Origin of the sequence: Mariniflexile ostreae, from assembly GCF_042427585.1 — a bacterium.
Lineage (GTDB): Bacteria > Bacteroidota > Bacteroidia > Flavobacteriales > Flavobacteriaceae > Pseudalgibacter > Pseudalgibacter ostreae.
Window position 1 is genome coordinate 57,672 of sequence record NZ_JBHMFC010000021.1, and the last position, 57,671, is coordinate 115,342.

Sequence of the window (57,671 nt, forward strand, 5' to 3'; positions counted from 1 at the left end):
TATAGGACGTATTACTTTAGTCCCAATTTAATATCTTTTTGAAATCATATGCTTCTGGATTGGAAACATATTGTTTTGCGTTTTCATAATCCTTTTCTTGAATGTAGAAAAGGTTCTTAATAAACAGTTGTGCCATATCGGAGTCGATATCCACCAATCTTGGGGGAATCTTGCCATTTTCATCCTCAAAATCCTTTAAATATAATGGCGAAATATCTCCTCTGGAATTGGCGCTCACGATACAGCCTGAAATCCCTTGGTCGTATAGCTTTTTAACACCAATACCTAACAATGTACATAGTGTTAAATCGAATGCAATGGGGTTACAGCATCTTAATTCGTAGCCAAGCTCTACGGGTCTAGATTTTATTTGTAGCCCAATTTCTTTCAACCTAACCTGTAACAGATAATTGAATATATGCGATTTACTAACGTTGCCTAGTTCTGGATGCCCATGATCATCATAAGTAAAGTTAATGCCAGAATTTATGATTTCTTCTTCATCCATAAAATGAAAAACACCCTCACTAACCAAAGCGACACCGTACTCAACACCTTTAATTTTACATTTAACGATAGAAGAGATGATCATATTGATAATCTTATCAAATGTAATATTAGTTTTGTTGAACATTTCTGGAATAATCATCATTTGGAAATGACAAGCAGATGCAATCCCAAAGGCTAGATGTCCTGCAGAGCGCCCCATGGCAGACATAACGAACCAGTTCTCGCTGGTTCGGGCATCTTCATAAACCGTATTGCCAATACGAACACCTTCATCTTTAGCAGTATGGAACCCAAAAGTAGGGTTTCTATCTGGTAAGGGTAAATCGTTATCGATGGTTTTAGGAACATGGATGTGGGAAATTGTTAGGTGTTGGTCCTGGAGGTATTTGGTTAACCTATTAGCGGTAGATGCGGTATCGTCTCCTCCAATGGTTACTAATAATTTTACATTATGTTTTTTGAAAAAATCGGGTTTAAAGTCACTGTCTTTAGGTTTAAATCTACTCATAATTAATGTAGATCCCCCTCGACTAAAAATACGGTCGGCATGGTGAAAATCGAAAATCTTTAGTTCGGGCTCATCAGAAAGTAAGCCCTGATAGCCATGGTGGACACCAATGACTTTATAACCGTCCTTTAAGAATGTTTTGGCCAATGTACTAATAACGGTATTAATGCCAGGAGCAGGGCCACCCCCACAAATAATTGCAATGGACTTTTCCATAAAGAGTTTTTGGAGAATTTAGATGTTCGGATAAAACGTTTATTTTAGAAAAACCTGCAAGGTAAATTACTGCGATACTTTTAAGGGGTATCGGGGCAGTAATGACCTTGCAGGCCTATAAATATAGTATTATCTTGCTACTCGACCAGAAGCGTCTCCGCCCATAAGTTTTTTAACCTCATCAACGGTTACCAAGTTGGCATCTCCTTTAATGGTGTGTTTTAAACAGGATGCAGCTACAGCAAAATCCAATGCGTTTTGATCGTTATCAGGGTAAGTTAACAAACCGTAGATCAATCCACCCATAAATGAATCTCCACCACCAACACGGTCTACAATATCCGTTATTTGGTACTGGCGGGTTTCGTACATTTTTTTACCATCGTAAAGAACACCTGCCCATGTGTTGTGAGATGCAGAGATAGAACCTCTCAAAGTGGTGATTACTTTTTTAGCTCTTGGGAATTTTTTCATCATTTGTTGACAAACAGATAAGAAGGCTTCAGCTTTAACATCATGTCCTTGTGTTTGTACGCTAATTCCTTCTGGTTTAATACCAAAATGCATTTCAGCATCTTCTTCATTTCCAAGAATAACATCACAATACGATGTTAGCTCAGTCATGATGGTTTCACGGTCGCCATCGTAGTTCCATAATTTTGCACGATAATTTAAGTCAGTAGAAATTGTAATTCCTAATTTGCTAGCAGCCTTAACAGCCTCTAAACAAACATCGGCAGAACTTTGAGAAATAGCTGGTGTAATACCAGTCCAATGGAACCATTCTACGCCTTTAAATACTTCTTCCCAGTTGATCATACCGGGTTGGATGCTCGCCATTGAAGAGTGAGCTCTGTCGTAAACCACTTTACTGCCTCTAGATACCGCTCCTGTTTCTAAGAAATAGATTCCTAAACGTTCGCCACCCCATACAATTTTATCTACGCCAACACCTCTTTTGCGCATTTCCATCATAGCACATTCACCAATGTCATTTTTTGGTAAACGGGTAACAAAATCGGTTGAAATACCGTAATTGGCCAAAGATACGGCCACGTTTGATTCCCCACCTCCGTAAACAACGTCAAAACTGTTTGCTTGTGAAAATCTTAAAAATCCTTCAGGAGCTAATCTTAACATGATTTCTCCAAATGTTACAACTCTACTCATTTTTGTTTTTTTTAATGTTTATGATTTCTGGTTTAATTTATATGCTTTCGTTCAATCGTTTGAACACTTTTTTTAAAAAGATGGTGCTATTCATTCTTTAAATCTACCACTCGTATGGCTTTTAAACAGCTTGTTAATGTTTGCGTTATATTTAAAATTTAAAATAATACCCTTTGTTTTTCAATTAAAAAGCTTAGTTTTGTTCAAACGTTTGAACAAATATATAAAATTTTTGATAACTAAAAAAAAAACAACCATAAAAGATATTGCTAATGTTTTGGGTATTACGCCATCTGCGGTATCCAAAGCTTTGAGCGACCATCCTAGAATTAGTGACAAGACTAAAGCTGATGTGATACAGGTGGCTAAAAATTTAAATTACCAACCCAATCATTTGGCAAGTGCTCTAAGAAAAGGAAAAAGCAATTTGGTAGGTCTTATTATCCCAAAAGCGAATAGTCATTTCTTTTCTTCAGTCTTACAAAGTATGGAAGAAATTTTAAATGAAAAAGGATATAGTGTTATAATTTCACAATCTAATGAATCTTACAGGCAGGAGTGTGAGAGTATCGATGCGCTTTTATTTACACAAGTGGATGGTATAATTGCTTCATTAGCGAATGAAACGTTAGATTTTTCGTATTATGAGAAAATTAAGGCTAAAGGCATTCCTTTGATTCTGTTTGATCGCGGTGAAAATGATTTGGAAGTGGATTATATTGGAATCGATGATTACCAAAGCAGTCATTTAATTGTAGATCATTTAGTAGCGCAAGGCTGTAAAAGGATTGCACATATTGCTGGCTATAACCATACCCGAATTTATAAAAACAGGATTAGAGGCTATAGGGATGCTTTAGATAAACATCAATTGCCTATAGAAGATGCTTTGATATTGGAAGGCAATTTAAGTTTGGAAGATGGTAGGGCAAAAATGGAAACTTTGCTAAAATTGCCACAACGACCGGATGCTGTTTATGCTGCGGGAGATTTTGCTGCTTTAGGAGCGTTACAGGTTTTAAAAGAACACGGTGTAAAAATGCCAGAAGATATTGCTCTTGTGGGCTTTGGGAACGAACCTTTTACATCGTATGTAAGTCCGTCTATCTCTACAGTAAACCAAAATAGTGAGGCTATTGGTAGGTTTGCGGCAGAGGCTTTTCTTTATCGTATTGAAAATCCAAAAGAGAAAGTATCCTTAAAGAAAAAGATTTTAAACGCCGAGTTGGTGGTAAGAGCGTCTTCCAAAAAGAGTTGATTTTTTCTCGTTATTTTTTTTGACTGGAACTTCTAATTATCAATTCAGAGTCCAATAAGGTCGACGATATCTGTTGTTCTTTTAAATTATCGGTCATTTGTTCTAACAAGGTGCGAGAAGCCATTTTTCCAATCTCAAAAGCGGGCTGGTGTATGGTTGTTAAAGAGGGTTCTATAATTGCCGAAATAGGATCGTTGTTAAAACCTACCACCGCAATGTCTTCCGGAACCTTAACGCCTTGTGTTTTAAAATATTTCATAGCACTTATGGCGGCAGTGTCGTTAGCAGATACAACACCGTCTATACCTTTTAATTCCAAGATTTTTTTAGCGGAGGCCATCCCATCTTCTTCAGACAGACCAGATTCAAAAATATGCTTTGCGTTAGCTTCTAAATTATGTTTTTTTAATGCAGCCATATAGCCTTTTTGGCGTTGTCTATACAGTTCAATTTTTTGTGATCCAGACAAGTGGGCTATACGGGTACATCCTTGAGAAATTAGATGTTCTGTAGCCATAAAGCTAGCATGAACATTATCAATAGTAATATTAGAGCAGTTTTTTAAAAAACAGGGTCTATCAAAAAATATAATAGGCTTTTCAAGACTTTGGTAAGCTTCAAGGTGTTTGTAGTCTGTGGTTTCCATAGAGATGGAGATGATAATGCCATCCACACGATTGGATATTAATGTAGACATTATTTTCTTTTCCCTATCGATGGAATCTAAGGATTGGCAAATAAGCACATTATATCCAGCTTCATGTGCCGTTTCTTCAATACCCGCAATAACCGTGGAAAAGAAGTATCTAGAAATTCTTGGTATTACTACAGCTATAGTGTGTGTTTTATTGGTGCGGAGATTGGATGCCAGGCTATTGCGTTGGTAACCCAGTTCTTTGGCTTTTTTAATAATAAGGCCTTTTGTTTTTTGAGAAACCCGTGGACTATCGTTTAAAGCCCGAGACACAGTAGAACTATCAATCCCTAGGGCTTTGGAAATATCATGAATGGTTGCTCTTTCTTTTTTCATCACTAGTTTTTGGACACGAAATCAAATTTACATATAAGTTTAGCAAATATAATTATAATCCAGAATACAATCGATTGTATTTTGATAAAAATTTATTACTTTTGCTTTAAATTTAAAACACTTTAATTATGAGTACTACCTACGAAGTAAGATACGCAGCTTCTCCTAGAGAAGTAAAAAGAATGGATACTACAGAGCTTAGGGATGAGTTTTTAGTAAAAGATTTAATGGTAAAAGACGGAATACACTGGGTGTATTCACATTATGATAGGTTTATGGTTGCTGGTATTGTTCCAACAAACAAAACGGTTGTTTTGGAAACCATCGATGCTTTAAAATCTGAATTTTTTCTTCAAAGAAGAGAATTAGGGATTATCAATATAGGTGATACAGGAACAATTTCTGTAGATGGTACAGATTATGTTTTGGAGCATAAAGAAGCATTATATCTAGGTCAAGGTAATAAAGAAGTTTCTTTTTCTAGTAAATCGTCCAGTAAACCTGCCAAATTTTATTTGAATTCAACACCGGCACACAAATCGTTCCCTAATAAAAAGATTGGAGCGGATGATGTTGAGGTTATAGAATTGGGGTCTGCAGAAACAGCCAATGCAAGAACATTGAGAAAATATATAGTAAATAGCGTTGTAGATGTTTGCCAATTGCAAATGGGAATGACGACTTTAAAGCCAGGAAGCTCATGGAATACCATGCCTGCACACGTTCATGATAGACGTATGGAAGTTTACTTTTACTTTGAAGTACAAGAAGATCAAGCCGTTTGTCATTTCATGGGAGAGCCTCAAGAAACCAGACATATTTGGATGGCCAATAACGAAGCTGTTATTTCGCCACCATGGTCTGTTCACTCTGGATCAGGAACAAGCAGTTATACTTTTATTTGGGGTATGGCAGGCGAGAACTTAGATTATGGCGATATGGATGTATGTAAAATAAACGAATTAAAATAAACACTTAAAATAAACAATTATATATGTCAATTAACTTATTTGATTTAACAGGAAAAATAGCTTTGGTTACTGGTGCCGTTCACGGTTTAGGTATGGCCATGGCGAAAGGATTAGGAAACGCGGGTGCAACTATTGTGGTAAACAATAACTCTAATGATGCTTTAGAAGAAGCTGTGGCCGAGTATAAAGCGGCAGGCTTAAAAGCATATGGTTATGTTTTTGATGTAACAGATGATAAAGCTGTTGAAGAAGCTATCGCAAAGATTGAAAAAGAAGTTGGTCCTATTGATATTTTGGTAAACAATGCGGGGATTATCAAAAGAACGCCTATTGTTGAAATGGAAACTAAAGACTTTGAACTTGTTATTAAAGTAGATTTAGTAGGGCCATTTATAGTATCTAAATATGTTGCAAAAGGCATGATAGCACGCGGTGGTGGTAAAATTATCAACATTTGCTCTATGATGAGTGAGCTGGGTAGAGATTCTGTAAGCGCATATGCTGCTGCAAAAGGTGGTTTGAAAATGTTAACTAGAAGTATGGCTACAGAATGGGCTAAATTCAATATTCAAACCAATGGTATTGGACCAGGATACTTCGCAACAAGCCAAACAGCGCCTATTCGTGTAGACGGACACCCTTTTAACGAGTTTATTATGGGAAGAACACCTGCTGGCCGTTGGGGAGATCCAGAAGATTTGCAAGGTGCAGCTATATTCCTATCGTCTAAAGCAAGTGATTTTGTAAACGGACACGTGGTGTATGTAGATGGAGGTATTCTTGCAACTATAGGAAAACCATCCAACGAAAGTTAATTGAAAAACAATATTAATTTTTATAATAATTCAAAATGAAAATAACAAAGTCGCTATTTTTTGTTTTAGTAACAGTGCTTTTGTCTTCTTGTTCACAAAAAAAGACGGATAAAATCATTGTTATAAAAAACACGCTCGATACAGAAAGAGCTTTTGAAACCGTAGAACTTACAAAAGATTTTCTAGGTATTGAAGATTTATCTACTGTTGGAATCCGGGATGTTGAAACCAATGCGTTGCAAATCACTCAAACTGTTGATAATGATGGTGACGGTGTTATGGATGAGTTATTGTTTCAACCTGAAATTTCAGCAAATTCCGAAAAAAGATATGCTGTTGTACAAGTTTCAGAAGCAGAACGTCCAGAAACGATAGAGTATTGCTATTCCCGTTTTGTTCCCGAACGTACAGACGATTATACCTGGGAAAACAACAGAGTGGCGTTTCGTGTGTATGGTCCTGATGCGCAGTATCGTGCCGAAAACAACCTTCCACAGCCAACCCTTTCTAGTGGAGTGGATGCTTGGTTAAAAAGGGTAGAATACCCTATAATCAATAAGTGGTATAAAGAAGATTTGGAAAAAATATCATCTTATCACGTAGATAGTGGAGAAGGACTAGACGATTTTCATGTCGGTATAAGTAGAGGTGTAGGGGGTATTGCCGTTAATAAAGATGGTAAATATTACTATTCTAAAAACTATACAAAATGGCGCACCATTACCACGGGCCCTCTTAGAACTAGTTTTTATTTGGAATATGCCAACTGGGATGCTGGTGGAAACGAGATAAAAGAAAGTAAAATCATTACATTAGATTATGGCAACAACCTCTCTAAATTTGATACTAAAATAGAAGGTTCGGCAACTATCTCGGCAGGGCTTACCTTGCATGAAAAAGATGGTGTTGTATCAGGTAGCGACGAGAACGGATGGGTGAATTATTGGCAACCACATGGCGATTCAGAAATTGGAACAGCTATTGTTGCACCTAAAAAGTACTTTTCTGCATTCGAAACTTATGATACAGAAGCTAAGGACGAAAGTAATGCTTATGCACACCTAAATGTTATCGATAATGCTGTAACGTATTATGCTGGTTTTGCTTGGAAAAAAAGTAAACAATTTAATACTAAAGAAGCCTGGGAAGCTTATTTAGATGCTTTTGCTAAAAAAATAGCAAGCCCTTTAGAGGTGACTATAGAATAAAACGCATTTCTTTAAACCTTTTTTAGCAATTTTTTTATTAAATCCATCTTGATTTTGCAGTGTTTAGCAAAAAAATCAAGATGGATTTTTTTTGTAAAGGGCTTTTATTGGCGCTTCAAACCCTTTTTTTTAAAATTAAATGGTATTCCATTTTCTTTAGTCTTATTTCTATTATCTTTTTTAGCAATATCATTATCTTTGCCGCATGATACATTTAGGTAAATTTAATACGCTGGAAATACTTCGAGAAGCCGAACAAGGTGTTTATCTAGTCGATACAGAAGGAAACGAAGTTTTATTGCCAAATCGATACGTTCCAGAAACTTTTAAAATCTATGATAAGGTTGAGGTTTTTGTGTATTTAGATAATGAGGAAAGACCTGTTGCCACAACAGATAGGCCATATATAACGTTAAATGATTTCGCGCTTTTGCGTTGCAATCAAGTCACGGACTATGGTGCGTTTTTAGATTGGGGCTTAGTGAAAGAGCTGTTCTGCCCGTTTAAGGAACAAGCTTTTCCTATGAAACCAGGAGGATGGTACTTTGTGTATTGCTATCTAGATGACAAAACAAATAGACTCGTGGCTTCTAGTAAGACCAATGGATTTTTAGATAATAAAGAACTAACGGTTAGCGAGTTTGATGAAGTGGATTTAATTGTGTCTCATCCTTCAGATATTGGCATGAATGTTATCGTAAATAAAACACACGCTGGATTAATCTATAAAGACAACATTTTTGGAGACCTTAGTGTAGGTGATCGTTTAAAGGGGGTGGTGAAGAAAATACGTCCCGGTAACAAGTTGGATATTGCGCTTGGCCAAATAGGATACCGTAATATCGAGCCTAATGCAGAGCGTATTATGCAGGAGTTGCAAGATCATGATGGTTATTTGAATCTTACGGACAAATCTGATCCCGAGGCGATTAAAAACGCACTTCAAATGAGTAAAAAAAACTTTAAAAAAGCCATTGGTACCCTGTACAAACAGCGTTTGATAGATATCAAGCCCGATGGTATTTACTTGGTTTAAACCTTGTTCTATAGCTTCTAATATTCTATGTTTTAGATAGTGCGATAATTTGTTTTTGTTTAAAATAAATGGCGTGCAAGTATTCTAAATTTTAGTGACTTTAGGCTAGCTAGGGTTTAGCGGTACGTGGATTTACTTATATACGCCATGGCTGTATGGCTATCGTGCTTTATTTGAAATAATCATGCTTTTTTAGTTTTTAGAGCGACATGTTTTTGAATGTTAGGCCATGTTAGATTTTATTTGTTTTGCATTTTTTTTTCTTGATGAAATTGTTTTTTTCTATAAGTATTTTTTAGAGTATGGCGCGCAGTTCTAATTTAGTATTTTTGTAGCATGACACACGACGATACAATTGTTGCATTGGCAACACCCTCTGGAGCAGGTGCCATAGCTGTAATACGGCTATCAGGTAGTGATTCTATAAGATTTGTAGAACGCCAATTCAGGTCTGTTTCTGGAAAAGAACTGAGTAAACAGGCTACACATACCATTCATTTAGGCCATATTGTTGACGAGAATAGAACCATTGATGAGGTTTTGGTTTCTGTTTTTAAAGATCCAAACTCCTATACTGGCGAGAATGTAGTGGAAGTGTCTTGCCATGGTTCTAATTACATTCAACAGGAAATCATCCAATTGTTTCTTAGAAAAGGATGTAGAATGGCAACAGCCGGAGAGTTTACATTACGTGCGTTTTTAAATGGCAAATTAGACCTGTCTCAAGCAGAAGCTGTAGCAGATTTAATTTCTAGTGATAACGAAGCCAGTCATCAAATAGCCATGCAGCAAATGCGTGGTGGGTTTTCTTCGGAAATCGCCAAACTCCGTGAAGAATTGCTGAATTTCGCTTCATTAATAGAGTTAGAACTCGATTTTGCAGAAGAAGATGTTGAATTTGCCGATAGAACCCAATTTAAAGCATTAACAGAGCGTATCACGTTTGTTTTAAAACGACTGATAGATTCTTTTGCCGTTGGGAATGTTATTAAAAACGGAATACCCGTAGCCATAGTAGGGGAGCCTAACGTAGGGAAATCTACGCTTTTAAATGCACTTTTAAATGAAGAGCGTGCAATCGTTTCCGAGATTGCAGGAACTACACGGGATACCATAGAAGACGAAATCTCCATTGGTGGCATAGGTTTTAGATTTATCGATACCGCTGGAATTCGTGAAACCCAAGATGTTATTGAGGGCTTGGGCATACAGAAAACCTTTGAAAAAATTGAACAAGCCCAAGTGGTCGTCTATCTTTTTGAGGCCGATGTTATGGCTCAGGATGCAGATAAATCCAGAAACGTACAAATAGAACTAGAAAAAATAAAGAATAAGTACCCCCTAAAACCCCTTTTAATTGTTGCTAATAAAATTGATAAACTTTCAGAAGATGCTAAATCTAAATTAAACCGTGTTTTAGAGGATATTGAGAATGCCCAATTTGTATTATTATCGGCAAAAGAAGGCATAGGCGTGGAGCTTTTAAAAGATACCTTATTGGGTTTTGTTAACACAGGCGCACTAAAAAATAACGACACCATTGTTACCAATTCCCGTCATTACGATTCACTTTTAAAAGCTTTTGAAGATATTGATAAAGTAAAACATGGCTTGGAATCTGGCTTATCTGGAGATTTATTGGCTATAGATATTCGTCAGGCTTTGTACCATTTTGGGGAAATTACAGGGCAAGTAACCAATGATGAATTGTTGGGGAATATATTCGCTAATTTTTGCATCGGAAAGTAATTGAGTTTCTTTTTATTGGTTTTTATCTGTTTTTCAAAGGTTTACATATTCTTTTTTGTTGCCTAACTGCTCTTTTTTAACTATATTTGTTTCATATATGTTGCCTGTTATGCAGATTTGTTGCCCGAATCTGTTGGCAAAAATAGTGGCGAAATGATGCACCATATTGCCCCACGTTGCACCATAACGCTACATAAAGCACCATTTATGAGCAGTAATTTATACATCCCAAAAACTTGTAAACATTGCGGTAATGCGTTTACAGCACGAACAACAGTAACTCAATATTGTGGTAACTCTTGCGCTAAAAAAGCCTATAAGGCCAGAAAGCGTAAAGAAAAAATCCAAGCAACTCTTAATGCTGATATGAAGCAAAAGAATGAAGTTGTTGAGGTTCAGAATCCTAATGCTGTAAACAATAAAGATTTTTTAAGTGTTACAGAAGCTTCTCAATTAATTGGTGTTAGTAGATGGACCATTCAAAGAATGATTCAACAAGGACGCTTAAAAGCTGTTCCTTTCGGAAGAAAACGTATTGTAGCCAGATGGCAAATAGAAAACCTTTTTAATTAGCATCCTATGAAAGTAACATTAAGACAACGCAAGAAGAATGACAAAATAAGTTTGTATTTAGATTACTATCATAAAGGCAAACGTAAAACCGAATATTTGCGTTTATACCTTACACCTAACCCTAAAACTAAAACCGAAAGAGAGGTTAACAAGAAAACCAAACAATTAGCGGAAACTATTTGTGCTCAACGACAAATTGAAATTCAAAACGGTATTTATGGGTTCCAAGATATTGAGAAATTAAAAGGGAGTTTTATTACTTATGTAACAGCATTAGCAGAGAAAAAGAATACAAGCTCTGGTAATTATGGTAATTGGAACAGTATGCTAAAACATCTAAAAACGTTTTGTCCAACAGACGTAAGTTTTCAAGATATTGATAAGGATTTCGTAGTACGCTTTAAAGAGTATTTAGATAAGGATGCAATGGCAAGAGCAGGTAAAAAATTATCTCAAAACTCTAAATATTCTTATTATGGAAAATTCAACGCTGCATTAAAACAAGCTGTTAAGGATGGTATTTTAAGAATAAACCCAGCAAATGGTGTTGAGTATTTTAAACAAGGTGAACCTCAACGAGAATTTTTAACTCTTGATGAATTACAAAAAGTAGTCAATACAGAATGCGAGTTACCACTTTTAAAAAGTGCTTTTATATTTTCTGCGCTTACTGGGTTACGTTGGTCAGATATTGAAAAACTGATTTGGTCAGAAATTCAACATTCTAAAGAAATGGGATATTATATTCGTTTCAGACAAAAGAAAACAAAAGGGGTTGAAACTTTACCTATTTCAGACCAAGCAGCAGAATTATTAGGAGATAAGGGTAAACCCGAAGAAAAAGTTTTTCAAGGTTTACATTATAGTGCTTGGTCAAATTTAAAGTTACAACAATGGATGCTTAATGCAGGAATAACAAAAAATATCACGTTCCATTGTGCTCGACATACCTATGCAACTTTACAATTAACTTTAGGAACAGATATTTATACTGTTTCCAAGTTATTAGGTCATAAGGAATTGAGAACTACGCAGATTTATGCAAAAGTTATTGATGATAAAAAGAAAGAAGCTGCTAATAAAATTAAATTGGATTTATAATGGCTAAAGACCTATTTATCGACTTACTGTATGTGGAAAAGGTTACTGATGATAAAAGAACCGAAAACCAATTTAAAGAGCTTTTAAAAGGCTTTAAAAAGCAATACCTCAATACAACGCCTAAATATGAAATTGACTTCAAAAAGGCGTATTCTAACAGGCGTAAATACTATTTAAAGTTAATTGAAACCGAGTACATCAAAAATTTTAATCAAATCAATGATGCACTTGAAATCAATACTACACCAGGTCATTTATCTTTCTTGTATGATAAAGAATATAACCGTATCAAAAATTACCTAAACCAAATTAGTAACTATGTTTCTGATAACGATCTTGACGAAACCTTATACTTAAAGCCAATTCAAAACGATAAATCAGATGAAGCTTATATTATTTCATTTTTAAAGGCTAATGCGATGATGCTTTTTATGGAACTTCAAGAACGATTTTCAGAATTAAGTGATACTGAAATTTATACTATCGAAGAATTACACGAAGTATTTTTTAATGAAGAACCACCTGAAGAGTTAATTGTAAAATCCTATTCCGGTGCAGAAATAAAAACTGTTAGAAAACAAGTAAAACAAAGTTCAATTTTCAACGCTATACAAGGTGATTTTAGAGAGGAAAACAATGATGTCTTATCCTATAACGAACTTATTAACAAGACTAAACAAAGGGAATTTGCAAAATTAGAGGAGTTGTTAAATGAAAAAGGTATCATTGATGATAAATATAATTATACTAAAAAAAGGGGCAAAAAAATATTACTTGCAGCTTTTATGGTAAAACTAACGGAAGCAAAATACTTTAATGAAAGGATATTTTTTGAAGATAAACCATCAAAAAAAATAGAGCGTAAACATATTCATAAATTTTTTGCTCATCGTTATGGACCAGGTAGTAATGCCGATAAAGAATATCGTAATTTTTTAGGTGCTAAAAAAAGAGCCTATCAAAAATTAGTTGATGCCAATTTTTGGCTTGACCAAATCAAATAAAACTTCACTTTTAAAAAGTGGTATTTTCTCTATTTAATACCAAATAGATAATACCAAAAATGGCATAAATCATTGTTTTACAATGATTTAATAATACCATTTTTTCTCTTTTCTATTATACCAAACACCTTTTTCCATATTTGCTATGTCCTTGACAATCAAGGATGACTTTTGCGCAGAAGTCCATTTTTAAATTAAAATTATAAAAAGATGGACGTTAAAATTATAGAACGTTTAGAAAGCATCGAAAAGTTGTTATTAGAACAACAAACGTTGCAAAAGCAAGTATTGAATTTCAATGAAACTTGCAAGTATTTAGAACTATCACAATCGCACTTGTATAAACTTACAAGTACGGGAGCCATTCCACACTATAAACCGAATGGCAAAAAAATCTATTTCCAACGTCAGGAGTTAGACCAATGGTTACTGCGTAACCGTATGGATTCCCGAGATGAAATCGAACAGCAAGCTGCCGATTACCTAATCAAAAAAGGAAAGGTAAAGTTATGACTGAAATAATCGATTTACTCTTGGCACTCTCACAAGAGATTAAGGATATAAAAGCACGTATCGAATTAATAAGAGCTACGAGAGCAGAACGCTTAAAAGATATGTGGATTGATAATCAGGACGTAATGCAAACGCTACATATTAGCCAACGCACATTGCAAACATTCCGTTCAAATGGCACGATTCCATATAGCAAGATACAAGGTAAATTTTATTACAAAGTATCTGATATAGAGGAACTATTACAAAGCAATTATTATAACCCAAATTTTAAATGCGATGGAAATAAGTAAAGAAAGCATTTTAAAGAAAACGCATTACGGGTTAAATATTTATGCTTATGTATTAAGGCAGTATTATCCTAAAACAACAGTCCTTTCCTTAAAAGGAAGGGACTGTGGGGTAACCCGCAATCCTTTTAACGGAGGTAAATCAACATTACAAATTAATGTTTTAGACAATAAAGCGGTGCATTACGATACAGAATTAACCGATTTTAAAGGTGATGTATTCGATTTTGCATCCTATCATTTTAAAATCATTAATGAAGAAGAATTGTTGCTAAAAATTAACAAAGAACTACATCTAAATCTTGAAGTAAAGCAAGAAGATGAATTATCCTGGTTAGATGAACCCGATGATACTTGGTATGCTTACAGCAGTTTTTACAAAGCACCAATTAGAAATGTGTTTCCAACTGAAAAAGTACGATTACATCAAATATTGGAGCGTATTACAAGCGATAAGTATAAAAGTATCACAGAGCAATTTAGAGCGATTAAAGACCCAAAAGAAGCACGAAAATTTAAAGCAAATCATTTTGATTATATAACATTTTCAGGTGTGTTTTCTAAACGAAATGATGATAGCTTAATTGAACACTCATCATTATTGACAATCGATTTTGACCATTTAGAAAATCTTGAAGAACTAAAACAACAATTATTAAACGATGAATATTTCGAAACCGAATTGTTGTTTACATCACCTTCAGGAGAAGGCTTAAAATGGATAATTAGAATCGATTTATCCCAAGTGTCACACAATGAATATTTTATTGCGGTGGCCAATTACATAAAGCAAACATATAACATTGAGGTAGACCAATCAGGTAAAGACATTTCCAGAGCGTGTTTTTTATCCCACGATCCATTGGCATACCTACATAAAAGACATCAGAAATTATGACAAAAATATTTAACCCAAAAGATTGGTTAGCTGTTCCAGAGCAAAAAGAAGTACCTAAAAAACCAATCAACAACAACCCAACAACAGTTGTTGCAAATGATATTGAATCATATGTCAGCGCATTAGAACAATCAGGTATAGACATTACAGATACGTATGAAAAATGGCGTGATATTGGATTTGCAGTTTCAGAAGAATACGGAGAAGCTGGACGTGATTACTACCATAGAATAAGTAGAAATTATTCAGGTTACGACCATAAAGAATGCGACGAACAGTATAATAAATGCTTACAAGCAAAAGGACACGGTATAAGCATTGGTACTTTATACCACCATTTACATCAAGTTGGTATTAAACCACAACAGCAACAACAAGTTGTTGAAGTGTTGCAACAGTCAGAAGAAGTAAAACAACCATTGCCAACAATACCAACAACAGTTTACAACAATATTCCAACATTTTTGCAACAAGTAATACAACCTTCAAGCAGTAATGAAGAACGTGATATTTTATTGTTGGGAGCATTAACAGCATTTAGTGCCTGTTTTCCAAAACTATTTGGTGTGTATGACCAAAGTAAAGTATTTAGCAATTTGTATTTATTTGTTACTGCACCAGCTTCAGCAGGAAAAGGAAGATTAAACCAAATTAAAAATTTGGTAAATCCTGTTCACAAACAACAACGTGAACAATCCAAAATCCTAAAACAACAACATCAAGTTGAAATGGCAACTTATAATATGAATAAGGGTAAAAGTGAAACAATGGAGAAACCAAATAAACCACCTGAAAGAATGTTGTTTATCCCTGCTAATAATAGTGTAACAGGTGTTTATCAATTAATATCGGATAATGAAGGTAGAGGGTTAATTTTTGAAACCGAAGGAGATACTTTAGCACAAGCCTTTAAAAGTGATTACGGTAATTATTCAGATGGTTTTCGTAAAGCATTCCACCACGAAACCATTAGTTATTATCGAAGAACAGATAGAGAATATGTTGATATTGAAAGACCTTGCTTATCAACAGTCCTATCAGGTACACCAAAGCAAATTCAAGCGTTGGTTCCAAGTGCTGAAAATGGGTTGTTTAGTCGTTTTATGTTTTATTATATGAATATCAAACCGACTTGGAAAAACGTTTTTCAAACAGGCATAGCAAATGGTTTAGATGAATACTACGACCAATTAGGAAAGGAATTTTTTGAGCTATATAAAACTTTAAAAAACAACCGACCTATTGAAGTAAGGCTAACAACAGAGCAACAACAAAAATTCAATGTATTTTTTGAAAAACTACAAACCAAATATCTAAATCTTCAACCCGATGACTATATAGCAACTGTTAGACGTTTGGGGTTAATAGCATTTAGAATTATAATGTTGTTTTCTGTATTTCGCATTATGGAAGATGGTGATGTAAACCAAGTAAGATATTGTGAGGATATAGATTTTGAAAATACATTGGAAATGATAAGCGTATTAGTAAAGCACAGTAGTAAGGTGTTTAACGATTTACCTATCGAACAAAAAGAAGTAAAAAGAGCCAATCGTAAAGAACGTTTTTTAGAAGCACTACCTTATCAATTTTCAAGACAAGATTACCTAAATATAGCCGACAAAAACAAGATTCCTCATAAAACAGCAGAAGGCTATATTACTAAATTTGTTGATGCTGGTCTAATACATAGGGAAGCACATAACAATTATACAAATCCCACAAAAGCACAATAAGGATTTTGAGGATTTTAAGGAAACGAGGATTTATAAAAATACTTTATATCCTCAAATCCTTAACTTCCTCATTTCCTGTTTATAATTGTTAATATCTTTTTGTTAGTTCTTATTTTCTTTTTCTTACATTAGACAAATATTGACAAGTCAAAATATCCCCAAAATGACGTTTGGAGAATACATCAGAGAAATACGAGAAGAAAAGCAATTATTATTAAGAGAAGTTGCTTCTCAAATGAATATTGATACGGCACTTTTAAGTAAAATTGAACGTGGTACTCGTATGGCTCGTAAAGAACAAGCTGAAGCATTAGCCAAAGTATTAAAACAAAATAAAAATGAATTGCTTCAATTCTGGATGGCAGATAAAATTGTCTTTATGTTAAAAGATGAAAAGAACAGTACGGAAATCCTCAAAATTGTAGAACAAAAAATTAATAGATTGAGCAAGAAGTAGAATTAATAAACCCAAGTATTATGAGTCAGGAACTTTATTTCAATATCATAACGTTTGATTTACCAGACAAACCAATAACTTTTTATTTAAGTAAAGAGAAAATTGGTAATGCTCAAAAGCTCTATAAAACAAAGTTTCCAACCAATATTGAAGAATTGTTTCCTGGTATAAAAGAAGAAAACCCTGATTTCATATACACATCGTTTATTTACGAAAAAGAAGGCTATCATCCCTTATCACTCAATCTAAAGGAACAACCAACCGACTTAATTAAACACTATTATAATTGGCGTATCAAAAAATTCTTTAATAGCATTAAAAAACTTGTTGGTCAAAACTTTGTGAATGATAATCAAATTTGGATTGGTAATAGATCATATCAAAATAAAAGTTTCGCGCAGTATTATAAGTTTACGGTCAAAGTACAAATTAAAGAAGTTAGTGAATATGGTGAGTTAGTTATTTCTTATGATGGTATGGCTAAAGTGTTTAAAAAACCTATTTCTGAAATTATAAAACATACCTCAACAACAAATCTTAATAAAGTTGTATATAAAATGAGGTTATTAAAATATCATAAGGAAAAGGAATTTATTGATGATAACACAAAGGCTTTTGCCATTTTGAATAACGATTTACGTAATGCGTTTAAAATTAAACCAGAACCCAAAGATGATTCCAATAAATATATTGGGTACAAAAACAAAATTGATAAGTTTATTCAACATTTCATTTTAAGTGATGAATTTAAGAAAGTTATCCCTGTAAATAATGATGATTACCTGCCAGTAGAAATAAATCGCATTGGTGAAGTAACTGATGAAAGTAATGATTTATTGTTCCAAAATGGTGTTGGTAGAAATCCCAAAATAGATTTTAAGAACTTAAAACCTTTAAATCCTTGTCAGTTAGATAATGTGCATTTCTTCTTTATACATCATACAAGTTATGCTAAAGAAGTAGAAGCATTGCAAAAATTATTGGAAGATGGTACAAGTTGGTATAAAGGTTTAAACATTTATGCAGGTGTTTTAGCACATTTCGATAATGATGTCAATATAGTATTTGATGATTTAGAAAATCCATTACCTCAAATTTCACAAGGTATAAAAGACTTTAAATCAGACCCTAACATTAATTACGTTGCTATTTATTTAAGCCCTTTTAACAAGCACGAACCTAATCTTGAAAAAAAGTTAGTGTATTACAAGGTTAAAGAACAGCTATTATATAAAAGAATAATATCTCAAGTAATAGAGTTTGATAGATTTAGAAGAAACCAACATAAATTTATTTACGATTTAACCAATATATCATTAGCCTTATTAGCAAAATTAGATGGTACACCTTGGCAACTTAATGTAAAACCAAAAAATGAATTGGTAATTGGTGTTGGTGCTTTTAAAAATACCGAAGAAAACATTCGTTATGTAGCAAGTGCATTCAGTTTTAAAAACAATGGAAGGTTCAATGAATTTCATTATTTCAGTAAATCAGATGTTAAACAATTAGGCAATGCTTTAAGTGATGCTATTTGGCAATATGTTCCAACGAATAAGTCACCCGAAAAAATAGTGATTCACTTTTATAAGGATATGAAGGATGAAGAAATACAACCTGTTTTAGAAATGATGGATAAACTTCAATTGCCTTGTCCTCTTTTTGTTCTTAATATTAATAAAACTAAATCACAAGATATTATTGCTTTTGACCAAAATTGGAATGGTGAGTTAATTCCAATGAGTGGCACATATATAAATATTGGCCCTAAAGGAGAATATAAATATTTACTCTTTAATAATTTGAGGTATAACAATACTGTAAAATACCCAAGTCATTCAAGTTATTCATTTCCAATAAAACTTAAAATATCAAGTCCTACACCAGAGGCTTTAAATGATAGTAAAATGATTAGAAAGCTAATAGAGCAAGTGTATCAATTTAGTAGGCTATATTGGAAATCCTTACGTCAACAAAACGTACCAATAACAATTAAATATCCTGAAATGGTTGCAGAAATAGCACCTCGTTTTGAAAGCAAGGAAATACCACCTTTTGGTCAAGAAACCTTATGGTTTTTATAATCCGAAGCCTTTTTTCTTTGCACAACCATTGCATTCAATAATTTGTATCTTTGTGAAACTTTATGAAAATATTCTTTTCCATATCAATGTCAATTTTATTCTTTTTTCAGGGAATTAGCCTTGATATGGATTTTTGTGGGCCAATAAAAGATATCTCAAATATCATTACCCATTATCAAAACCATAAAGTTTTTGGCGACTCTTTCCTTGATTATGTAGTTGAAGATTACATTGACAATGATGCAAAAAATGAAGGGCATCATAATAACCCAGATAAGGAAAATACACCAGTTCATTCTCATAATCAATGTTGTCATCCTTTAGTACTATTTATTGCGAACAACAATTCGGCCCTAATCAATCGACCAAAGTTTGAAGATAAAGAGCCGTTCAATTTATATACAGTTAACTTCTCTTCCAGGTATCTGGAATCCCTCTTCCAACCCCCTCAAGTATAATTCAGTTTTTTTTAAGGATAGCTATATCCTAACGTGATGCTTCTCAAAGTAAGCATTGCTTTATAAATGCGTTGCACCCATTCGCACCGTAAATTTTCAACTGAATTAATACATATTTATGATTAATAAAATCATTTCATTTTCCATTAATAATAAATTTATTATTGGGCTATTTATAGTGGTGCTTATTGGCACAGGCATATACTCAATGGCCACTATAAATTTGGGTTCCGTGCCTGATATTACCAACAATCAAGTTCAAGTTATAACAACTGCCCCTAATTTGGGAACGGAGGATATTGAGCAATTTGTAACCTTTCCCGTAGAATTGGCAATGGCAAATCTTCCAGACGTTATCGAACTGCGTTCGATCTCTCGTTTTGGACTGTCCGTGGTAACCATTGTTTTTAAAGACGAAGCAGGAACCTATCTGCCACGACAATTGGTCCAAGAAAAATTAACCGCAGTTGCGGAAGAAATCCCTGAAGGTTTTGGCACGCCTTTTATGGCGCCCATTACCACGGGCTTGGGCGAAATATTGCAATATACCTTAAAGGTTAAAGAAGGGTATGAAGAAAAATATGACGCAATGGAACTGCGCACCATTCAAGACTGGATCGTGAAACGCCAGATGGCGTTAGTCCCGGGAGTTGTTGAAGTAAATGCTTTTGGAGGCTATGTAAAACAATATGAAGTCGCTCTTAATCCTGCTAAACTAAAAAGTTTTGGCATCACAATGCACCAGGTCTTTGAAGCCCTTAAAGTGAACAATGCCAATACGGGTGGAGCTTATATTGAAAAAAACCACCAAGCCAATTTTATCCGTGGGGAAGGGCTGGCACGAAGTATCGCCGATTTGGAAAACACCGTTGTGACCACTCAAAATGGAAGCCCTGTTTTGGTAAGGGACGTTGCCGAAAAAGTGGGTTACGGTAACCAAGTGCGTTATGGTGCATTTACCCAGGATGGTCACGAATCTGTGGGTGGCCAAATATTAATGTTGAAAGGACAGAACCCAAGTAACGTTATAGAAAATGTTGAAAAGCGTATAGCCGAAATCCAAAAATCCTTGCCTGAAGGCGTGTATATCGATACATTTTTAAGCCAAAGCGAACTGATTGAGAGAACCACAAGTACCGTTAAAACAAATCTAATTGAAGGGGCACTCATCGTAATATTCGTTTTGGTACTCCTTTTAGGTAGCTTCCGTGGCGGTTTGATAGCAGCTTCGATAATCCCCTTGTGTTTATTGTTCGCATTTATTTTGATGAAGCAATTTGGTATTTGGGCAAATTTAATGTCCTTGGGTGCAATTGATTTTGGAATTATTGTTGACGGCGCGGTAATTATAGTGGAGGGAACGGTTTTTCACATTCATCAACGGATGAAGAAATCCAATGCAATTATGGGACAATCCGAGATGGATGAAATAGCCTATGATTCTTCTAGTAAAATGATGAATTCTGCCTTTTTCGGTCAGTTAATCGTTCTCATTGTTTTTACACCTATTTTGTTCTTGACAGGTGTGGAAGGAAAAATGTTCCGCCCAATGGCCTTTACCTTTGGATTTGCAGTTTTAGGCGCTATCATCCTTTGTCTTACCTATGTGCCAATGATGTCGTCATTATTTTTAAAACCTGCCAAAAACCAAAATAGTTGGTTTGCCAGATTTGAAAATCGGATGGATAGGATAAGCGATAAAATTATGGGCCTTTTGAATCGCGTGTATCTGCCCATACTGAATTTTTCACTTCGTTTTAAAGCAGGGGTCGTAATAGGTGCGGTTGCCTTGCTATTGATTGCAGGATTTGTATTCAAAAATATGGGAGCTGAATTTATCCCGAAATTTGATGAGGGCGATATTGCGTTTCAAGCATTAATAAAACCGGGGAGCAGTCTTACAGAGACCATCGAGGCTTCAAAGAAACTCGAAAATCTAATAAATGAATTTCCTGAAGTTAAAACTGTAGTTTCAAGAATCGGGGTAGCCGAAATCCCAACCGACCCGATGCCAATGGACATTGCGGATAGTTACATTATTCTTGAAAAAGATAAAAGCAAATGGACTTCCGCCGACAGCAAAGAAGAACTCATTGAAAAAATACAAGAAAAGATTTCGGTTGTTCCCGGTGTCAATTTTGTATTTACCCAGCCCGTGGAACTTCGTTTTAATGAGTTGCTAACTGGAGTTCGTGAGGACGTGGCAATCAAATTGTACGGAGAAGATTTGGATGTGTTGGCAGATAAGGTACAGGAAATCGCAGCGGTAATACGTGAAGTACCGGGTGCAGCAGACCTTAACGTAGAGGCTACAAGCGGTTTGCCACAAATGACAGTGGTGTATAACCGCGCAAAAATGGCACAATACGGTGTAACCGTGGATAAATTGAATGATTATGTAAGTGCCGCCTTTGCAGGCGAAAAGGCAGGTGTGATTTTTGAAGGCGAAAAGCGTTTTGATGTGGTTATCAGGTTGGCAGAGGACTTTAGGCAAGACATCAATAGCTTAAAAAACCTTTACATAGACCTGCCGAACGGTGCTCAAGTGCCTCTAAAGGAAGTTGCGGATATCAGTTATAAAGCTGGGCCAATGCAAATTTCAAGAGACAACACTATGCGTCGTATATCTGTGGGTGTAAATGTTCGTGGACGCGATGTAAAATCGATGGTCGAGGAAATTCAGCAAAAACTGGAAACGGAAGTGGAACTGCCACCAGGTTATTACGTCACTTATGGAGGATCATTTGAAAACCTGCAACGTGCATCAGACCGATTGATGATAGTAGTGCCCATCGTTCTACTAACAATATTTATCCTGCTTTATTTCGCTTTAAATTCATTTTCACAGGCTTTGATGATTTATATGGCAGTGCCTTTGGCGGCAATAGGCGGGGTTTTCATTTTGTTGATCCGTGGAATGCCTTTCAGTATTTCGGCAGGGGTCGGGTTTATCGTACTCTTTGGAGTAGCGGTTTTAAACGGTCTGATACTCATAAACAAATTCAATGAACTAAAAGAAAGTGGAATGACAGATTTAAAAAAACGTATATACGAAGCTACGCACGAACGTTTACGTCCCATTTTATTGACTGCCATTACCACAATTATGGGCTTTATCCCAATGGCGGTTTCCACCTCTGGTGGTGCAGAAGTACAGCGACCATTGGCAACAGTAGTCATTGGAGGAATGCTTACGGCAACATTTTTGACCTTGGTGGTTATTCCTATTCTTTACTATTGGCTGGAATCGAGAAAGGAACGAAACAATACAAAGGGGGATATAAGCTATGTCAACAGGTCAACAAACATTATAACGGTATTATTGATGGTTGGAGGTTTGATGGCTTCTGGAACTTCATTTGCCCAAGACAATAGTCAAGATGGTACAATTCCAAAGACCTTGACCATTGATGAGGCCATTGCTATGGCAAAACAGAATTATCCTACGCTCAAGGAAAGTCAGGCATTTATTGAACGGGAAAAGGCGATGAAAGGCACCAGTTTTGACCTTGGCAGCACCGAAGTTTTTACAGGCAAGGAAGAATATGGCAATAATCTTCCTGGAGTTCAAACAACCGTTGGTGTGCAACAGGGAAATATTGATTTGCTTTCCGGGTTTTCAAAATCGAAATTTTACAAAGAACGTATTGCCTTGGGAGAAAAGTTTTTTGTGGCAAGTGAACAACAGTTGGTGCGTAATGTGATGCAGGCGTATGACCAAATTAATTATTACAAGGCACAGTTGCGTTTTGCTGACCAATTGGACAGTACTTATGCCAATTTTAAGAACGCTGCCCAACTTAGGTATGACACAGGAGAAACAGGCAAGTTGGAGTTTATTGCAGCCTCTTCCGAATTTCAGCAGATACAAGTATTAAAACAACAAGCTTTCGATGATATTGAAATCGCCAAACGTGCCTTAAAGCAATATTTGGGAACCGATGAAAACATCGAGACGGTTGATGGCGTTTACGAGCCATTGGATTTTATGGCTACATTAGATTCAACTTCAGTGGCAAATAATCCAATGTTGCAATATGCCTTGCAAAATGCCGAAGTAAGCAAGGCAAACGTGGGTGTCGAAAAATCCCAATTTCTACCTAAATTTAGTTTATCGTATGGCAGACAAGTTGTAGATGAAGTGTCAGGCTTCAATACTTTTCAGGCAGGCATTAGCATTCCACTATGGTTTTTTCCGCAAAAGGCAAGAGTCAAGTCAGCTAAGGCAGACGCAATGATGGCAGAATATCAATATTTGGAACAAAAAGAAGTTACGGAAAGCCGTGTTTCGCAATTGCTCCAGTCCCTCGAAAAAACTAAGAAGACCTTGCAATATTATAAAGAAGGCGCACTGCTATTGGCAGAGGAACAGATAGCCACGGCACAGTTGGCATCCAAGGAAGGCGAAATTGATTACGTTAATTACATTACAATTCTAAACAGTGCCATCCGTATCAAACAAAACCATTTACAATACCTCAATCAGTATAACCAACAGTCTATTGAGGTACAATATCAATTGGGTAATCTATAATCATAAAAAGAGAAAAATGAAGAATATACTATTAGTAAGTACCGTATTATTTACACTTATGTTTATGAGTTGTAACGATGCCCCAAAATCTGAACTCGGGCATAACGAAGCGGAGGTTGGGGAAGATGCGCACGGCGAAGGCCACGACGAGGAAGAAGGAGTTGTGGAACTTACAAAGCAACAGGCCGAAAACATCGGTTTAAAAACGAAAACTCTGGAGGAACGAACTTTAGGAAACAACATTAAGGTAACAGGAACGCTGGAACTTTTTCCACAGGATAAGGCGAACATCAGTCCGTTTGTTGGTGGAAATGTGAGTTCCATTAAGGTAGTACCTGGAGATAATGTAAGTAAAGGACAGGTATTGGCATATATTGAGCATCCCGATATCATTGCAATGCAACAGGAATTTCAGGAAAAAAATGACGAACTGGTCTTTTTGAAACAGGATTTTGAACGCAAGCAGACCCTTTATGATAAAGGCGTTTCTTCTGGCAAGGAATTTCAGATGGCGCAGTCAAAATTTCGTTCCACCACATCCAGTGTCAATGGGTTGCGTTCCCAATTGAAACTGTTGGGCATTAATCCCGACAAAGTGGCGGAAGGTCAAATATATTCCGCTGTTCCCATTACCACGCCAATAAGTGGATACGTGGCAGAAGTAAATATAAGTTTGGGCGATTATGTGGGCGCACAATCCAAAATGTTCTCAATAAGCGATAACTCAAAAATTTACGTCAATTTTAAAGTATATGAAAAGGACATATACCAAATAGAGAAAGGGCAACAAATATATTTTTCCACGGCCTCCCACCCGGACAATTTGCTTAAAGCCACCGTTCGGTCTGTTGGTAAAACCTTTAACACCGACCCAAAGGCTTTGGAAGTCTTGGCGGATATTGAAAACAAGGATAAAAACCTATTGCCGGGAATGTATGTGGAAGGGCGCATAGTGCAGGGCGAGAAAAAAGGTTTCGCTATTCCTGAAGCTGCTATCATAAAAGAAGGCGAGCAATCCTTCATTTTCATTTTGGATGAAGACGAAGAAATGGAAGCGGGCAAAATGAAATTCAAAATGATACCCGTAACGGTTGGTATTACTGATTTAGGCTTTGTTGAAGTCAATCTTCCTGCCGAAGTTTCAAAGGATGCCAAAGTGGTCATAAACGGAGCTTATAACCTGTCTTCGGAAATGGTTAAAGGCGAACTGGAACACGCACATTAATTCAATCACCATCAAAGATTTTGATTCCGGGTTTGTTTATCGTCTTAATAAGTTAGTTAAAAATTAAAAAACAGGCTCGGTTCAAAATCGATTAAAAATTTAAAAAAATGAAGGAAATAAAAGCATTTATAAAACCGAACCGGATCCAAAGGGTAATTGAAGCTCTTGCTGATAGTGGTTTTAAAAGTATGACCCTGTCACAAGCAGAAGGCACGGGAGCGTTCAAGGCAAAAGGCGCAAGACCGTCGCTGGATTTTCACGTGACAGATAGTCCAGTGGTCAAGCTGGAACTGGTTTGTCAAAATGAGGAAGCCCAAGCCGCAATTGAAACAATTCTAAGAAATGGTAAAACGGAAGAACCAGGAGACGGGATTATTTATATCGCAAATATAGAAGATGCCTTTCACATTAAAACGGGAGAATCCATAGGGAAATAGATGGTTAAAATCACAAGTTAATGACTGAAATAGAAAAATTTTTAGAAGACAAAAGGGTTCGCCCTACGGCAATGCGTTTGCTTATATATAAGTTTCTTGCAGAAAAAGAAATAGCAGTAACATTAAGTGACATTGAAAATGCTTTTGAAAAAGCAGATAGAACTACCTTATACAGAACTATTAAAACATTTGAAGATAAAGGAATAGTCCATCAAATAGACGATGGCACAGGGATAACAAAATATGCGTTATGCGAAGAGGGATGTAATTGTGATATTAAAAACGATTTGCATTTACATTTTCATTGTAATAATTGCAATGAAACCATTTGCTTAACAGAACATAAAATACCTCAAATAAAAGTGCCAGATGGTTTTGTGTCAGAGAATGTAAATTTGGTGGTAAAAGGTATTTGCGATAAGTGTAGTGTCTAATTATTGCACTTCCATTGCACTTACTATTAAAGTACATTTATCCAAAATTAGAGGATATGAAGTTTAATACTAAAATACCTAAACATCTAAAACAGGCGTATAACCAAGAATTAAAACAATACAGTTTCTGTTTAGAAAATAAGCAGTTTGGTAATGCTTGGTATCATTTAGAACGTAATCATATAATAGGACAATCTTATCCTATAGAACATACCTATTCACATTGGCTTATGCTAAAGTTTGGATTTATACAAAAAGATACGAAAGAAGTAATAGGTCAAATAATTAGGTTGCTTGTGGGTGGCTGGAAATCATTTATAAATCACGTTCCACTTGGTAATACTGGTGGAGCAAACGTGCCACCATTAAAACGAATGCCTATTCCCAATGACATTGAAAAATTATTAGATATTAAATGAAAAAAAAGAAAGTCAATTTAAGAGATTTAAAACCAAATTCAGAAGTGCAACACACGCATAATGATGGTCATAATCACGGTAATGGAAGTGCATTCAAAACCTACGTGCCTGCAATAATAAGTTTTACAATGCTTATCATTGGTATAGGTTTAGATTATTTTGATGTTTCATTCTTTAAGGATTGGATTCGTATTGCTTGGTATGGTATTGCATATCTTCCTGTAGGGTTTCCTGTTGTAAAAGAGGGTTGGATTAGTATTAAAAAAGGTGATGTTTTTACAGAGTTCTTTTTAATGTCTATAGCAACCATTGGTGCATTTGTTATTGGTGAATATCCCGAAGGTGTTGCAGTAATGCTATTTTATGCAGTAGGCGAATTATTTCAAAGTGCTGCTGTAAATCGTGCAAAAGGAAATATAAAAGCATTATTAGATGTTAGACCTAAAGAAGCCAATGTATTTCGTGAGGGAGATTATAAAAGTGTTTCGCCTGAAGTTGTCAATATTGGAGAGAAAATTCAAATTCGTGTAGGTGAAAAAATTCCATTGGATGGCATTTTATTATCCGAAAAAGCATCTTTAAATACAGCTGCGTTAACAGGAGAAAGCAAACCAGATTCCATTCAAAAAGAAGCAAAGGTTTACGCGGGTAGTATTAATTTGGAAAGCGTTATTGAAGTTGAGGTAACCAATAAGTTTGAAGACAGTTCTATTGCGAGAATATTAGACTTGGTTCAAAATGCAACAGCACGTAAATCTAAAACAGAATTATTCATCAGACAGTTTGCTCGTATCTACACACCAATTGTAGTGTTTTTAGCTATTGGTGTTACTTTTATACCTTACTTTTTTGTAGATGATTATGTGTTTAGAGATTGGTTATACAGAGCATTAATTTTCTTGGTAATATCTTGTCCTTGTGCGTTAGTGATTTCAATTCCATTAGGATATTTCGGTGGATTGGGAGCAGCTTCAAAAAATGGAATCTTATTTAAAGGTGCTTCATTTTTAGATGCAATGACCAAGATAAATACTTTGGTAATGGACAAAACAGGAACCGTTACCAAAGGTGTTTTTAAAATCAAAGAAGTAAAAGCAATCGGTTGGAATGAAACCGAATTTATGCAATACTTAATGGCGATGGAAGAACAATCCACGCATCCAATTGCTAAAGCCATTTTAGAGTACAAAGCTGAAGGAGAAGATTTTAAAGCACAAGACGTTTCTGAAATTGCAGGTAAAGGTTTAAAAGGCGTTGTTAATGGTAAAACAGTTTTAGTAGGAAATAAAGCCTTAATGACTGCGAATAATATAAATGTTCCAACGGAAACGGAATCTATTGTAGAATCGATAGTATTAGTTGCAATCGATAATCAATTTGCAGGTTATGTAGTCATAGCAGATGAATTAAAGGAAGATGCAAAAGAAACTATTACAGCATTACACAAAGTAGGCATTAAAAATATTATGATGCTTTCCGGTGATAAAGATTCCATCACGCAACAAGTCGCTAAAGAGTTGAATATCGAAAATGCTAAAGGTGGTTTACTTCCAGAAGATAAATTAAACGAAGTTGAAATTTTAAAGAAAAATCCTGAAAACAAAATAGCCTTTATAGGTGATGGTATTAACGATGCACCTGTTTTAGCAGCAAGTAACGTTGGTATTGCAATGGGTGGTTTAGGTAGTGATGTAGCTATTGAAACAGCAGACGTTATCATTCAAACCGACCAGCCTTCAAAAGTAGTTAGAGCCATTAAAATAAGTCGTTCCACACGAAAAATTGTTTGGCAGAATATCATTTTAGCTTTTGGTGTTAAAGTCATTGTCTTAATTTTAGGAGCAGGTGGTTTAGCTACAATGTGGGAAGCAGTTTTTGCAGATGTAGGAGTAGCATTATTAGCAATTTTAAATGCAGTTAGATTACAACGAATGAGTTGGTAATTGTCCCCACAACCCAAAACCCAGTTTTTTCGTACCTCAAAATCCTCTGTCTTTTGTTTTGTTCCGCTATCCACCGCACTTGTAGTTTTTGGTTGCCAACCCTCACACAGCACATTGCTTATTTTATTTGCTATTATATTTTAAAAGTAGTACAATAAAAAAGCAAAGAGCTGTTGCCATCCCTCACACCAAAAACTACCCCAAGCTATGTTTACATAATACAAGTTATAGGAGCAAAAATCCTTTCAAAGGTAGCCTACGGCGTTTTATTATATTTTTGTCGCTATAACTGGTATTATGTAAAATATCCGCTATTCCAACGCTCACATCCGAACATATAACCATATTTTGAACAAGCATTAAACAATAGCAAATTTAAAAGATTGATTAAGTTTAGTATTATATTGGTTATCTCATTCAAACTGCACAAAACCATCGTTAAGTCCAAGTATTCCTTACCTCAAGTCTTTGTTTGTTTCATTTCGTTAACAAATATAAAAGTCCACTTTTCCCCACCACCCAAGTCAGCGGTTATAAAAAAATAGGTTAAGAAAATGCAGTAATACGACATAGCATATTGCTTTTTATCGTACCTCAAAAAAACAAAAAGCTATTGCCTAAAAGTCCTGTATAAGTAGCTTGTTTAAATGCTGTTTTATCAAACAACTATTTAAAACGCTACCCATACAAACGCTTCATCCCACGCTCAAATTGGAAATAACCTATTTTTTTAAGAGTTTATGCCCCAAAAAGTGTTGTTCAATTAATTAAATACATTTCAATATGATTACAAAAACAATCCAAATTACAGAAGTCACAGTTGATGAATTAGCGGATAAGGTAGCAGATAAATTATTGTTTAAAATTGAAGACTATCTTAAAGAACTATCAAAACCAAAAAATGATGAATTACTAACAAGACAAGAAGTCGCCGAATATTTAAGAATCAGTTTGGTAACAATACATTCTTGGAATAAACACGGTATTTTAAATCCAATTCGTATGGGAAACAGAATCCTATACAAAAAACAAGATATTTTAGATGTTTTAGAAGAACAGTCAATAAATAAAAAAAGGTAGCAAATATATGTGGCTACCACAGCCAACGCGCAAGTCTATAAAGGTCAAGCCCTACGGGTTTTGAATAAAACTTTTTTCAAAAGCATTTTTCACAATCATTAAACAATTAATCTCAAAAAACTTTTATCCAAAAACCTTGACAGTCTTATCCACGCCACAAGAGCATTAGGCTTTCTTTTTTTATTGTTTTTCTTTTAAAAAATTAATGGTGCGAAGCGTAGCGAAGCAATTTTAAATTGGATAGCTATGTCAACTTTTGAACTAAAAACACACCAAATCGGAAGAACTTACTCAAACCCTCATTTTTTTATCCTAAACAAAGGGCAAAACAGCGGAAAGCCTTTAATAAATCCTTGTCCTAATTGTTTTGTGGTATCTACATCAACCGAAGAAGAAAAACAAACCCTTTACCATTTATCAATGATGTTGCAAATAGGCGGTTTTTATGCTTATTATTTAAAAGGCAGTGTTATTCCGTTTATCTCAATAGATGATTGCAGAAACACCTTAAAAAATAGTTACACATCGTTGTTAAATGATGAATTTGAGTTACAAAAGCATATTAATATAGTGTCAGCAATTTGTAAAAAAGAAGCTGAACTTAAAAAAGTAATTTCAAAAATGGCAGATTTAAAGGTGTCATACATACAAAATCTATTTTCTAAAAAGCAAAATCGGGCAACAAAGGGCAACAAAAACCAAACCAATCTATTAGCATAGTATTTGCCATATATTACTTGTGTTGGTTAAAGACCGTACCAAGTCCGAACCAACTTCGAACAAGTATTAATTTTAAATTTTATATACAATGGGTGTTATTTCACAAGGAATCCTGGGCGGTGTATCGGGTAAAGTAGGAAACGTAGTTGGTGCTTCTTGGAAAGGTATTGACTATTTGAGAATTAAACCTTCAAGTGTGGCAAATCCACGAACAGAAGGGCAAGTTAATCAAAGAAACAAGTTTACAGTTACTTTGGAGTATCTTCAACCGAATTTAGGTTTTATCAAGAAAGGGTACAAATCTTATGCGGTGCAAAAACAGAGTTTAATGCAGCAATGTCTTATGTATTGAATAATGCGATTACAGGAGCTGCACCAAACTTTACTGTAGATTATTCTTTAGCTTTATTAAGTAGAGGTAATCTATCTGGAGCATTGAACCCTGCAACAGATTTAGCAACTGCGGGACAAGTAGAATTTACTTGGGATGATAACTCTGCTGAAGGTAATGCAAATGCAACTGATAAAGCAATGATTTTGGTTTACAATCCAAGTAAAAAGGAATCAATGTATATTCTTGATGGTGCTGATAGAACTGTAGGATCTCAAATCATTACAATTCCAAGTACCTATGCAGGTGATACAGTCGAGCTTTTTATGGCATTTATTACTGCTGAAGGTAATACAGTGTCAAACAGCGTTTATTTAGGCTCTGGAACAGCTAATTAACGGTTGATGTTTTTATGTATGAAACCACTCTTTATGAGTGGTTTTTTTATGCTATATTCGTAATTGAATTTATTAATAATTACCCTCAATTTACCCTTTTTAGGTGTTTTTTGTATCCTATTTGTTGCCCAAATGTTCTAACCCCAATAAATACAAGGAAAATTACATATTGCATCGGCAAATAAAACCTGTTTTCTTTCGTTTCGTTTGATGTTTTTTTATTGCCTAACAGTAAATTACAACTGTTGTTGCTTTCTTATTATATACTTTGTTAGTGTATTTGGTACCTCATATGTACCTCGCTTTTTTTAATGAGGTACAAACGCACCCATTATAAAAACAACCCTAAAAGAGCGCAAATTAAATAGCGGCAACATCAGTCTTTTCATAAAATACGATAAAGGTTCTGAAATTTGCAAGGATGGTAATCGGAGGTGTTTTAACCCCTATAATACAAAAGTATGCTTACAGTTTTATGCATTTGTATGTTATACACTTATCACTTTATATATAAAAAAGGCAAAGTTATATGTGGCGTCTGGAGTCTAGGTTTATTTTAAAAATTATACCTTTAAAGGTATAAAAATCACACAAGAATATAATATACACCCTTAAAGGTATAATGTAAATATGTTTTATTATATTGTACCCATAAAGGTATAGTATGAATAACTGGGATAGAACGAACAGTATCGCCCAATTTGTAAGGGATAGACGTAAAAAAGCAAAACTAACACAAGTAGAGTTATCTGATTTTACAGGTGTAGGGCTGCGATTTGTACGCGAACTTGAACAAGGAAAACCAAACTTAATGTCTGATAAAGTAAATCAAGTACTTTTATTTTTCGGACACACATTAACTCCAACACCTATAAGCGATGAGGCAAGGCGAAATATGGGTAAATAATACATTGGCAGGTATCCTAACTGAAGATGAGAATGCTTATAATTTTGAGTATGAAAAAACATACTTAGAAGACGAAAACGTTATACAAATTAGCGTAACACTACCATTACAAAAAGAAACTTTTAAATCTCTACATCTATTCCCTTTTTTTGATGGTTTAATCCCTGAAGGGTGGTTACTAGACATTGCACATAAAAATTGGAAACTAAATCCAAGAGATCGTATGGGATTATTATTAACAACATGCAGAGATTGTATTGGTAATATTAGCATTATAGAGAAAATATGACCTATTGCTTAGCCTGCCATAAAGAACTAAATAAAGGTGATACATATTATCACCAAAATTGCCTTGTAGATTTTTGGCAAGAAGATCCACCGGTGCTAGAACTAGATTATAAATTATCTCAAATCGAAGATTTAGCAAAAGTAAACGTTGCGCAACGTATTATTGTTACAGGGGTACAACCAAAGTTATCATTAGGTTTTACAGAAGAGAACGCTCAAAAAAGATTGACTATTGTAGGCGCATTAAACGGAAGGTATATTTTAAAACCACCATTCCCATTATATCCACAAATGCCAGAAATTGAGGCCTTGTCTATGCTATTAACACAAGCTTGTGGTATCGCAACAGTGCCGTTTTTATTAATTCCATTAAAAGACGGCTTATTAGCCTATTTAACCAAACGTATAGATCGTAATGCGAATGGCGAAAAACATCCAATGGAAGACGCTTGCCAATTTACAGAACGCCTAACAGAACATAAATATCGGGGTTCTTATGAGCAAATAGCAAAAGGAATTCTTCAATATACTCAAAATCCTTTATTGGAAACCGTAAAGTTTTATCAGCAAGTGATTGTATCTTTCCTAATTGGAAATAACGATATGCATTTAAAAAATTTTTCAATAATAGCAAACGATAATAAACATTATGAATTGTCGCCAGCTTACGATATGGTAGCAGTAAAATTGTTAATTCCAGACGATCCAGAAGAATTAGCCTTAAACCTTAATGGAAAAAAGCGAAAATTGAAACGTGAAGATTTTAATGAAGCCATGTTAAAAGCGCACATACCAGAAAAAGCCATAGAAAACCTTTGGAAACGAATTGAAAAAGGAATGAAAAACTGGAATGATTTGATTGACAATAGTTTTTTGAGTGAAGAGAATAAAAGTACTTTTAAAAGTTTAATAAACGATAGATTATCTCAATTAGATATGAATATTAAAACATTTTCTAAGGAGTGAAAAACAAGAAACACAAAGCTTTTAAAGGGCTTAAAATTAAATATATAGATAACAAATTAAAAAATAAATGACAAGCAACAACCAAAGAGCCGAATTACAGAATCAAATTTGGAAAATAGCCAACGATGTTCGTGGTTCTGTAGATGGATGGGATTTTAAACACTTTGTACTAGGCACCCTGTTTTACCGTTTTATTAGTGAAAATTTTAGCATTTACATGGAAGCTGGTGATGAAAGTATTAACTATGCCAATTTACCAGACCACGTTATCACACCAGAAATAAAAGTAGATGCTATAAAAACGAAAGGGTATTTTATCTATCCTAGTCAGTTGTTTGTAAACATTGCTAAAGGTGCTAACGATAATGAAAATTTAAATACAGATTTAGCCGCCATATTTTCAGCTATTGAAAGTTCAGCCAATGGTTACCCATCCGAAGATGATATAAAAGGCTTATTTGCCGATTTTGATACCACCAGTAACCGACTAGGAAACACCGTGGAAAATAAAAATAGCCGTTTAGCAGCCGTTCTTAAAGGGGTAGAAGGCTTAAATTTGGGTAAGTTTGAAGACAACCAAATCGATTTATTTGGCGATGCTTACGAGTTTTTAATCTCCAATTATGCAGCCAATGCAGGGAAGTCTGGTGGCGAGTTTTTCACGCCGCAAAGCGTCTCTAAGCTTATCGCACAATTGGCCATGCACAAGCAAGACAAAGTAAATAAAATTTACGATCCAGCAGTGGGCTCGGGGTCGTTGCTTTTACAAGCCAAAAAACACTTTGATAATCATATTATTGAAGAGGGTTTTTACGGACAAGAAATAAACCATACCACCTATAACTTAGCGCGTATGAATATGTTTTTGCATAACGTAAACTACGATAAGTTTCATATCGTATTAGGCAACACCCTAGAAAACCCACAATTAGGCGACGATAAACCGTTTGATGCCATTGTATCTAATCCGCCCTATTCTATAAAATGGAAAGGTAGCGACGACCCTACCCTTATTAACGACGACCGTTTTGCTCCTGCAGGCGTATTAGCACCAAAATCGAAAGCAGATTTTGCCTTTGTACTGCATGCCTTAAGCTACCTATCTAGTAAAGGAAGAGCGGCATTGGTGTGTTTTCCTGGTATTTTTTACCGTGGTGGTGCCGAACAAAAAATAAGAAAGTATTTAGTAAATAACAACTTTGTAGAAACCGTTATTTCCTTAGCACCCAATCTGTTTTTTGGTACCTCTATAGCCGTAAACATCTTAGTGCTTTCTAAAAGCAAAACCCATACTAAAACCCAGTTTATAGATGTTAGTGGTGAAGATTTTTTTAAAAAGGAAACCAACAACAACATACTTCAAGAACAGCATATCGAACAAATTATACACATGTTCGATTCTAAAAAAGAAGTAGCACACATTGCCACGACTATTGATAATACTAAAATAGCCGAAAACGATTACAACCTATCGGTAAGCAGCTATGTAGAAGCGAAAGACACCAGAGAAAAAATAGATATTACAGCCCTTAATAAAGAAGTCGCTATTACCGTAAAAAAAATAGACCAATTACGTGCCGATATTGATACCATTGTAAAGGAGATTGAAGCATGAGTTATTTAGAGGAATTATTGGAAGGTGTTGAAGTGGAATGGAAAGATTTTGGTGAGGTTGCTAAAATTCAAAGAGGTGCTTCGCCACGCCCTATTTCGAAGTTTGTCACTGATAATGAGAATGGAGTTTCTTGGATAAAAATAGGAGATACTGTACCAAACTCAAAATATGTTAAACAAACAAAACAAAAAATAACACTTGAAGGAGCTAAAAAATCAAGGGTACTGAAAAAAGGTGACTTGATTATGTCTAATTCGATGAGCTATGGTCGACCTTATATTCTTGATATTGAAGGAGCGATTCATGATGGTTGGGCTTCTATTAGTGATTTTGAAGATAAACTTAATACGGATTACCTATATCATTACCTTGCATCTGAAGTTGTTCAACACTACTGGTTAGGTAAGATAAATAGTAGTTCCGTCAGTAACTTAAATGCAGACATTATAAAGTCACTTCAAATCCCAATCCCATGCCCAGATAATCCAGAAAAATCACTCAAAATCCAAAAAGAAATAGTCCGTATTTTAGATACCTTTACCGAACTTACTACCGAACTTACTACCGAACTTACTACCGAACTTACTGCTCGTAAAAAACAGTATAGCTATTACCGTGAACAATTACTCACTTTTGATGATAGTGAGGTGGAACATCTACCAATGGGTGATGAAAGTATAGGTGAGTTTATTAGAGGAAAAAGATTTGTAAAAACAGATATGATTTCTGAAGGAGTACCTTGTATACATTATGGTGAAATGTACACACATTATGATACTTGGGCAGATAAAACAAAATCATTCGTTGGGAAAGAACTCGTAGAAAGAAAGAAATTAAGACGTGCCGAAAAAGGTGACGTTGTAATAGTAGCAGCTGGTGAAACAATTGAAGATATAGGAAAAGGTACGGCTTGGTTAGGTGAAGAAGGTGTGGTAGTTCATGATGCTTGCTTTTATTACAAGAGTGACCTAAACCCAAAATATGTAGCATATTTTACGCGCACAAGACAATTCCATGACCAAATTAAGAAACATATTCGTACAGGTAAAATTTCTGCGATTAATGCTACTGGTTTAGATAAAGCAATAATTCCTATTCCTTCACCAGAAGAACAACAACGCATCGTAAACATTCTTGATAAATTTGATGTATTGACTCAGTCAATAAGCGAAGGCTTACCCAAAGAAATAGACCTACGCAAACAACAATACGAGTATTACCGTGAAAAGCTGTTAACGTTTCCAAAATAGAGAATTAAAATGGCCTATAATCCCAAAATACATCATCGTAAATCCATCCGTTTAAAAGGATATGATTATGCGCAGGCAGGATTGTATTTTGTAACAATTTGCACACAAAATCGCGAATGTTTGTTTGGTGAAATTATAGATGGTGAAATGATTTTGAATGATGCAGGAAAAAATATTTTGAATGAATGGTTAAAAATATCAAACCGTTTCATAAACACCCAATTACACGAATTTATTTTAATGCCCAATCATTTTCACGCCATATTAGAAATTACCGTAGGGGAGACCCTCGTGGTCGCCCCAAATAAAACGATCGCCCCAAATAAAACGGGGCAACCACAAGGGATTGTCCCGACGATTGCCCCAAATAAAACGATTGCCCCAAATAAAACGGGGCAACCACAAGGGATTGCCCCGACGATAGCCCCAAATAAAACGATCGCCCCAAATAAAACGGGGCAACCACAAGGGATTGCCCCGACGATTGCCCCAAATAAAACGATCGCCCCAAATAAAACGGGGCAACCACAAGGGATTGCCCCGACGATCGCCCCAAATAAAACGGGGCAACCACAAGGGATTGCCCCAACAGATACGTTAGGCCATATATTAGGGGCATTTAAATCCATAACCACAAACGAATATATACGAGGCGTAAAAACATTGGATTGGAAACCATTTGATGGTAAATTGTGGCAACGAAATTATTGGGAACACATTATTCGTAATGAAAAGGCATATCACAAAATTTCTGAATACATTATTAATAATCCCCAAAATTGGGGAAAAGATAAATTAAAAAGATAAATGAGTACCTACAAAACCATAGCAGAATCTAATAACTTTATTGTTTTAGATAACTATACCAAATTCAATATACTAAATGAGCCATCTGCAGGCCACCAAACAGAAGCAGGTTTAGAAAAAGAACTCATAGAAGATTTACAAAATCAAGGTTATGAGTATGTAAAAAGCTTAACCACACCAACAGCCATGTTGGCAAATGTGCGTGTGCAATTGCAGCACCTAAATGCTATGCAATTTACCGACAAAGAGTGGGAGCGTTTTGTAATAGAATATCTAGATAAACCAAGTGATAACTTAGTAGATAAAACAAGAAAATTACACGATAATTATATCCATGATTTTGTGTTTGATGATGGGCATATTCAAAATATTTATCTAGTCGATAAAAAGAATGTGGTACGTAATAAACTACAGGTCATTTCTCAGTTCGAGCAAACAGGCACACATGCCAATCGTTACGATGTTACCATTTTAGTAAATGGCTTGCCATTAGTACAAGTAGAAGTAAAAAAACGAGGGGTTGCTATTCGCGAGGCATTTAATCAAGTACACCGCTACACCAAAGAGAGCTTTAATACCGAAAACTCCTTATTTAAATATCTACAGCTTTTTGTAATTTCTAACGGTACAGATAGCCGTTATTTTGCGAACACGGTACAACGCGATAAAAATAGCTTCGATTTTACCATGAATTGGGCAAAGGCAGATAATGCTTCAATTAATGATTTAAAAGATTTTACAACCACGTTTTTTGATAAACGAACCCTCTTAAACGTATTGCTTACCTATTCGGTGTTTGATGTTAGTAATACGCTATTGGTTATGCGGCCGTATCAAATTGCAGCAACCGAACGTATTTTATGGAAAATACAAAGCTCCTTTAATGCTAAAAAATGGGCAACAGCAGAAAGTGGTGGGTTTATTTGGCATACCACAGGCTCGGGTAAAACCTTAACCAGTTTTAAGGCAGCTCGTTTAGCAACAAAACTTGACTTTATAGATAAAGTGTTTTTTGTGGTAGATAGAAAGGATTTGGATTTTCAAACCATGAAAGAATACCAACGCTTTTCGCCAGATAGTGTAAACGGTTCCGATAGTACAGCAGGGCTTAAAAGCAATATAGAGAAAGCCGATAACAAGATTATTGTAACCACCATTCAGAAATTGAATAATTTAATGAAAGGTGAAAAGGACTTAGCGATTTATAAAAAACAAGTCGTTTTTATTTTTGATGAAGCGCACCGTTCCCAATTTGGTGAAGCACAAAAAAACTTAAAAAAGAAGTTTAAAAAATACTATCAGTTTGGCTTTACAGGAACACCAATTTTTCCCGAAAATGCCTTAGGTGCAGAAACTACAGCAAGCGTATTTGGTACAGAATTACACTCTTACGTGATTACCGATGCCATTAGAGACGAAAAAGTACTAAAGTTTAAAGTAGATTATAATAATGTACGCCCTAAGTTTAAAGGGGTGGAAACAGAAAAAGACTTAAATAAATTATCGGCAGCAGAAAATAAAACAGCCTTACTACATCCTGTGCGTATTACAGAGATTTCGCAATACGTTTTAAAACATTTTAGACAAAAAACACACAGAACCAAAGGAAGTAATAGCGGTTTTAACGCCATGTTTGCCGTAAGTAGTGTAGATGCAGCCAAATGTTATTACGAAGAATTAAATAAACTACAAAAAGACAGTGAAAAACCATTAAAGATAGCCACCATTTTTTCTTTTGCAGCCAATGAAGCCCAAGGCGCCATTGGAGACATACAAGATGAAACCTTCGAGCCTACCGCCATGGATGTGAGTGCTAAAGAGTTTTTAACTGCGGCAATCCATGACTACAATGCCATGTTTAAAACCAGTTACGGTGTTGAAAGCGGGGAATTTCAAAACTATTATAGAGAACTTGCTCAGCGTGTAAAGACCAAAGAAGTCGATTTACTAATAGTAGTAGGGATGTTCTTAACAGGTTTTGATGCGCCTACCTTAAACACCTTGTTTGTAGATAAAAATTTACGTTATCATGGCTTAATGCAAGCCTTTTCCCGAACCAACCGTATTTATGATGCCACTAAAACGTTTGGAAATATTGTAACCTTTAGAGATTTAGAACAAGCCACGATTGATGCCATCACACTTTTTGGTGATCGTAATACAAGGGATGTCGTGTTAGAAAAAAGCTATAAAGAATATTTGGAAGGGTTTACAGACATTACATCTGGTAAAGCACGTAGGGGATATGTAGAAGTGATAGAAGAATTAAAAGAAAAATTTCCTAATCCTGATAACATTGTAACAGAAAAGGATAAAAAAGAATTTTCTAAACTCTTTGGCGAATATTTACGTGTAGAAAACATACTTCAAAATTACGACGAATTCACAAACCTGAAAGCGTTTCAGTCTGTGGATATAACCGACCCTGTAGCTGTAGAAGCGTTTAAAGAAACGCACTTTGTTTCAGATGAAGATATTTCTGTAATGAAAGAAATAGAATTACCTGCAGAAAGAACCATTCAAGATTATCGCTCTACGTATAATGATATTCGTGATTGGTTACGACGAGAAAAACAAGGAAACGAAGCAGAGGAATCTGGTATCGATTGGGATGATGTGGTCTTTGAGGTAGATTTATTAAAATCGCAAGAGATTAACTTAGATTATATTCTGGAATTAATTTTTGATAACAATAAGAAATCTAAAACTAAAGAAGAACTAGTAGAAGAAATAAGACGTGTTATTCGTGCCAGTATTGGCAACAGAGCAAAAGAAAGTTTAGTTGTAGATTTTATTAATGCAACAGATTTAGATAAAATAAAAGAAAAAGCGACTATTATAGACGCTTTCTTTGAATATGCACAAAAAAAACAAAAAACAGAAGCGACAGTTTTAATTGAAGATGAAAGTCTTAACGAGGAAGCGGCGAAACGCTATATATTAGCATCTTTAAAACGGGAATATGCTAGCGAAAACGGTACAGAATTAAATTCGATTCTACCTAAAATGAGCCCTTTAAATCCGCAGTACTTAACCAAAAAACAAAGTGTTTTTCAAAAAATTGCTGCGTTCGTAGAGAAATTTAAAGGTGTTGGCGGGCAATTGTAAATAAGTAGTATAATTCAATCATAATAATAATAATATTTTAAAACTTCTTTTACTATGCTTTTGTATCTATAAATAGTATTATTTGTACCCCACATACTTTCTTAACCCTTATAAACAAAGGAAAGTTACATGCTGTATTGGAGAGTTATATCTTATTTTAAAAAAGTATTACAAATAAAATGTCCATATATCGTTTGTTTTATCAAATTCAAAAAATATGATCAATAGAAAAGCGTTTCTACTGCTCTCGTTTTTAGCCCTAGCATCACTAAGCCTAACCGCTCAAGATGGTTATTATCTTGATACAAAAGAGGCCAATACTGAACTTGCAGAAATTCCTGGTGAAACCATGGGACAGAAACTTGAAAGTCTGCTTTTCTGGTCGCAAGAAGAAAGGGAACGCCGCTTCCCAATCATGCACGCTATTTTCTCGAGCATTCCTATTCCTTCCGGTATTGACAGTACTCCGTTGAAAACACTTAAGAGCATGACGCCAAAGTGGGAGGACGACACGACCTTAGATACGTATATGGATGCCCATCATGTGCAGGGCGTTATCGTAATAAAAGAGAATCAAATTCGCCTAGAAAAATATGCCGATGGCAACAATAAAGAAACACTTTGGACATCTTTTTCCGTAGCAAAATCTGTTTCTTCAATGTTGGTTGGCGCCGCTTTAAAAGAAGGTGCTATTGAGAGTTTGGAGGATCCTTTAAGTAAGTATATTAAGGAGCTTAAAGGTTATGACTACGGAAAAGTGACCGTACGCCAATTATTAACCATGACTTCGGGCATTGATTGGAATGAAGATTATGAAGATCCAAACTCGGATGTCGGACAAATGTACAAGGCACACTGTCAAGGTACCGAGTCTCATATTTTGACTTATATGAAGCCCTTGAAATTTGCACACCAACCGGGGACGCATTGGAACTACAGTACTGGTGAAACTGATTTAGTGGGAATTTTGGTCCAGAAAGCTACAGGAATAAGCTTAGCGGAATATCTTTCTGAAAAGATCTGGAAACCCTTTGGAATGGAGCATGTGGCGTATTGGCTCGCCGATGAGTGCAGTAATCTAAATCTTGGTGGCAGTGGTCTTTCGGCGAGCCTAAGAGATTTTGCACGTTTGGGGACGCTTATGTTGGATGAGGGTAAAATTGGAGATGAAGAAATAATTTCAGAGAACTATATGAAAGATGCCACGTCTCTATTACAACACGTTAATGATGAAGGTGATGGCTATGGCTATTTATGGTGGCGTTTTAAAGATGGGAGCTATGGTGCTTTCGGAATTTTTGGCCAGATGATTTATATCAATCCCCATAAGAATCTTGTAATCGCCCAAATGGCAGCCTGGCCCAAAGCAAGTTCTAAAGAGCTCACCCAAGGCAGACAGGCTTTTATCGATGCCGTTCAACGCGTAATTGATTAAAGAGCCATTATCCCAGAACATAAGTTCTAAATTTAAAATCACGTTGGATTGTGGTTTTATGACTCCAAAACAAGTGTTCAATACTGATAACAACTACCGAGGTGAACAACTTCGTGTTTACCTGTTAAACATTTAAAAAATTCGATTTCTTTCAATCTGTTTATAACACTGGCTATCCTTCATTTTTTACGTTGACGGGATAGGAAGGACAAAGTTATCCATCCATGGCTGGAAGAAAGGTTTCATTCATCTAAATTCATAAAGGCATAAATTTCACAAACTTGGTTACCCTTAAAGATAAAGGTGGTTTTAGATGGCATAGGTCCTCCCATTTCTAAAATAGTGTAAGAGAATTGTCCTTTCATAAAATAAAGAAAACGCATAATACTTCACTAGAATCATCTGTGCTTAAAAATTTCACCTTATAACATTTTGATATTACCACAATATTACATTGTCACATCGGTATATTAAGATGCCATTATCATGTTTGTGTTATTGGTTTTTATGCCCTTGAAAACAAGGGTGTTACATAATAATAAAATAATTAAGTAGTAATATTGGAGTAACCTTGAGTTAATACACGAGCCATAGTTTTGTCGTCAATTATAAATACAATAATATAACACATGACTAGAAAAACTATTGCGCTATTCTTTACTATTTTTATTTTTTTGAGTGGGTTTGCTCAACACAAAAGTGGTATTATTTCAGGTAAAATTATTGATCAACAAGGTCGGCTATCTTTACCAGGTGCGACCGTTAGCCTAAACCAAGGAGAACGCCATACGATTTCTGATCAGATCGGGGATTATGAGCTTTTAAACATTCCAGCGGGCACCTATGATGTTACGGTTTATTATCTAGGTTTTGAAACGCACACTTCACAAGTTACAGTTATTGCTGGAAAAAATAGTACGCTTGATTTTATACTATCTACGGATTTGGAAAGTTTAAGCGAAATTGTAATAACTGGTGAGCGACTTAGGGGACAGGCCAAAGCGTTAAATCAACAAAAAAACAATCAGAACATCACGAATATCATCTCGTCCGATCAAGTGGGACGGTTTGCCGATGCTAACGTAGGTGATGCACTAAAACGGGTTCCCGGAATTACGGTACAAAATGATCAAGGTGAAGCCCGAAATGTCATAATTCGAGGATTGGCACCAGAATTGAATTCTGTTGCTCTAAATGGTGACCGTATTCCGTCGGCCGAAGGCGATAATAGAAATGTCCAGATGGATTTAATTCCTTCGGATATGATTTCGACGATTGAAGTGAACAAAACACTGACTCCAGATATGGATGCTGATGCTATTGGGGGCTCCATAAACTTAATCACACGAGCTTCGCCCAACGGCCAACGAATTTCGGCAACAGTAGCGGGCGGATATGCTCCAATTCGTGACAAAGGGAATTATACAGCGGGGTTGGTTTATGGTAATCGTTTCTTCGAAAATAAATTGGGTGCTGTTTTTAGTGCATCTTATAACAACAATAACTTTGGATCAGATAATATCGAAGCCGAATGGAAAGAAGATGAAAAAGGAGAGGCTTATATTGGCGAACAAGATATCCGAAAATATGATGTACAACGTATTCGTCGAAGTTTTGCTTTAGCTTTAGATTATCAGATTGATGCTAATAATACTATTTTTGCTAATTCTATTTATAACTGGAGAGATGATCGCGAAAATCGTTATAGACTTCGATACAGAAGTATAAAGCCTATTTATGATAATGAAGATAATATAACAGGGTTTAGCGGCGATATTCGTAGAGAGACTAAGGGTGGAATAGATAATGATCGAAATAAAAACTCGCGATTAGAAGATCAGCGAGTCCAAAATTATTCTATTGGAGGTACGCATTTAATTAATTCAAAATTGGATTTAGATTGGCAGGTCAATTATGCGTCAGCCAGCGAGGACAGACCTAATGAGCGTTATTTAAGTTTTCAGTCTAAAGGATTGACAATGCAACAGTATTTTAGCGATCCAAAGTTTCCTGTAGTAAGCGCTAATGGGGACGACATTGACACCTTTAAGTTAGAAAAGCTTTCAGAAAATCACAATTACACACAAGAAGATGAGATTGGTGCAAAAGTGAATATTCGTTTTCCGTTTTCCATTGTTGCAGACCAAAAAGGACGTATTCGAACTGGACTTCGTTTACGAATTAAAGAAAAAACCAGAGATAATATATTTTACGAATATGAGCCTCTTACAAATTTTGGAACTTTAGCAGATGTGCCCCATAATTACTATGATAACTCCAATTGGCAAGCTGGTTCACAATATACGCCGGGCCATTTTGCCGATAAGTCGTATTTAGGAAATTTGGATCTAAATAACTCGAGCTTGTTTGAAGGTGAATTGTCGCCTTCAGAGTATCTGTCTCAAAATTACAGGGCTAAAGAAACGATTACGGCGGGCTATGTTCGATGGGATCAAGATTTAAATGATAAACTCTCAATTATTACTGGGGTTAGAATAGAGTATACTGGCATCGATTATACTGGCAACTATATTATGGAAGAGGATGATTTAATTGGAGAGATTTCAAACACCAATTCTTACACTGATATTTTACCAAGTTTGGCTATTAAATATGATATTCAAGACGATTTAATATTAAGAGCTGCAATTACAACAGCATTGGCACGGCCTAATTATTATTCGTTAGCGCCTTACGTGAATGCAAGCTCAACAGAAAACGAAATTTCAGCTGGAAATCCGGATTTAGATGCCACTAACGCCACTAATTTAGATTTTATGGCCGAAAAATATTTTAAATCTGTAGGAATTTTATCAGGAGGTGTCTTTTATAAAAAGATGAGGAATTTTAGTTATGTTGCTAGGGATAATCAATATACTCGAGAGAAATTTACTGCTAGTTTTCCAAACCAAGACAATCCTATAGCTTCTGGCGATACCTGGAATTTTGTACAGACTAGAAATGGAGATAACGTTGATGTTTACGGATTTGAAGTAGCATTACAACGTCAGTTAGATTTTATTCCCGGCGAGTTCTTTAAATCCATGGGGGTTTATATAAACTATACGCATACCAAGTCTAAAGCTAAGGGTATTACCAATGAAGCTGGGGAAGAACGAACAGGTATAGATTTACCAGGCACGGCGCCCCATATGTTTAATGGTTCTCTGTCTTGGGAAAATAAAAGAGTATCCCTTCGTCTTTCAGCAAATTACACTTCTGATTATCTTGATGAGTTGGGCGGCAATGCATTTGAAGACCGTTACTATGATCAGCAGTTTTTCTTAGATGCCAATGCTTCATACCGAATAACCAATAATTTGCGTGTTTTTGCCGAAGCTAATAATCTTACCAATCAACCATTGCGCTATTATCAAGGCATTTCTAATCGCACGATGCAAGCAGAATACTATCAACCAAGATTTAATTTAGGACTTAAATTCGATTTATAAACCCTTACTATTATGACCATAAAAAAAATACATTTACTTATAGTTTTCTTTGCATTTCAAACACTTTTTGGGCAAGATTCATTTATTGAAAGCAAAAAAACAGCGGGATATAAAGGCGACTTTATCCCAGAATTACAAAGTACCAAAGACGGATTTAGCTTTTTAGTTTTAGGCGATTTCGGAAGAGCAGGCGAATACTATCAAAAGGAAGTTGCTAAACAGCTAGGAAATGCAGCTTTGATGCTGGACTCTGAATTTATCGTTTCGGTGGGAGATAATTTTTATCCAAATGGTGTTGCTAGCGTTTATGACGAACATTGGAAAGCTTCTTTTAACGATGTTTATACACATCCAGCACTTTATATCGATTGGTATGTAGCTTTAGGAAATCATGATCACAGAGGCAGTATTCAGGCACAGATAGACTATTCAGATATAAGTCGCCGTTGGAATATGCCGGCCACTTATTACAGTAGAACCTTTGAATTAGAAGACGGCAAAAAACTGCTTTTGGTTGTCATGGACACGAATCCGTTTATTCCAGGTTATCAAAACAATGAGTTAAAATATCCGAGATTAAAAGATCAAGATGCAGAACTTCAAAAACAATGGCTTATTGAAACTTTAGATACCGATGATAAAGCAGTCACATGGAAAGTAGTCGTAGGACACCATCCGTTGTATAGCGGCGGAAAACGCAAGAAGTCTCAAGATACCATTGATTTTGAAAAGCAATTTGCAGATGTATTTGACACCTATAAGGTGGATGCCTATATTTGTGGTCATGAACATGACTTGCAAGTCATCCGACCAAAAGGAAGATATACTACCCAGTTTTTATCGGGTTCAGGTAGCGAAACACGTCCTACAGGAGAACGTGAAGGCACTATTTTTGCCGCAGCAGAGCCAGGTTTTATGAGTTTTACGCTCAACGGAAAGACCATGCTGATTCAGAGTATCAAAGCACATGACAATAGCTCCGAGATTTTACATTCCATAGAGTTAAAAAAAGATTAAATGAAAACATTACTATATAAATTTTTAGCTTTCGGCTTCGTGATTACAACTTTAATAGCTTGTAAAGACAACCTCAATAAACCAGATTTAAACGCTTTAAAGCCTACCATAGTAACAGAGCAAACGCCTAATGACACGGATGATCCTGCGATATGGATTCATCCTACAGACCCTAGCCAAAGTTTAGTAATAGGAACCGACAAAGATGTTGATGGTGGTATTTATGCGTATAATTTAGAAGGTGAAATTGTCAATAAAGTCTTGAATTTAAAACGCCCCAATAATGTCGATATCGCTTACGGTTTTGCATACGGAGACCAAAAGATTGATATTGCTGTAGTTAGCGAGCGTAAAGCAAATAGTATCCGGGTATTTCGGTTGCCCGATTTATTGCCGATTGATAATGGAGGCATAAAAGTTTTTGAAAATGAAATAGAGAAAGAACATGATGAGCCTATGGGAGTAGCTCTGTATTCAAAAGACACGGATTCTGTAAGAAAGACATACGCTATAGTAGGAAGGAAATCTGGTCCATTAGAAAATTATCTATGGCAATATGAACTTTATACAGACAACGATACTATTGTAAAAGGCAATAAAGTAAGAAGCTTCGGAACGTATAGTGGAAAAAAGGAAATTGAAGCGATAGCGGTCGATAATGAGTTAGGTTATGTTTATTATGCCGATGAAACCGCGGGTGTACGCAAATATTATGCCGATCCAAGCCTAGATAATAATACAGAATTGTCTTTTTTTGCTCAAAATGATGCACAACGTGATCACGAAGGTATTGCCATTTATAAAACAGGTAAAAGCACAGGGTATGTTTTGGTTTCTGATCAGCAGGCCAATAAGTTTTTAATTTATCCGAGAGAAGGTTCGTTAGAAAGCAAGCACGACCATAAATTGATCACATCGGTTTCGGTGTCTACTATTGAATGTGATGGTGCTGAACTTACGCATGTCAACTTAGGAAAACAATTTCCTAGCGGCATGTTGGTTGCCATGACCAATGGTAAAGCATTCCAATATTATGATTGGCGATTGATTCAAGATGAAATTGATAAGGTTTTATCTAGTGTTAAATAATTGATTTATAACATTACAGGTTTAAAAATGACTTAGGTTTTTATGCTTAGGTCATTTTTTTTTAGATAGTTTCTAAAGGGGCGGAGATTTAACTGCAATGGCATTTATTCTGGAGTTGCTAACTTAGCCCGCATTTATAGTTAGGAATCATAAGGGAGATAACCCGTTTTAAAAAGATAGATAAGCTCTCTTTTGATTTGCATTATCGCATCATTAAATTTTCCTGTTTTAATTAGAATTGATTTCTAGTTTTATGTTTGGCTCTTGCTTAACGAGAAGCTGTGTTTTAGGGTCTCGATACTACTAGCACACATACCGATCTTTTTGAAGCTTATGCCAGTTCTCGATTTTGCCGCCACCCGTATAAAAACCCAATAGAATAATTCATTTTGAAAAAGTGTACTTTTCCGTGTACTTTTGCTGGATTTCCTTTGTTTTTAAGCATGAAAAAAGCGGTGTAAAACCGCTTTTTATTAACATTCCTGTTTGTAGCGAGAATGGGGCACGATCCCATGACCTCCGGGTTATGAATCCGACGCTCTAACCAGCTGAGCTACCTCGCCATAATTTGAGGTTGCAAATATAAAAACAATATTGGTGTAACCAAATATAAGTTACCTAAAATATTTTTAAATTTTGTGGTTAAACTTATCAATTAATGTATATATTGAGCAACATAAATTTTAGAATACTTTATGGAAGAGAAAATTAAGTTTGAGGTGGAATTTCCTATTCATGCATCCCCACAATTGTTGTATCAATATATTTCTACACCTTCTGGATTGTCAGAATGGTTTTCAGACAATGTAAATTTAAGAGGGGAGCTATTTACCTTTATTTGGGACGATAGCGAGGAACAGGCAAAATTATTAAGTAAAAAAAATGAGGAGCGTGTAAAATTTAGATGGCTTAATGATGATGAAGACAACAACAGTTGTTATTTTGAAATCCGAATTCAAGTGGATGATATAACCAAAGATGTGTCTTTAATCATTACTGATTTTGCCGAGGATGATGAAATAGATGAAGCCAAAATGCTATGGGAGAATCAAATTTCAAGTTTAAAGCAGGTTTTAGGCTCCGCATAATTCTAAATAGTATATTTTAAATTATATTTGTCCCACTTTCAAATAACAGTTAGTGGGATATTTTTATGATAAATTTTAACGGAAATCTTTCAGAGGAAAAAAATATAATATCGGTTGATAATAGAGGGTATAATTATGGAGATGCTCTTTTTGAAACCTTAAAAATAAGCCATGGTAAAATATTGTTCTGGGAGGATCATTATTTTAGGCTCATGGCTTCTATGCGTATTTTACGAATGGAAATTCCCATGAATTTTACCATGGAGTTTTTGGAAGCACAAGTGCAGGATACCATTGAAGCAAACCAACTATCTGGGAAAACTGCACGGGTAAAAATTATAGTTCACAGGCACGAAGGCGGGCTATACCTGCCAGAAACTAACGATGTTGGTTTTATCATAACCGTTAAAGAACTAGAACATGATTTTTTTATTATAAATGAATCTGCTTATGAAGTCGACTTGTTTAAAGACCATTATATTTCGCCAAGTTTAATATCTACTTTAAAGACGAACAATAAGGTGCTTCATGTGGTGGGAAGTATATTTGCCCATGAGAATCATTTTCAAAACTGTTTACTTTTAAATACCGATAAAAAAGTAGTGGAAGCCCTTAATGGCAACATTTTCTTAGTGAAGGGGAATGTTATTAAAACCCCACCACTTATCGATGGTTGCTTAAAAGGCATTATGAGAACCCAACTTATAAATGTAATAAAAACGCTTCCTGATTACAAATTTGAAGAAGCTTCTATATCGCCCTTTGAGCTTCAAAAAGCAGACGAATTATGGGTCACTAATGTTATTGTTGGTATTCAGCCCATTACAAAATATAGAAAAAAGGAATTTTCCAAAGACATTGCAAAGTTGGTTTTACAGAAAATGAATGTAAAAGCAAGGTTGAGTTAGTTGTAATTTGGGTTTTCTGGTGCGTTAGACCAGATACTGTAATCACCGCCCAATTCAATCATTTTTTCTTTCCAAAAAGATTCATAACTTTTCTCTATGATGTCTTTTTTGTAGGTGTTATCTGTAACTACCCAAGAATGGGATTGCAATTCGACTTCTAATTGGTTGTTCCCCCAACCTGAGTACCCTAGAAAGAAACGAATATCGGTCTCTTTAATATTCCCACTGCTAATAAGTTCGGCAACTTTATTAAAATCGCCGCCCCAAAATATACCTAGAGATATTTCTATACTATTGGGAATCAATTGAGGGACCTTATGTATAAAATAGAGGTTATCTTGTTCTACGGGGCCACCATTATATACTTTAAAGGCAGAAGCTTCTACTATTTCGGGAACTAAATCATTTATACTGTAACGTAAAGGTTTATTGAGAATAAAACCTATAGAACCCTCATGAGTGTGATCTGCTAGCAAAACAATAGAACGATTGAAAGACATATCGCCTATTATTGCTGGTTCGGCGATTAATAGATCGCCTTTTTTTGGTTTAGTTGTTATCATTTAATATGATATTAGTAACTAAATCTAATGTTTTTTTATTAAAAAAACAACATTTCGAGCTTTTTTTGTATAAAAAAAACCTTTTAGCCATACTAAAAGGTTTTTATATAATGAGGCTTTTAACCTTAGTTTACTGCATTTGATAAATCTGCGCCAGCTTTAAACTTAACAACATTTTTAGCTTTTATTTGGATGGTATCTCCTGTTTGTGGGTTTCTACCTTCTCTAGCAGCTCTTTGTGAAACTGACCAAGAGCCAAATCCAACTAAAGAAACTCTATCGCCTTTTTTCAAAGCGCCTTCAATTTCGGTAAGTGCACATTCTAATGCTTTCTTCGCAGCTGCTTTAGTAATGCCTGCGTGTTCTGCCATTGCGTCGATTAAATCTGTTTTGTTCATAGTATGAAATTTTAATTATTAAAAAATGGTTAAACGTTTTTGTTAAATCCTTTACAAATTTATACGGATTATGTAACCACGCAAGTAATAGCAAGGGAAATCCGCGTTTATGTTAATAACTTTGGCTATTTGTTAATAAAGCGAATGTATTTTGTCGATTATTTATAATATCAATAGCCATAAGGGTTTAGCGCATCTTGGCATCATTTTCAATCTGATATCCATTTAAAAGGGATTTTATATCCATGGTCCGTTTTCCAGGAAGCTTCATTTCTTTAATATAGATGTACCCATTAGGGGCGGCTACTTTTAAGTCATTTTTGCTGGAAACGATTGTGCCGTTTTTTAACTCATGCACTGTAAGTTCTTTTTCGGCGTCATAGATTTTTACATCCAAAGTGTCGTTTCCATTTATCAAGCTACACCATGCCGCTGGGTAAGGACTTAGGCCGCGAATTTTATTATAGATGTCGTCTATGTTTGCATTCCAGTCTATTTTACAGTTGTCTTTATCTAATTTGTAAGCGGTTTTTATATCTTCAGTTTCTTTTTGTGCTGTAGTTATAACAGCGCCTTCTTCTATTAAGCGCACTGTTTTTAAAACCAGTAAGCTTCCCGAATGCATTAATTTATCATGAAGACTACCAGCGTTTTCTGAAGGTTCAATGTCGATTTCTTCTTGAAGGATCATATCGCCCGTATCGATTTTTTCATCTATAAAAAAAGTAGAAACCCCAGTTTTGCTTTCACCGTTAATAATAGCCCAATTTATGGGGGCTGCGCCACGGTAATTGGGCAATAACGAAGCGTGTAGGTTAAAAGTTCCCAATTCGGGCATATCCCATACAACTTTAGGAAGCATTCTAAAAGCTACAACAACTTGAAGGTTAGCTTGTAAGGCTTCTAGTGCTTTTAAAAAATCACCGCATTTTAAATTTGTAGGCTGTAAAACGGGTAAGCCTACAGATTTAGCGTATTGTTTAACGGCACTTTCATTAAGTTGCCTACCTCTACCGGCGGGTCTATCGGGTGCTGTTATAACGCCCACAATAGTATAGTGGTGCTCTACTAAAGCTTTTAAAGTGCTAACGGCAAAATCGGGCGTACCCATAAATACAATTCTTAAAGCCTTGGTTTCTGGATGCATATTTTCTTTATCAGTCATTTTATAAATGATATAATTTATAGGTGTTCTTATTTGTGATTGCAATAATATTATGTTCGAGCATAAGTTGCAATATATTTTGAATCTCTTTTTCAGAACAGTTTAATTTTTCGGTCAGGCTTCTGGACGATAGGTCGCTGTGCTCCAGTAATTCGATGATTTGTTTGTTTAGAGATTTTTGAGGTTGTGGTTGTGTTGGTTTTTTAGATTGGATGCAAACCGAGCAAATGCCACAGGGCTCGATATCGGTTTCTCCAAAATAGGCGAGAAGTTGCATGCTTTTACAAACAGCATCATTTTCAACATATTCGAGCATAGCTTTTACCTGTTGCTGTTTTAGCGTGTTTTGTTCCTTAATTATAGATGCAATTCTATTAATGGTTTTGTCATCTTCTCGTGGTTCTATAAACGTAATTTGTGCGTCTGTATTGGCCAATTTTAAGGCTACAATAGCGTCTGCCTCCAGCTTTGTTAGAACTTTTATAATATCGGTTTCAGGAACTGAAGTTTTGTCGGCAATACTCTTAGTGCTTATTTTAGTTTCGTGCTCAAAAATGCCACCGTACATTCTTAAAATGGTTTTCACAATGAGACTGATGTCTTGATGGGTATTCAAATAGTGGAATAAAGACGAACTGCTAATGGTAAATTGTAGCGTGGCTTGATTGTTAAATTGTTTGGATAGCGTAATGATACTATTTCTATCCAATAGTTGTAAAGCGTTATAGCATAGCACACTATTAAAGTTATAGGTTTTACAAAAGCTATTGAAATTAAAGGCTTGCGTAAAATATGCGCCCTCCCCATAGGGAATCTGAAAATATGCACATAGTTTTTTGTACACTTGCTTAATAAAATCGACTGTAGGCAAAACGTTTAAAAACTGATTCTGGATTAAGGCTTTGTCACTCTCATTTTTTAAAATTACAGCAAACGCTTTTTCGCCATTCCTGCCCGCACGCCCAGCTTCTTGGAAATAGCTTTCCATGCTTTCCGGTAACGTTAAGTGGATAACGGTCTTAACATCAGGTTTATCAATTCCCATACCAAAAGCATTGGTGGCAACCATCACTTGTTTTTGGTTATGGAGCCATTGCTGCATGTGCTGGTCCTTTTCGGCATTGCTTATCCCGCCATGGAAATAGGTCGCACTAATTCCTTTGGACTCTAAAAGCCGACTTAAATCTAGTGTCGCTTTTCTGTTTCTAACATATATGATAGAAGGGGCATTGTATTTTTTTAAAATGGTTTCAATACGGTAATATTTATCGTTTTCTGTAAAAACAATATAAGCCAAATTCGCTCTGTAAAACGATTGTTTAAAGATTTTTGGATTTATAAAGTCGAGTTCTTTAACAATGTCTTTTACAACCTCTGGCCTGGCAGATGCAGTAAGCGCAATTACATTTACATTGGGCTGTAATTGCCTTAAAAGCGTAATGTTTTTATAGGCTGGTCTAAAATCGTTACCCCATTGCGAAATACAATGGGCCTCATCTACCGCAATAAGGTTTACGGGCATTTGTTTAATGCGTTCTTGTACCAGTTCTTGTTGTAAGCGCTCGGGCGATAAGTATAGAAATTTATAGTTGCCATAAATACAGTTGTCCAAAAGCGTATCTAATTCCTGAAAGGAGATGCCGCTGGTAAGGGCCATGGCCTTTATGCCTTTATTATTTAAAGCTTGTACTTGATCCTTCATTAAGGCAATAAGTGGAGAAACAACAATACAGATACCGGGTTTGACCAAGGCAGGAACTTGAAAGCATAATGATTTTCCTCCTCCGGTGGGTAAAAGCGCAAAGGTGTCTTCGCCAGCTATCGCGGCATTTATAATGGCTTCTTGTTGAGGCCTGAAGTTCTTGAACTTCCAGTACCGCTCTAGTATGTTTATAGGATGTTCCATGTTTATAGGTTGAGGCTTTTTAAAATGAAATCCACACGGTTTTCAACGGTATCAAAAGGCACATCAATTAAAGGATATTGGTGTTTTTGATATGTGTTTATTAAACAATCATGAATTTCTAAAGCTTGGTCAAAACCTTCATAGCGTTCGGTATCTGTGGTGTAAATGGCCTCCCATGGTTTTAGCATGAAAACGTTATCATACACATGGGCTTGGCATACTTCTATATAATGTGATGGATAGCTTTCGCCTATATAATCCATGTAGGCTAGAATATCGGGTAGACCTCTATCTAAAAAAACCACCTCTTTATTTAGTAAATGCGCATCTGTATATTGTTTTAGGCGTCCTTTTAAAAGCAAATTGCTAAATAATAAGGGCTGGGTTAAAAACAACTGCGCAATACCTTCTTTTTTAGCTTTAATAGTGATGGAACGAGAGATTTCTTCCCTACAGGCGTAGCCTCTTTTAGCCAATGCGCTTATTAGCGTGGACTTTCCAGAACCAGGCCCCCCAGTAATTACAATCTTTTTTATGCCCAAGTGTTTGATTTTAGTTGTAAAAATCGGAATTTAGCGGCGATAAAAAAAATAGAAATGAATCTGTATATTTGTATCATATAAAAAAAAGATGAGCACACCTCCAAATTCTGATGAATTTTACGAAAAACTGAAAGGACAATTGTACGAAACCGCAAGTTGGCCTTCTGAGTACCTATATAAGTTTATTATAAAATCCGACCATTCGAAAATGGCTGTTTTAGAAGCTGTTTTCGATAATATGGGAGCCGTTATAAAGAAAACTAAGTCTAAAAACGGGAAATATATTAGTGCATCTATAAGTTTGTCTATGCCAAACCCAGAGGCTGTTATTGAAAAATATAAGGAAGTTACAGAAAAAGTGGAAGGGGTGATTAGTCTTTAATTTTTTTTTGTATTTTGCGCAAGCATTACAACTACATGTGCACCAATTTTATAACTGTGCACCAATTTATAACTCTACACACATTTTGATAGACGAATTAGAATACAATACTGAGCGTGAGCATTTAATTATTCCTGAATATGGTCGCCATATGCAGAAAATGATTAATTACGCAAAAACTCGTGAAACTAAGGAAGAACGGGAAAAATTAGCAAAATCCATTATTGCTGTAATGGGAAATCTACAACCGCACTTGCGTGATGTACCAGACTTTCAGCACAAGCTTTGGGATCAGTTTTTTATTATGGCCAATTTTGAATTGGATGTGGATTCCCCATATCCAAAACCATCAAAAGAAGCGTTGGAAGAGCACCCAGAACCGCTAGAATACCCACAAAACTTTCCTAAGTATCGCTTTTATGGCAATAATATCAAAACGATGATAGATGTTGCAAATACTTGGGAAGAGGGCGATTTAAAAGAAGCGCTTATCTACACCATCGCTAACCATATGAAAAAGTGTTTTTTAAATTGGAACAAAGACACCGTAGAAGATGAGGTAATCTACAATCATTTATATGAGCTTTCTGAAGGGAAAATAAATTTAAAAAATTCAGAAGAAGATTTATCAGATGCATCTAGCTTGATGCGTGCTAAAACTAAGTTTTCTAATACCAGTAACGTTAGTAAAAAAGCATATCATAAAAAGCCAATAAACAACCGACAAAGAAAGCGTTACTAATAATACCGTATGGGAACATTCAAGATAGAAGGGGGCCACCAACTTAAAGGGAGCATCCAGCCTCAAGGTGCCAAAAACGAAGCATTGCAGATTTTATGTGCTGTTTTATTAACACCAGATTTAGTTACTATTCATAACATTCCAGACATTGTAGATGTTAATAAGCTTATTGGCCTTTTAAAAAAACTAGGGGTTAAAGTCGAAAAATTAGCTAAAGGAAGTTATACATTTAAAGCCGATGCGCTTAATTTAGACTATCTAGAATCGCCTCAATTTAAGGAGGATGGACGCGGATTACGAGGTTCTATTATGATTGTGGGCCCTTTATTGTCTCGTTTTGGTAAAGGGTACATTCCAAAACCAGGAGGGGATAAAATAGGGCGTAGGCGTTTAGATACGCATTTTGAGGGCTTAATTAAACTAGGCGCAACATTTCGTTACAATAGAGAAGAACAGTTTTATGGTGTTGAAGCTAAAAAACTTAAAGGAACGTATATGTTGCTTGAAGAAGCTTCGGTAACAGGCACTGCAAACATTGTAATGGCTGCTGTTTTAGCAGACGGGCAAACCACTATTTACAATGCCGCCTGCGAACCTTATTTACAGCAATTGTGTAAAATGCTGAATAGAATGGGGGCTAAAATTAGTGGTGTGGGCTCTAATATGTTGATTATTGATGGTGTTGAAAACTTAGGAGGAACAGACCACACGATGTTGCCAGATATGATTGAAATAGGGAGTTGGATTGGATTGGCAGCGATGACTAAAAGTGAACTGACCATTACTAATGTGTCTTGGGATGATTTAGGCCTAATTCCAAATGTGTTTAGAAAATTAGGTATAACGGTTGAAAAACGTGGTGATGACATCCATATCCCTGCCCATAATGATGGCTATGAAATTCAAAATTATATAGATGGTTCTATTTTAACCATTTCTGATGCTCCATGGCCTGGGTTTACACCAGACTTACTTAGTATCATACTGGTTGTGGCAACACAGGCGAGAGGTAGTGTATTAATACACCAAAAAATGTTTGAAAGCCGTTTGTTCTTTGTAGATAAGTTGATTGATATGGGCGCAAAAATTATTTTATGCGATCCGCACCGTGCAACCGTAATAGGGCATGATTTTAAATCGACGCTTAAGGCGATGACGATGACTTCTCCAGACATCCGTGCAGGGGTGTCCTTGCTTATTGCGGCCCTTTCTGCAAAAGGGACGTCTACGATTCAAAATATCGAACAGATAGATCGGGGGTATGAAAACATTGATGAGCGCTTAAGAGCTATCGGGGCACGTATAGAACGGGTAGAGTAATATTTATTTCATATGGCTTCAAGAACACAAAGGGTTTGGTTTTTATTATTAAAAACAGACCCTAATATTAAAGGTCTTATATCGTTATTTTCTTCTGGTTACCTTTTTATATAAATTTTATTTAGTTGTTTTTATATAAAAACATCTGCTTCGTTAATTTAATTTCTTCAACGGGATTTATATTTTCTTAATCGGCAGCGCCATTTAATTTTTTTTAAAGGATTTTAATCAGAACGTATAACGACTACTTGCTTTTAGATAAAGATTAAACAGACTTATAGTGTTATGAAAAATCACCTATTTGGGGCAACCATACAAGAGCGTTTTGTTTTAATTTTTATTGGGAAATACAACATGTTGATAACTCCCTATATCTGGCAATGCAACTCTGTTAACGCCTAAAATATCCTGGGGCACTTGAGCAGAAAAAGAAGTGTTTCCTTTGTTTATGGCGGCAGATTTAGCACCAATAAGGAGTTGGTTCTTGTTTGCATTTTTAAAATCGGGGTCTTTATTAAAAATATTTTGTTCGTAATGTGCCGTGTTGCTCACATCGTAATTAGCGCCTATTAAACCGCCATTGCTATTCTCCATCCGTATTAAGCAATTGGTGAATTTAAAGTTGAAGGCTATGGTCTCATCTTCAACTTTATCCAATAAAATTTCTGGGGTATCGTTTCCATAAATAATACAGTTGTTAAAATTGGCTTGAGATAAATGTGCTAATGTTGCCGTATTGCTTTCATTTACATTAAAATTATTCAATAATACAGCAGGGAATTGTCTAAATCCATTGCTCCAGTAATTGGTTATGGTGCAATGCGTAAAATTATACTTTCCACCAAAGGTGCCAGCAAAAGAAGAGAGTCCCGCGTTATTTATTATCACATTTTCTGCTGTTATAGAGCTGTTTCTGCCCATAATTCCAAAATTGCTCGAATTGTAAATTTGAGAATTGGTGATGGTTAATTTATCATTCACATTATTAGCATTACCATCGCATAAAAGGCCTACCGATGCGTTTTTTATGGTAGCATAATTAATATTATGGTTTATACTGCCTTTAAGAAGCCAAATAGTACCCCATTGGCCAGGAATATCAGAAAAGCCAGGTTGTAAGCGGTCGCCTTCAAAAATTACTTCGTTTTCTAGTAAGTCAGGATTAGTGCTTGGGCTGCCGTTTACCTGTAGCGATGCGCCTTCGCTTACAATTAAACCCGAATCGTTATGGAAATGTATTCTAGCGCCAGCATCAATGGTTAGGGTTTCGCCATGGGGTACTGCAGCATAACCATAGATAACATAGGGTTTTTTATTTGTGAAAGTTAATTCCGAGGGTAGTAATTCCCGCCCTTGTAATTCGGTATCAACTATTTCTCCTCCCATATCGAGACTTAGTGTCTCAATAACCTTTGTGGTATGATCTCTGTTGGGATATATAAAAACCGCATCTTTAATTAGGGTAACCAGTGCTACTTTTTGTTGCTTTATTCCGGTGTCAAATGTAATGGCATCGGTATATAAAAATTGGGGTTGGGTAGTGGGGAGGGTTTTAATGTCGACGGTGGTTTCAATAAAAACAAAAAGGCTGTCTTTAGAAAGTAGCTCCACATTCTC

The 57,671-nt window shown here is 35.5% G+C and carries 49 protein-coding genes, 1 tRNA gene and 1 pseudogene (1 of these 51 only partly in view); 41 read left to right on the top strand and 10 right to left on the bottom strand.

From position 1 onward, the window contains the following. Positions 1–16: 16 nt before the first annotated feature. Together ACFFU9_RS06920 and ACFFU9_RS06925 are read right to left on the bottom strand one after the other, a co-directional pair. Positions 17–1,234 (bottom strand): 6-phosphofructokinase, encoded by a 1,218-nt coding sequence (locus ACFFU9_RS06920; RefSeq protein ID WP_379860668.1) that lies wholly within the window; start codon positions 1,232–1,234, stop codon positions 17–19. Between the two features lie 129 nt (positions 1,235–1,363). Beyond that, positions 1,364–2,404: a PfkB family carbohydrate kinase gene (locus ACFFU9_RS06925; RefSeq protein WP_379860669.1), complete on the bottom strand. Its 1,041-nt coding sequence runs from the start codon at positions 2,402–2,404 to the stop codon at positions 1,364–1,366. 232 nt (positions 2,405–2,636) lie between these two features. On the opposite strand from ACFFU9_RS06925, the gene ACFFU9_RS06930 reads away from it, so the two are divergent. Continuing rightward, complete coding sequence (locus ACFFU9_RS06930; RefSeq protein ID WP_379860670.1) at positions 2,637–3,662, top strand: LacI family DNA-binding transcriptional regulator; 1,026 nt, start codon at positions 2,637–2,639, stop codon at positions 3,660–3,662. A 10-nt stretch (positions 3,663–3,672) separates the two neighbouring features. Here the strand turns inward: ACFFU9_RS06930 and ACFFU9_RS06935 are convergent, their stop codons facing one another. After that, on the bottom strand, positions 3,673–4,692 hold the full coding sequence (locus tag ACFFU9_RS06935; RefSeq protein WP_379860671.1) for a LacI family DNA-binding transcriptional regulator: 1,020 nt from the start codon (positions 4,690–4,692) through the stop codon (positions 3,673–3,675). A 128-nt stretch (positions 4,693–4,820) separates the two neighbouring features. Here ACFFU9_RS06935 and kduI point away from each other — a divergent pair, with 128 nt between their 5' ends. The 35 genes and pseudogenes from kduI (at position 4,821) to ACFFU9_RS07110 (ending at position 47,040) form a co-directional block, all read left to right on the top strand. Next, the gene (gene kduI, locus ACFFU9_RS06940) at positions 4,821–5,663 is read left to right on the top strand and encodes a 5-dehydro-4-deoxy-D-glucuronate isomerase (protein WP_379860672.1); all 843 of its coding nucleotides are present in this window, start codon (positions 4,821–4,823) and stop codon (positions 5,661–5,663) included. Between the two features lie 23 nt (positions 5,664–5,686). Next, positions 5,687–6,478, top strand: coding sequence for a gluconate 5-dehydrogenase (locus ACFFU9_RS06945; protein WP_379860673.1), 792 nt, complete (start codon positions 5,687–5,689; stop codon positions 6,476–6,478). Between the two features lie 35 nt (positions 6,479–6,513). After that, positions 6,514–7,686: a BT3233 family polysaccharide utilization protein gene (locus ACFFU9_RS06950; RefSeq protein ID WP_379860674.1), complete on the top strand. Its 1,173-nt coding sequence runs from the start codon at positions 6,514–6,516 to the stop codon at positions 7,684–7,686. 205 nt (positions 7,687–7,891) lie between these two features. After that, on the top strand, positions 7,892–8,722 hold the full coding sequence (locus ACFFU9_RS06955; protein ID WP_379860675.1) for a CvfB family protein: 831 nt from the start codon (positions 7,892–7,894) through the stop codon (positions 8,720–8,722). Positions 8,723–9,058: 336 nt separating this feature from the next. Continuing rightward, on the top strand, positions 9,059–10,471 hold the full coding sequence (gene mnmE, locus ACFFU9_RS06960) for a tRNA uridine-5-carboxymethylaminomethyl(34) synthesis GTPase MnmE (RefSeq protein ID WP_379860676.1): 1,413 nt from the start codon (positions 9,059–9,061) through the stop codon (positions 10,469–10,471). A gap of 153 nt (positions 10,472–10,624) precedes the next feature. Beyond that, entirely contained in the window at positions 10,625–11,044 is a 420-nt protein-coding gene (locus ACFFU9_RS06965) for a helix-turn-helix domain-containing protein (protein ID WP_223825816.1), read from the top strand. A 6-nt stretch (positions 11,045–11,050) separates the two neighbouring features. Next, a complete protein-coding gene (locus ACFFU9_RS06970; protein WP_379860677.1) occupies positions 11,051–12,145 on the top strand; it encodes a phage integrase SAM-like domain-containing protein in 1,095 nt (364 codons plus the stop codon). Further along, complete coding sequence (locus ACFFU9_RS06975) at positions 12,145–13,149, top strand: DUF6617 family protein (RefSeq protein ID WP_379860678.1); 1,005 nt, start codon at positions 12,145–12,147, stop codon at positions 13,147–13,149. Before ACFFU9_RS06970 ends, ACFFU9_RS06975 begins: the two co-directional genes overlap by 1 nt. 210 nt (positions 13,150–13,359) lie before the next feature. Continuing rightward, entirely contained in the window at positions 13,360–13,662 is a 303-nt protein-coding gene (locus tag ACFFU9_RS06980; RefSeq protein WP_379860679.1) for a helix-turn-helix domain-containing protein, read from the top strand. Then, positions 13,659–13,955, top strand: a complete 297-nt coding sequence (locus ACFFU9_RS06985; RefSeq protein ID WP_379860680.1) for a helix-turn-helix domain-containing protein — start codon at positions 13,659–13,661, stop codon at positions 13,953–13,955. The genes ACFFU9_RS06980 and ACFFU9_RS06985 overlap by 4 nt, the downstream gene beginning before the upstream one ends. Then, the gene (locus ACFFU9_RS06990; RefSeq protein WP_379860681.1) at positions 13,942–14,850 is read left to right on the top strand and encodes a BT4734/BF3469 family protein; all 909 of its coding nucleotides are present in this window, start codon (positions 13,942–13,944) and stop codon (positions 14,848–14,850) included. Before ACFFU9_RS06985 ends, ACFFU9_RS06990 begins: the two co-directional genes overlap by 14 nt. Further along, positions 14,847–16,586, top strand: a complete 1,740-nt coding sequence (locus tag ACFFU9_RS06995; RefSeq protein ID WP_113966041.1) for a DUF3987 domain-containing protein — start codon at positions 14,847–14,849, stop codon at positions 16,584–16,586. The genes ACFFU9_RS06990 and ACFFU9_RS06995 overlap by 4 nt, the downstream gene beginning before the upstream one ends. Positions 16,587–16,749: 163 nt before the next feature. Beyond that, a complete protein-coding gene (locus ACFFU9_RS07000; protein WP_113966042.1) occupies positions 16,750–17,043 on the top strand; it encodes a helix-turn-helix domain-containing protein in 294 nt (97 codons plus the stop codon). A 20-nt stretch (positions 17,044–17,063) separates the two neighbouring features. Next, positions 17,064–19,127: a Piwi domain-containing protein gene (locus ACFFU9_RS07005; protein ID WP_113966043.1), complete on the top strand. Its 2,064-nt coding sequence runs from the start codon at positions 17,064–17,066 to the stop codon at positions 19,125–19,127. A 62-nt stretch (positions 19,128–19,189) separates the two neighbouring features. Next, complete coding sequence (locus ACFFU9_RS07010; protein ID WP_379860682.1) at positions 19,190–19,585, top strand: hypothetical protein; 396 nt, start codon at positions 19,190–19,192, stop codon at positions 19,583–19,585. A gap of 118 nt (positions 19,586–19,703) precedes the next feature. Next, a complete protein-coding gene (locus ACFFU9_RS07015; protein ID WP_113966045.1) occupies positions 19,704–24,119 on the top strand; it encodes a CusA/CzcA family heavy metal efflux RND transporter in 4,416 nt (1,471 codons plus the stop codon). A gap of 16 nt (positions 24,120–24,135) precedes the next feature. Next, on the top strand, positions 24,136–25,344 hold the full coding sequence (locus ACFFU9_RS07020) for an efflux RND transporter periplasmic adaptor subunit (protein WP_113966183.1): 1,209 nt from the start codon (positions 24,136–24,138) through the stop codon (positions 25,342–25,344). Positions 25,345–25,451: 107 nt separating this feature from the next. Further along, a complete protein-coding gene (locus tag ACFFU9_RS07025) occupies positions 25,452–25,781 on the top strand; it encodes a P-II family nitrogen regulator (protein ID WP_113966046.1) in 330 nt (109 codons plus the stop codon). Between the two features lie 20 nt (positions 25,782–25,801). Next, complete coding sequence (locus ACFFU9_RS07030; protein WP_113966047.1) at positions 25,802–26,215, top strand: Fur family transcriptional regulator; 414 nt, start codon at positions 25,802–25,804, stop codon at positions 26,213–26,215. Positions 26,216–26,271: 56 nt separating this feature from the next. Next, entirely contained in the window at positions 26,272–26,634 is a 363-nt protein-coding gene (locus tag ACFFU9_RS07035) for a DUF3703 domain-containing protein (protein ID WP_379860683.1), read from the top strand. Continuing rightward, positions 26,631–28,577 carry a heavy metal translocating P-type ATPase gene (locus ACFFU9_RS07040; RefSeq protein ID WP_379860684.1) on the top strand — a complete coding sequence of 649 codons (1,947 nt, stop codon included), beginning with the start codon at positions 26,631–26,633 and terminating at the stop codon, positions 28,575–28,577. The genes ACFFU9_RS07035 and ACFFU9_RS07040 overlap by 4 nt, the downstream gene beginning before the upstream one ends. A 783-nt stretch (positions 28,578–29,360) precedes the next feature. Further along, positions 29,361–29,657 carry a helix-turn-helix domain-containing protein gene (locus ACFFU9_RS07045; protein WP_379860685.1) on the top strand — a complete coding sequence of 99 codons (297 nt, stop codon included), beginning with the start codon at positions 29,361–29,363 and terminating at the stop codon, positions 29,655–29,657. A gap of 246 nt (positions 29,658–29,903) precedes the next feature. After that, positions 29,904–30,377, top strand: a complete 474-nt coding sequence (locus ACFFU9_RS07050) for a DUF6943 family protein (RefSeq protein ID WP_379860686.1) — start codon at positions 29,904–29,906, stop codon at positions 30,375–30,377. Positions 30,378–30,465: 88 nt separating this feature from the next. Further along, a pseudogene (locus ACFFU9_RS07055) lies at positions 30,466–31,106 on the top strand (DUF6266 family protein). Between the two features lie 664 nt (positions 31,107–31,770). Continuing rightward, positions 31,771–32,013, top strand: a complete 243-nt coding sequence (locus ACFFU9_RS07060) for a helix-turn-helix transcriptional regulator (protein WP_379860687.1) — start codon at positions 31,771–31,773, stop codon at positions 32,011–32,013. Then, positions 31,985–32,302, top strand: coding sequence for a HipA N-terminal domain-containing protein (locus tag ACFFU9_RS07065; protein WP_379860688.1), 318 nt, complete (start codon positions 31,985–31,987; stop codon positions 32,300–32,302). Before ACFFU9_RS07060 ends, ACFFU9_RS07065 begins: the two co-directional genes overlap by 29 nt. Next, on the top strand, positions 32,299–33,267 hold the full coding sequence (locus ACFFU9_RS07070) for a HipA domain-containing protein (RefSeq protein WP_379860689.1): 969 nt from the start codon (positions 32,299–32,301) through the stop codon (positions 33,265–33,267). The genes ACFFU9_RS07065 and ACFFU9_RS07070 overlap by 4 nt, the downstream gene beginning before the upstream one ends. 67 nt (positions 33,268–33,334) lie before the next feature. After that, a complete protein-coding gene (locus ACFFU9_RS07075) occupies positions 33,335–34,882 on the top strand; it encodes a type I restriction-modification system subunit M (RefSeq protein WP_379860690.1) in 1,548 nt (515 codons plus the stop codon). Next, complete coding sequence (locus ACFFU9_RS07080; protein WP_379860691.1) at positions 34,879–36,132, top strand: restriction endonuclease subunit S; 1,254 nt, start codon at positions 34,879–34,881, stop codon at positions 36,130–36,132. Before ACFFU9_RS07075 ends, ACFFU9_RS07080 begins: the two co-directional genes overlap by 4 nt. A 9-nt stretch (positions 36,133–36,141) precedes the next feature. Further along, on the top strand, positions 36,142–36,939 hold the full coding sequence (locus ACFFU9_RS07085) for a hypothetical protein (RefSeq protein ID WP_379860692.1): 798 nt from the start codon (positions 36,142–36,144) through the stop codon (positions 36,937–36,939). After that, positions 36,940–40,047: a type I restriction endonuclease subunit R gene (locus tag ACFFU9_RS07090; RefSeq protein WP_379860693.1), complete on the top strand. Its 3,108-nt coding sequence runs from the start codon at positions 36,940–36,942 to the stop codon at positions 40,045–40,047. A 217-nt stretch (positions 40,048–40,264) separates the two neighbouring features. Beyond that, on the top strand, positions 40,265–41,482 hold the full coding sequence (locus ACFFU9_RS07095; protein WP_379860694.1) for a serine hydrolase domain-containing protein: 1,218 nt from the start codon (positions 40,265–40,267) through the stop codon (positions 41,480–41,482). Positions 41,483–42,111: 629 nt separating this feature from the next. Then, complete coding sequence (locus ACFFU9_RS07100; RefSeq protein ID WP_379860695.1) at positions 42,112–44,934, top strand: TonB-dependent receptor; 2,823 nt, start codon at positions 42,112–42,114, stop codon at positions 44,932–44,934. Between the two features lie 12 nt (positions 44,935–44,946). Further along, complete coding sequence (locus ACFFU9_RS07105; protein ID WP_379860696.1) at positions 44,947–45,951, top strand: metallophosphoesterase; 1,005 nt, start codon at positions 44,947–44,949, stop codon at positions 45,949–45,951. Next, positions 45,952–47,040, top strand: a complete 1,089-nt coding sequence (locus tag ACFFU9_RS07110) for a phytase (RefSeq protein ID WP_379860697.1) — start codon at positions 45,952–45,954, stop codon at positions 47,038–47,040. Between the two features lie 489 nt (positions 47,041–47,529). Here ACFFU9_RS07110 and ACFFU9_RS07115 read toward each other — a convergent pair. Beyond that, positions 47,530–47,603, bottom strand: a tRNA-Met gene (locus tag ACFFU9_RS07115). A 132-nt stretch (positions 47,604–47,735) separates the two neighbouring features. On the opposite strand from ACFFU9_RS07115, the gene ACFFU9_RS07120 reads away from it, so the two are divergent. Continuing rightward, positions 47,736–48,128 (top strand): START-like domain-containing protein, encoded by a 393-nt coding sequence (locus tag ACFFU9_RS07120; RefSeq protein ID WP_379860698.1) that lies wholly within the window; start codon positions 47,736–47,738, stop codon positions 48,126–48,128. A 65-nt stretch (positions 48,129–48,193) separates the two neighbouring features. Beyond that, entirely contained in the window at positions 48,194–49,036 is an 843-nt protein-coding gene (locus ACFFU9_RS07125) for an aminotransferase class IV (RefSeq protein WP_379860699.1), read from the top strand. Here the strand turns inward: ACFFU9_RS07125 and ACFFU9_RS07130 are convergent. From ACFFU9_RS07130 to ACFFU9_RS07150, 5 genes are all read right to left on the bottom strand, one after another. Further along, entirely contained in the window at positions 49,033–49,599 is a 567-nt protein-coding gene (locus ACFFU9_RS07130) for a YqgE/AlgH family protein (protein ID WP_379860700.1), read from the bottom strand. The genes ACFFU9_RS07125 and ACFFU9_RS07130 overlap by 4 nt on opposite strands. Positions 49,600–49,724: 125 nt before the next feature. Further along, on the bottom strand, positions 49,725–49,997 hold the full coding sequence (locus tag ACFFU9_RS07135; protein ID WP_379860701.1) for an HU family DNA-binding protein: 273 nt from the start codon (positions 49,995–49,997) through the stop codon (positions 49,725–49,727). A gap of 187 nt (positions 49,998–50,184) precedes the next feature. Next, positions 50,185–51,162, bottom strand: coding sequence for a methionyl-tRNA formyltransferase (fmt, locus tag ACFFU9_RS07140; protein ID WP_379860702.1), 978 nt, complete (start codon positions 51,160–51,162; stop codon positions 50,185–50,187). Between the two features lies 1 nt (position 51,163). After that, complete coding sequence (locus ACFFU9_RS07145; RefSeq protein ID WP_379860703.1) at positions 51,164–53,068, bottom strand: RecQ family ATP-dependent DNA helicase; 1,905 nt, start codon at positions 53,066–53,068, stop codon at positions 51,164–51,166. 2 nt (positions 53,069–53,070) lie between these two features. Then, positions 53,071–53,610 carry an AAA family ATPase gene (locus ACFFU9_RS07150; protein ID WP_379860704.1) on the bottom strand — a complete coding sequence of 180 codons (540 nt, stop codon included), beginning with the start codon at positions 53,608–53,610 and terminating at the stop codon, positions 53,071–53,073. A gap of 88 nt (positions 53,611–53,698) precedes the next feature. On the opposite strand from ACFFU9_RS07150, the gene ACFFU9_RS07155 reads away from it, so the two are divergent. The 3 genes from ACFFU9_RS07155 to murA all read left to right on the top strand — a co-directional run bounded on the left by ACFFU9_RS07155 (position 53,699) and on the right by murA (position 56,054). Further along, positions 53,699–53,992: a DUF493 domain-containing protein gene (locus tag ACFFU9_RS07155; protein ID WP_379860705.1), complete on the top strand. Its 294-nt coding sequence runs from the start codon at positions 53,699–53,701 to the stop codon at positions 53,990–53,992. Positions 53,993–54,077: 85 nt separating this feature from the next. After that, positions 54,078–54,734 (top strand): DUF4290 domain-containing protein, encoded by a 657-nt coding sequence (locus tag ACFFU9_RS07160; protein WP_379860706.1) that lies wholly within the window; start codon positions 54,078–54,080, stop codon positions 54,732–54,734. Between the two features lie 9 nt (positions 54,735–54,743). Further along, positions 54,744–56,054, top strand: coding sequence for a UDP-N-acetylglucosamine 1-carboxyvinyltransferase (gene murA, locus ACFFU9_RS07165; protein WP_379860707.1), 1,311 nt, complete (start codon positions 54,744–54,746; stop codon positions 56,052–56,054). Positions 56,055–56,384: 330 nt separating this feature from the next. Here murA and ACFFU9_RS07170 read toward each other — a convergent pair whose 3' ends face one another. Beyond that, on the bottom strand, positions 56,385–57,671 hold the 3' portion of the coding sequence (locus tag ACFFU9_RS07170) for a right-handed parallel beta-helix repeat-containing protein (protein WP_379860708.1). 279 nt of this gene lie beyond the right edge of the window; 1,287 of the gene's 1,566 nt are visible here — the last part of the coding sequence; its start codon lies beyond the right edge, outside the window — the gene reads right to left on this strand; the stop codon is at positions 56,385–56,387.

What these genes read in the sequence shown, in the direction of transcription:
- ACFFU9_RS06920 (WP_379860668.1), bottom strand. Translation starts at nt 1,234, where the DNA reads ATGGAAAAGTCCATTGCAATTATTTGTGGGGGTGGCCCTGCTCCTGGC.
- ACFFU9_RS06925 (WP_379860669.1), bottom strand. Translation starts at nt 2,404, where the DNA reads ATGAGTAGAGTTGTAACATTTGGAGAAATCATGTTAAGATTAGCTCCT.
- ACFFU9_RS06935 (WP_379860671.1), bottom strand. Translation starts at nt 4,692, where the DNA reads ATGAAAAAAGAAAGAGCAACCATTCATGATATTTCCAAAGCCCTAGGG.
- kduI (WP_379860672.1), top strand. Translation starts at nt 4,821, where the DNA reads ATGAGTACTACCTACGAAGTAAGATACGCAGCTTCTCCTAGAGAAGTA.
- ACFFU9_RS06945 (WP_379860673.1), top strand. Translation starts at nt 5,687, where the DNA reads ATGTCAATTAACTTATTTGATTTAACAGGAAAAATAGCTTTGGTTACT.
- ACFFU9_RS06950 (WP_379860674.1), top strand. Translation starts at nt 6,514, where the DNA reads ATGAAAATAACAAAGTCGCTATTTTTTGTTTTAGTAACAGTGCTTTTG.
- ACFFU9_RS06955 (WP_379860675.1), top strand. Translation starts at nt 7,892, where the DNA reads ATGATACATTTAGGTAAATTTAATACGCTGGAAATACTTCGAGAAGCC.
- mnmE (WP_379860676.1), top strand. Translation starts at nt 9,059, where the DNA reads ATGACACACGACGATACAATTGTTGCATTGGCAACACCCTCTGGAGCA.
- ACFFU9_RS06965 (WP_223825816.1), top strand. Translation starts at nt 10,625, where the DNA reads ATGATGCACCATATTGCCCCACGTTGCACCATAACGCTACATAAAGCA.
- ACFFU9_RS06970 (WP_379860677.1), top strand. Translation starts at nt 11,051, where the DNA reads ATGAAAGTAACATTAAGACAACGCAAGAAGAATGACAAAATAAGTTTG.
- ACFFU9_RS06975 (WP_379860678.1), top strand. Translation starts at nt 12,145, where the DNA reads ATGGCTAAAGACCTATTTATCGACTTACTGTATGTGGAAAAGGTTACT.
- ACFFU9_RS06980 (WP_379860679.1), top strand. Translation starts at nt 13,360, where the DNA reads ATGGACGTTAAAATTATAGAACGTTTAGAAAGCATCGAAAAGTTGTTA.
- ACFFU9_RS06985 (WP_379860680.1), top strand. Translation starts at nt 13,659, where the DNA reads ATGACTGAAATAATCGATTTACTCTTGGCACTCTCACAAGAGATTAAG.
- ACFFU9_RS06990 (WP_379860681.1), top strand. Translation starts at nt 13,942, where the DNA reads ATGGAAATAAGTAAAGAAAGCATTTTAAAGAAAACGCATTACGGGTTA.
- ACFFU9_RS06995 (WP_113966041.1), top strand. Translation starts at nt 14,847, where the DNA reads ATGACAAAAATATTTAACCCAAAAGATTGGTTAGCTGTTCCAGAGCAA.
- ACFFU9_RS07000 (WP_113966042.1), top strand. Translation starts at nt 16,750, where the DNA reads ATGACGTTTGGAGAATACATCAGAGAAATACGAGAAGAAAAGCAATTA.
- ACFFU9_RS07005 (WP_113966043.1), top strand. Translation starts at nt 17,064, where the DNA reads ATGAGTCAGGAACTTTATTTCAATATCATAACGTTTGATTTACCAGAC.
- ACFFU9_RS07010 (WP_379860682.1), top strand. Translation starts at nt 19,190, where the DNA reads ATGAAAATATTCTTTTCCATATCAATGTCAATTTTATTCTTTTTTCAG.
- ACFFU9_RS07015 (WP_113966045.1), top strand. Translation starts at nt 19,704, where the DNA reads ATGATTAATAAAATCATTTCATTTTCCATTAATAATAAATTTATTATT.
- ACFFU9_RS07020 (WP_113966183.1), top strand. Translation starts at nt 24,136, where the DNA reads ATGAAGAATATACTATTAGTAAGTACCGTATTATTTACACTTATGTTT.
- ACFFU9_RS07025 (WP_113966046.1), top strand. Translation starts at nt 25,452, where the DNA reads ATGAAGGAAATAAAAGCATTTATAAAACCGAACCGGATCCAAAGGGTA.
- ACFFU9_RS07030 (WP_113966047.1), top strand. Translation starts at nt 25,802, where the DNA reads ATGACTGAAATAGAAAAATTTTTAGAAGACAAAAGGGTTCGCCCTACG.
- ACFFU9_RS07035 (WP_379860683.1), top strand. Translation starts at nt 26,272, where the DNA reads ATGAAGTTTAATACTAAAATACCTAAACATCTAAAACAGGCGTATAAC.
- ACFFU9_RS07040 (WP_379860684.1), top strand. Translation starts at nt 26,631, where the DNA reads ATGAAAAAAAAGAAAGTCAATTTAAGAGATTTAAAACCAAATTCAGAA.
- ACFFU9_RS07045 (WP_379860685.1), top strand. Translation starts at nt 29,361, where the DNA reads ATGATTACAAAAACAATCCAAATTACAGAAGTCACAGTTGATGAATTA.
- ACFFU9_RS07050 (WP_379860686.1), top strand. Translation starts at nt 29,904, where the DNA reads ATGTCAACTTTTGAACTAAAAACACACCAAATCGGAAGAACTTACTCA.
- ACFFU9_RS07060 (WP_379860687.1), top strand. Translation starts at nt 31,771, where the DNA reads ATGAATAACTGGGATAGAACGAACAGTATCGCCCAATTTGTAAGGGAT.
- ACFFU9_RS07065 (WP_379860688.1), top strand. Translation starts at nt 31,985, where the DNA reads ATGAGGCAAGGCGAAATATGGGTAAATAATACATTGGCAGGTATCCTA.
- ACFFU9_RS07070 (WP_379860689.1), top strand. Translation starts at nt 32,299, where the DNA reads ATGACCTATTGCTTAGCCTGCCATAAAGAACTAAATAAAGGTGATACA.
- ACFFU9_RS07075 (WP_379860690.1), top strand. Translation starts at nt 33,335, where the DNA reads ATGACAAGCAACAACCAAAGAGCCGAATTACAGAATCAAATTTGGAAA.
- ACFFU9_RS07080 (WP_379860691.1), top strand. Translation starts at nt 34,879, where the DNA reads ATGAGTTATTTAGAGGAATTATTGGAAGGTGTTGAAGTGGAATGGAAA.
- ACFFU9_RS07085 (WP_379860692.1), top strand. Translation starts at nt 36,142, where the DNA reads ATGGCCTATAATCCCAAAATACATCATCGTAAATCCATCCGTTTAAAA.
- ACFFU9_RS07090 (WP_379860693.1), top strand. Translation starts at nt 36,940, where the DNA reads ATGAGTACCTACAAAACCATAGCAGAATCTAATAACTTTATTGTTTTA.
- ACFFU9_RS07095 (WP_379860694.1), top strand. Translation starts at nt 40,265, where the DNA reads ATGATCAATAGAAAAGCGTTTCTACTGCTCTCGTTTTTAGCCCTAGCA.
- ACFFU9_RS07100 (WP_379860695.1), top strand. Translation starts at nt 42,112, where the DNA reads ATGACTAGAAAAACTATTGCGCTATTCTTTACTATTTTTATTTTTTTG.
- ACFFU9_RS07105 (WP_379860696.1), top strand. Translation starts at nt 44,947, where the DNA reads ATGACCATAAAAAAAATACATTTACTTATAGTTTTCTTTGCATTTCAA.
- ACFFU9_RS07110 (WP_379860697.1), top strand. Translation starts at nt 45,952, where the DNA reads ATGAAAACATTACTATATAAATTTTTAGCTTTCGGCTTCGTGATTACA.
- ACFFU9_RS07120 (WP_379860698.1), top strand. Translation starts at nt 47,736, where the DNA reads ATGGAAGAGAAAATTAAGTTTGAGGTGGAATTTCCTATTCATGCATCC.
- ACFFU9_RS07125 (WP_379860699.1), top strand. Translation starts at nt 48,194, where the DNA reads ATGATAAATTTTAACGGAAATCTTTCAGAGGAAAAAAATATAATATCG.
- ACFFU9_RS07130 (WP_379860700.1), bottom strand. Translation starts at nt 49,599, where the DNA reads ATGATAACAACTAAACCAAAAAAAGGCGATCTATTAATCGCCGAACCA.
- ACFFU9_RS07135 (WP_379860701.1), bottom strand. Translation starts at nt 49,997, where the DNA reads ATGAACAAAACAGATTTAATCGACGCAATGGCAGAACACGCAGGCATT.
- fmt (WP_379860702.1), bottom strand. Translation starts at nt 51,162, where the DNA reads ATGACTGATAAAGAAAATATGCATCCAGAAACCAAGGCTTTAAGAATT.
- ACFFU9_RS07145 (WP_379860703.1), bottom strand. Translation starts at nt 53,068, where the DNA reads ATGGAACATCCTATAAACATACTAGAGCGGTACTGGAAGTTCAAGAAC.
- ACFFU9_RS07155 (WP_379860705.1), top strand. Translation starts at nt 53,699, where the DNA reads ATGAGCACACCTCCAAATTCTGATGAATTTTACGAAAAACTGAAAGGA.
- murA (WP_379860707.1), top strand. Translation starts at nt 54,744, where the DNA reads ATGGGAACATTCAAGATAGAAGGGGGCCACCAACTTAAAGGGAGCATC.